Annotated in this window: 48 protein-coding genes (2 of these 48 cut by a window edge); 33 read left to right on the forward strand and 15 right to left on the reverse strand. The window is 55.2% G+C overall.

From position 1 onward, the window contains the following. Nucleotides 1–110 carry the end of a hypothetical protein gene (locus ACYVC2_RS24515; protein WP_461106736.1) on the forward strand. The gene continues 217 nt to the left of window position 1, outside the view, so only the last 110 of its 327 coding nucleotides appear in the window; the start codon falls outside the window, past its left edge; it ends in the stop codon at nt 108–110. 447 nt (nt 111–557) lie between these two features. Here the strand turns inward: ACYVC2_RS24515 and ACYVC2_RS24520 are convergent, their stop codons facing one another. Further along, a complete protein-coding gene (locus ACYVC2_RS24520) occupies nt 558–1904 on the reverse strand; it encodes a sensor histidine kinase (protein ID WP_461106738.1) in 1347 nt (448 codons plus the stop codon). Nucleotides 1905–2311: 407 nt separating this feature from the next. Here ACYVC2_RS24520 and ACYVC2_RS24525 point away from each other — a divergent pair, with 407 nt between their 5' ends. Further along, nucleotides 2312–2740, forward strand: coding sequence for a response regulator (locus ACYVC2_RS24525; protein WP_461106740.1), 429 nt, complete (start codon nt 2312–2314; stop codon nt 2738–2740). Nucleotides 2741–2879: 139 nt separating this feature from the next. On the opposite strand, the gene ACYVC2_RS24530 is transcribed toward ACYVC2_RS24525, so the two are convergent. Then, nucleotides 2880–3923, reverse strand: coding sequence for an SDR family NAD(P)-dependent oxidoreductase (locus ACYVC2_RS24530; RefSeq protein ID WP_461106742.1), 1044 nt, complete (start codon nt 3921–3923; stop codon nt 2880–2882). Nucleotides 3924–3943: 20 nt separating this feature from the next. Continuing rightward, a complete protein-coding gene (locus tag ACYVC2_RS24535; protein WP_461106744.1) occupies nt 3944–5101 on the reverse strand; it encodes a zinc-dependent alcohol dehydrogenase in 1158 nt (385 codons plus the stop codon). A gap of 355 nt (nt 5102–5456) precedes the next feature. Between ACYVC2_RS24535 and ACYVC2_RS24540 the strand changes: the two genes are divergently transcribed. Further along, nucleotides 5457–6704 carry a PQQ-dependent sugar dehydrogenase gene (locus tag ACYVC2_RS24540; protein ID WP_461106746.1) on the forward strand — a complete coding sequence of 416 codons (1248 nt, stop codon included), beginning with the start codon at nt 5457–5459 and terminating at the stop codon, nt 6702–6704. Between the two features lie 62 nt (nt 6705–6766). Here the strand turns inward: ACYVC2_RS24540 and ACYVC2_RS24545 are convergent, their stop codons facing one another. Together ACYVC2_RS24545 and ACYVC2_RS24550 are read right to left on the reverse strand one after the other, a co-directional pair. Then, nucleotides 6767–7585 carry a ferritin-like domain-containing protein gene (locus ACYVC2_RS24545; protein ID WP_461106748.1) on the reverse strand — a complete coding sequence of 273 codons (819 nt, stop codon included), beginning with the start codon at nt 7583–7585 and terminating at the stop codon, nt 6767–6769. A 12-nt stretch (nt 7586–7597) separates the two neighbouring features. After that, nucleotides 7598–8353 carry a ferritin-like domain-containing protein gene (locus ACYVC2_RS24550; protein ID WP_461106750.1) on the reverse strand — a complete coding sequence of 252 codons (756 nt, stop codon included), beginning with the start codon at nt 8351–8353 and terminating at the stop codon, nt 7598–7600. 397 nt (nt 8354–8750) lie between these two features. Here ACYVC2_RS24550 and ACYVC2_RS24555 point away from each other — a divergent pair, with 397 nt between their 5' ends. From ACYVC2_RS24555 to ACYVC2_RS24575, 5 genes are all read left to right on the forward strand, one after another. Further along, nucleotides 8751–9521, forward strand: coding sequence for an OBAP family protein (locus ACYVC2_RS24555; RefSeq protein ID WP_461106752.1), 771 nt, complete (start codon nt 8751–8753; stop codon nt 9519–9521). Nucleotides 9522–9657: 136 nt separating this feature from the next. Next, the gene (locus ACYVC2_RS24560) at nt 9658–10050 is read left to right on the forward strand and encodes a RagB/SusD family nutrient uptake outer membrane protein (RefSeq protein WP_461106754.1); all 393 of its coding nucleotides are present in this window, start codon (nt 9658–9660) and stop codon (nt 10048–10050) included. Nucleotides 10051–10140: 90 nt separating this feature from the next. Further along, complete coding sequence (locus tag ACYVC2_RS24565; RefSeq protein ID WP_461106756.1) at nt 10141–10737, forward strand: hypothetical protein; 597 nt, start codon at nt 10141–10143, stop codon at nt 10735–10737. Nucleotides 10738–10833: 96 nt separating this feature from the next. Further along, nucleotides 10834–11697 (forward strand): glycosyltransferase family 2 protein, encoded by an 864-nt coding sequence (locus tag ACYVC2_RS24570; protein WP_461106758.1) that lies wholly within the window; start codon nt 10834–10836, stop codon nt 11695–11697. A gap of 125 nt (nt 11698–11822) precedes the next feature. Beyond that, nucleotides 11823–12431 carry a hypothetical protein gene (locus tag ACYVC2_RS24575; RefSeq protein ID WP_461106760.1) on the forward strand — a complete coding sequence of 203 codons (609 nt, stop codon included), beginning with the start codon at nt 11823–11825 and terminating at the stop codon, nt 12429–12431. A 60-nt stretch (nt 12432–12491) separates the two neighbouring features. On the opposite strand, the gene treZ (ACYVC2_RS24580) is transcribed toward ACYVC2_RS24575, so the two are convergent. Together treZ (ACYVC2_RS24580) and ACYVC2_RS24585 are read right to left on the reverse strand one after the other, a co-directional pair. Next, nucleotides 12492–14402 (reverse strand): malto-oligosyltrehalose trehalohydrolase, encoded by a 1911-nt coding sequence (gene treZ / locus ACYVC2_RS24580; RefSeq protein ID WP_461106762.1) that lies wholly within the window; start codon nt 14400–14402, stop codon nt 12492–12494. A gap of 25 nt (nt 14403–14427) precedes the next feature. Further along, nucleotides 14428–16167: an alpha-amylase family protein gene (locus ACYVC2_RS24585; protein ID WP_461106764.1), complete on the reverse strand. Its 1740-nt coding sequence runs from the start codon at nt 16165–16167 to the stop codon at nt 14428–14430. 188 nt (nt 16168–16355) lie between these two features. Between ACYVC2_RS24585 and ACYVC2_RS24590 the strand changes: the two genes are divergently transcribed. Further along, the gene (locus ACYVC2_RS24590; RefSeq protein ID WP_461106766.1) at nt 16356–17045 is read left to right on the forward strand and encodes a DUF421 domain-containing protein; all 690 of its coding nucleotides are present in this window, start codon (nt 16356–16358) and stop codon (nt 17043–17045) included. A gap of 7 nt (nt 17046–17052) precedes the next feature. Beyond that, nucleotides 17053–17745 (forward strand): DUF421 domain-containing protein, encoded by a 693-nt coding sequence (locus ACYVC2_RS24595; RefSeq protein ID WP_461106768.1) that lies wholly within the window; start codon nt 17053–17055, stop codon nt 17743–17745. 4 nt (nt 17746–17749) lie between these two features. On the opposite strand, the gene treZ (ACYVC2_RS24600) is transcribed toward ACYVC2_RS24595, so the two are convergent. Together treZ (ACYVC2_RS24600) and ACYVC2_RS24605 are read right to left on the reverse strand one after the other, a co-directional pair. Continuing rightward, nucleotides 17750–19603, reverse strand: coding sequence for a malto-oligosyltrehalose trehalohydrolase (gene treZ, locus ACYVC2_RS24600; RefSeq protein ID WP_461106770.1), 1854 nt, complete (start codon nt 19601–19603; stop codon nt 17750–17752). 10 nt (nt 19604–19613) lie between these two features. Beyond that, the gene (locus tag ACYVC2_RS24605) at nt 19614–21221 is read right to left on the reverse strand and encodes an alpha-amylase family glycosyl hydrolase (protein WP_461106772.1); all 1608 of its coding nucleotides are present in this window, start codon (nt 21219–21221) and stop codon (nt 19614–19616) included. A gap of 365 nt (nt 21222–21586) precedes the next feature. Here ACYVC2_RS24605 and ACYVC2_RS24610 point away from each other — a divergent pair, with 365 nt between their 5' ends. Next, nucleotides 21587–25291: a right-handed parallel beta-helix repeat-containing protein gene (locus ACYVC2_RS24610; protein WP_461106774.1), complete on the forward strand. Its 3705-nt coding sequence runs from the start codon at nt 21587–21589 to the stop codon at nt 25289–25291. Nucleotides 25292–25496: 205 nt separating this feature from the next. Here ACYVC2_RS24610 and ACYVC2_RS24615 read toward each other — a convergent pair whose 3' ends face one another. After that, the gene (locus ACYVC2_RS24615) at nt 25497–25961 is read right to left on the reverse strand and encodes a response regulator (protein ID WP_461106776.1); all 465 of its coding nucleotides are present in this window, start codon (nt 25959–25961) and stop codon (nt 25497–25499) included. Nucleotides 25962–26160: 199 nt separating this feature from the next. Then, nucleotides 26161–27288 carry a hypothetical protein gene (locus ACYVC2_RS24620; RefSeq protein WP_461106778.1) on the reverse strand — a complete coding sequence of 376 codons (1128 nt, stop codon included), beginning with the start codon at nt 27286–27288 and terminating at the stop codon, nt 26161–26163. 273 nt (nt 27289–27561) lie between these two features. Here ACYVC2_RS24620 and ACYVC2_RS24625 point away from each other — a divergent pair, with 273 nt between their 5' ends. The 21 genes from ACYVC2_RS24625 to ACYVC2_RS24725 all read left to right on the forward strand — a co-directional run bounded on the left by ACYVC2_RS24625 (nt 27562) and on the right by ACYVC2_RS24725 (nt 51990). Further along, complete coding sequence (locus tag ACYVC2_RS24625) at nt 27562–27909, forward strand: LytR/AlgR family response regulator transcription factor (protein ID WP_461106780.1); 348 nt, start codon at nt 27562–27564, stop codon at nt 27907–27909. Between the two features lie 463 nt (nt 27910–28372). Next, nucleotides 28373–29269, forward strand: a complete 897-nt coding sequence (locus ACYVC2_RS24630) for a glycosyltransferase (protein WP_461106782.1) — start codon at nt 28373–28375, stop codon at nt 29267–29269. 155 nt (nt 29270–29424) lie between these two features. Beyond that, entirely contained in the window at nt 29425–30894 is a 1470-nt protein-coding gene (locus tag ACYVC2_RS24635) for a right-handed parallel beta-helix repeat-containing protein (RefSeq protein ID WP_461106784.1), read from the forward strand. A gap of 486 nt (nt 30895–31380) precedes the next feature. Further along, nucleotides 31381–32193 (forward strand): polysaccharide biosynthesis/export family protein, encoded by an 813-nt coding sequence (locus ACYVC2_RS24640; protein WP_461106786.1) that lies wholly within the window; start codon nt 31381–31383, stop codon nt 32191–32193. Nucleotides 32194–32231: 38 nt separating this feature from the next. Continuing rightward, entirely contained in the window at nt 32232–34532 is a 2301-nt protein-coding gene (locus tag ACYVC2_RS24645; RefSeq protein WP_461106788.1) for a GumC family protein, read from the forward strand. Nucleotides 34533–34615: 83 nt separating this feature from the next. After that, the gene (locus ACYVC2_RS24650) at nt 34616–35293 is read left to right on the forward strand and encodes a sugar transferase (protein WP_461106790.1); all 678 of its coding nucleotides are present in this window, start codon (nt 34616–34618) and stop codon (nt 35291–35293) included. Nucleotides 35294–35342: 49 nt separating this feature from the next. Then, nucleotides 35343–36149, forward strand: coding sequence for a WecB/TagA/CpsF family glycosyltransferase (locus ACYVC2_RS24655; protein ID WP_461106791.1), 807 nt, complete (start codon nt 35343–35345; stop codon nt 36147–36149). 31 nt (nt 36150–36180) lie between these two features. Continuing rightward, a complete protein-coding gene (locus tag ACYVC2_RS24660) occupies nt 36181–37602 on the forward strand; it encodes a flippase (protein WP_461106793.1) in 1422 nt (473 codons plus the stop codon). A gap of 5 nt (nt 37603–37607) precedes the next feature. Then, the gene (locus tag ACYVC2_RS24665) at nt 37608–38519 is read left to right on the forward strand and encodes a glycosyltransferase family 2 protein (RefSeq protein WP_461106795.1); all 912 of its coding nucleotides are present in this window, start codon (nt 37608–37610) and stop codon (nt 38517–38519) included. 8 nt (nt 38520–38527) lie between these two features. Continuing rightward, nucleotides 38528–39694: a glycosyltransferase family 4 protein gene (locus ACYVC2_RS24670; RefSeq protein ID WP_461106797.1), complete on the forward strand. Its 1167-nt coding sequence runs from the start codon at nt 38528–38530 to the stop codon at nt 39692–39694. Further along, nucleotides 39691–40953, forward strand: coding sequence for an O-antigen ligase family protein (locus tag ACYVC2_RS24675; protein WP_461106799.1), 1263 nt, complete (start codon nt 39691–39693; stop codon nt 40951–40953). Before ACYVC2_RS24670 ends, ACYVC2_RS24675 begins: the two co-directional genes overlap by 4 nt. Beyond that, nucleotides 40950–41825: a glycosyltransferase family 2 protein gene (locus ACYVC2_RS24680; protein WP_461106801.1), complete on the forward strand. Its 876-nt coding sequence runs from the start codon at nt 40950–40952 to the stop codon at nt 41823–41825. Before ACYVC2_RS24675 ends, ACYVC2_RS24680 begins: the two co-directional genes overlap by 4 nt. A 14-nt stretch (nt 41826–41839) precedes the next feature. Next, entirely contained in the window at nt 41840–43135 is a 1296-nt protein-coding gene (locus ACYVC2_RS24685) for a glycosyltransferase family 4 protein (protein ID WP_461106803.1), read from the forward strand. Between the two features lie 36 nt (nt 43136–43171). Further along, nucleotides 43172–44065 carry an aldo/keto reductase gene (locus ACYVC2_RS24690; RefSeq protein WP_461106805.1) on the forward strand — a complete coding sequence of 298 codons (894 nt, stop codon included), beginning with the start codon at nt 43172–43174 and terminating at the stop codon, nt 44063–44065. Continuing rightward, nucleotides 44062–45768, forward strand: a complete 1707-nt coding sequence (locus ACYVC2_RS24695; protein ID WP_461106807.1) for a GMC oxidoreductase — start codon at nt 44062–44064, stop codon at nt 45766–45768. The genes ACYVC2_RS24690 and ACYVC2_RS24695 overlap by 4 nt, the downstream gene beginning before the upstream one ends. A 53-nt stretch (nt 45769–45821) precedes the next feature. Next, a complete protein-coding gene (locus ACYVC2_RS24700; protein WP_461106809.1) occupies nt 45822–47090 on the forward strand; it encodes a glycosyltransferase family 4 protein in 1269 nt (422 codons plus the stop codon). Nucleotides 47091–47117: 27 nt separating this feature from the next. Next, entirely contained in the window at nt 47118–48338 is a 1221-nt protein-coding gene (locus ACYVC2_RS24705) for a glycosyltransferase family 4 protein (RefSeq protein WP_461106811.1), read from the forward strand. A 109-nt stretch (nt 48339–48447) separates the two neighbouring features. Next, a complete protein-coding gene (locus tag ACYVC2_RS24710; protein WP_461106813.1) occupies nt 48448–50154 on the forward strand; it encodes an IPT/TIG domain-containing protein in 1707 nt (568 codons plus the stop codon). Between the two features lie 263 nt (nt 50155–50417). Beyond that, complete coding sequence (locus ACYVC2_RS24715; protein ID WP_461106815.1) at nt 50418–50798, forward strand: hypothetical protein; 381 nt, start codon at nt 50418–50420, stop codon at nt 50796–50798. Nucleotides 50799–50880: 82 nt separating this feature from the next. Further along, nucleotides 50881–51330, forward strand: coding sequence for a hypothetical protein (locus tag ACYVC2_RS24720; RefSeq protein ID WP_461106817.1), 450 nt, complete (start codon nt 50881–50883; stop codon nt 51328–51330). Nucleotides 51331–51543: 213 nt separating this feature from the next. After that, the gene (locus ACYVC2_RS24725; RefSeq protein ID WP_461106819.1) at nt 51544–51990 is read left to right on the forward strand and encodes a response regulator; all 447 of its coding nucleotides are present in this window, start codon (nt 51544–51546) and stop codon (nt 51988–51990) included. A gap of 174 nt (nt 51991–52164) precedes the next feature. On the opposite strand, the gene ACYVC2_RS24730 is transcribed toward ACYVC2_RS24725, so the two are convergent. From ACYVC2_RS24730 to ACYVC2_RS24740, 3 genes are all read right to left on the reverse strand, one after another. Next, nucleotides 52165–52680 (reverse strand): hypothetical protein, encoded by a 516-nt coding sequence (locus ACYVC2_RS24730; RefSeq protein ID WP_461106821.1) that lies wholly within the window; start codon nt 52678–52680, stop codon nt 52165–52167. A 168-nt stretch (nt 52681–52848) separates the two neighbouring features. Further along, nucleotides 52849–53367, reverse strand: coding sequence for a response regulator (locus ACYVC2_RS24735; RefSeq protein ID WP_461106823.1), 519 nt, complete (start codon nt 53365–53367; stop codon nt 52849–52851). 201 nt (nt 53368–53568) lie between these two features. Then, a complete protein-coding gene (locus ACYVC2_RS24740; protein ID WP_461106825.1) occupies nt 53569–53706 on the reverse strand; it encodes a hypothetical protein in 138 nt (45 codons plus the stop codon). Between the two features lie 295 nt (nt 53707–54001). On the opposite strand from ACYVC2_RS24740, the gene ACYVC2_RS24745 reads away from it, so the two are divergent. Further along, on the forward strand, nt 54002–54454 hold the full coding sequence (locus tag ACYVC2_RS24745) for a response regulator (protein ID WP_461106827.1): 453 nt from the start codon (nt 54002–54004) through the stop codon (nt 54452–54454). Between the two features lie 110 nt (nt 54455–54564). On the opposite strand, the gene ACYVC2_RS24750 is transcribed toward ACYVC2_RS24745, so the two are convergent. Continuing rightward, a protein-coding gene (locus ACYVC2_RS24750) for a CheR family methyltransferase (RefSeq protein WP_461106829.1) crosses the window boundary here: on the reverse strand, nt 54565–57671 show its 3' portion. Its footprint extends 1780 nt past the window's final position; 3107 of the gene's 4887 nt are visible here — the last part of the coding sequence; its start codon lies beyond the right edge, outside the window — the gene reads right to left on this strand; the stop codon is at nt 54565–54567.

Genomic DNA, 57671 nt, shown 5'->3' on the forward strand with positions numbered 1-57671 from the left:
GCCCTGTCGGGAGTGAGGTGGCTTCGAGAGGAACAGCAGGCGATGCCTCCGCACGCCCGGCAAGCAACTTGTCGGAAGAGGACCTGGCTGCTGACGAAACGGACCGTTAGAACGGGCGCTTATCGATCGAAACAGCGTCGATAACGAGGAGAAGTATTCGTTTAGGGGCCTGGTGTTCAACGGAAGGCTAAAATAAAAGCCCGGTTCAATACCGGGCTTTCTAATTTCCTGTTTTTCTAAACGTTGAGTGAAACGAAATCGATCTATGGTAAAGCTGCTCTAAGACAGCGAACAACTGAAGATAAATGCCCGTCTGCCATATCTTATGCGCAAATCATGCCAACTCATGAATCAGGTGAAAAAATACTGATAATCAGAAGTATAGCTGGGTGGCACGCGCCGTTGCCCTGGATAAGCGGAGACTTTTTTACCCAATGTTGTGGGCATAAGCTCCCAGCTTGTATCCCGTTCACGAGTTCGTTGTCCCGTTTCCTGTTCCTTGCATCGAGCTTGGCGTTACCAGGCGTGGTATGTACTAAAAAATGGGCGTATGCAGGCTAGTTGGGTAAATAAACGCTAAAAGTAGCCCCTTTACCGGGCTGGCTGGTCGCTCTGATCGCCCCTCCATGATTGAATGCCACTTTCTCGCAGATGGCCAGACCGATGCCCGTGCCCGCAAACTCATTCTTACCGTGTAGCCGCTGAAAGACCTGAAAGATGCGGTCGGCATGTTTCTGCTCAAAGCCGATGCCATTATCGATCACATCGATCCGGTAGTAAAGTGAGGCCGAAAGCGAAGGCTTTACCGGGGCGGGTAAGTCTTTCGCCAGAAGCGTCTGAACCCGAATCTGAATATGTGGGGTCTTAGCGGTACCTGCCCGGCTGAATTTGAGGGCGTTATTGAGCAGATTCTGAAAGAGCTGACCCAACTGGATCGAATCGCCCAGAACTTCCGGTAAGGCGTCGACCTCGATAGTCGCGCCCGTTTCAGCAATCATCAGCTCTAAATCCGTCAGTACCGTCTGAACGACTGCTGAGAGGGAAATCAGCTGACGACGGTCATGCAGGGCGGCTATTCGCGAATAGCTCAGCAAATCCCGAATCAGGCCTGACATACGAGTGGCCGCGGCTTGCATCCGATCCAGATAAGTACGGCCTTCTCCCAGCTGGTCGGCATACTGGTTTTGTAACAAGTGGCCAAACGATTGAATCTTTCGCAGCGGTTCCTGTAAGTCATGAGACGCTACCGAGGCAAACTGCTGCAGGGTGTCATTCGCCTTTGTCAAAGACGCATTGGCTTTATGAAGTTCATCGTTAGCTAGTTTGAGAGCCTGCGTGCGCGCCTGAACCTGCTCTTCCAGGTCAGCCATCAGCATTCGATTCCGCTGTTCGCTCAGTTGAAGCGCTTTGTTTGTTTTTCGTAAAGCCAACAGATTGACAACCTGGTTGGTCAGGGTTTGTAAGGCCTTCAGTTGAGACTCGCTCAGCTGCCTGGGTCTGTCATCGAGAACACACAGGGAGCCTAAGGCAAAACCGTCCGCATCGACCAGCGGTATACCAGCGTAAAACACGACATGGGGCTCACCCGTCACAAATGGATTACCGGCGAAGCGTTCATCCTGCCGGGTATCGGGCACCAGCAAAGGCTGGTTCGGATTGAGGATGGCATGAGCGCAGAAAGAAAACTGACGGGGAGTTTCCGCAAGGGCAAGTCCCTGGGAAGACTTAAACCATTGCCGGTTTTCATCGACTAGGCTAATGAGCGAGATAGGAGTCTGACAGATTTGAGCCGCCAGGATGGTAATATGATCATAGTCGGTCTCGGGCAGGGAGTCTAAAATCTCATAACTTCGTAAGGCTTGTAGCCTGTTGATTTCATCAGGCGGTTCGGGAGGTCGCATCATTAATTGCAGCTAGTGTGGCTCTGGTAGTAGCTACCATTAATTAACTCACGGTTGAAACGTATGTTTATTAAAAGACGATTTGTAGCCGGAACGGCAAGCGTTGCGGCTGTTCGCCTGGGCTCCGTTTGAGCTGTGTTATGGCGGAGCAGTTACGCCTGATCGTCGACTCGCTCAAGAGCTCCCTTTAGCCGGTAGGAGCCAGTCAGATTTCCGTGAACTGGTCTGAGCACACGCCATGCCTCGGATTGGCTATGCTGAGGGGAGTATTTTCCTGCCTGGTGGCCGTCAGGCAGTAGGTATTCAACCTGCCTATATTTTGGTATATTTGTGGTCTGTACACTGCCTGTATCTATTGCTGGCTGTCGCTGCCAGCAAGCCCAACCGTACGTACGTTTGACCTATATTCTATGACCAGCAAAGCGCCCATTTTGGTGATTGAAGATGATGAAGATGATCAGCTGTTTATTCAGGAAGCCATTAAAAGTTTAGCCATTCTAAACCCAGTCGTTTTCTTTAGCAACGGCGTCGATGCAATAACGTATTTGATCAGCACTCCGGAAGCTCCGCTGGTGATTCTAAGCGATGTCAACATGCCAGCCATGAACGGTATCGAACTTCGCCAGCTTATCGATTTGAATGAATACCTGAAGTTAAAATGCATTCCCTTCATTTTTTTAACCACGGCCGCCGATCAGGGGCTGGTCAATACGGCGTACAGAATGACTATCCAGGGGTACTTTAAAAAAGAGAAAACCTTCATAGGCTTAAAAGAACAGTTACGCTCGATCATCGACTACTGGGACAAATGTTTACACCCTAACAGTCGGTTCAATTAGTCGAAAGAGCCGCTCCTGCGGGCAATTCCCGAAATGGCTGGGTTTGCTTTAGGGAATTGATACCTTTTAAATAGCCCCGGCCTCTTTTCCAGTTCAGTTGACGGGAAAAGAGGCCGGGGCTATTTAAATGCAACTGGTATTAGCCAATGGCTTCTTCTACGGCATCTTTGGCTTTGCCGTACGCTTCTTTGACCGACGTAGTGGCCGACGTCAGTGCACCTTTGGCCGCCCGTTTTCCAGCTCCCACTTTATAACGGTATTTGGCTTTGTCGTACGGGCTGACCAGCGAGTAGCTTTTCTGCCGCGACATCAGCCAGAGGCCGCCCAGTACGCCTAGTCCGATGACCAGCCCCAGCGTCTGCATTTTTTTCTGCTGGTCGGCCTGCTCTTTGGGTTCCATGTCGCTGCGGGTGCTGGCGGCCAGCAGTGGATCGGGCAATAGATGGCCCATTGCTACCCGGGCTTTGTTCATCCACCCAGCCACGACATGATCATCACCGCTCATCAGGGCTTCGTAACCTGCCTTCGCTACGTCGGCCGGGCTGGCCGTTTTTTGCGGGTCAGCGCCTTTGATGTCCTGGGCACCGGCGGTTTTGAAGAAATTGGTGTTGGTGGCTCCCGGCATCAGGACCGTAACCGTTACGTTAGTGCCCTTCAGCTCATTCCGGATCGCTTCGGAGAACGATTTGATAAACGCTTTGGTCGCTCCGTACACCGCCATCATAGGATTGGGTACGACCGACACTTCCGAGCCCAGCATCAGGATTTTTCCGTCTTTGCGGGCAACCATGTCTTTCACGAAGAGCTTGGTCAGGTGCATCAGGGCTACGGCGTTGACCTGCACCACGTTTAGTTCGGTCTGCAGATCGGTTTCGCTGGCAAACAGGCCGTACTCGCCAAACCCTGCATCATTGACCAGCACATCGACCTGAATGCCTTTGCCCTGGGTTTCCGAATAGATTTCTTCGGGCGCTTTCGGGTCCGACAGGTCTTTGATCAGGACCGTAGTCTGGGTGCCGTACTGATTGTAAAAGTTAGACGCCAGTTGTTGCAGCGACTCTTCGTTACGGCCCACCAGCACCAGTTGATAGCCATCTTTGGCGAACAGGCGGGTCAGCTCGCGGCCAATACCGCTGGAAGCCCCGGTAATGAGGGCGGTCTTTCCTTGATTGTTTGGTTCCATCGTTGAGTTGTTTAAAATGGTCAGGGCTTCAGAATCACTTTCGTGCAGTCATCTTCTTTCTTTTTGAAGATGTCGTAGGCACGGGAAATCTCCGTCAGCGGTAAGACGTGCGAGACGATGTCATCCAGGACGACCTTATCCTGTACGACCAGATCCAGCAGATGGTCGATGTTCTTGTGCACATACGACTGGCCGTGGCGTAAGGTGATCCCCTTGTCGAAAATTCGCCCTAACGAGTAGTTATCGAAGGGGGTGCCATACACCCCGACGACGGAGACGATGCCGCCCCGGCGAACCGCCCGGAAGCACTGCTCCAGCACACTGATGGTGCCTTTTTCGGCGTTGATCAGGGCTTTGGCTTTGTCGAGTACCGAGCGATCGGCTTCCATGCCCACGGCATCTACGCACAGGTCGGCCCCGCGCCCTTCGGTCATGCTGCGGATGACTTCGACCACATCGACTTCGTTGGGGTTTAGCGTCTCGACTTTATTTACCCGTCTGGCCCGCTCCAGCCGGTACGGTACCGGATCGATCGCGATGACGCGCCCGGCCCCCTGAATCCAGGCCGATTTCTGTGCCATCAGGCCCACGGGACCCGAACCAAAAATGGCCACGGTTTCTCCGCCTTTCAGTTCGCCCCATTCGATGGAACTCCAGCCCGTCGGGAAGATATCGGACAGAAACAGGACCTGCTCATCTTTGAGGCTTTCCGGTACGTGACGCAGGCCGTAGTCGGCGTAAGGCACCCGGACGTACTCGGCCTGCCCACCGTTGTAGCCCCCGTACAGATCCGAATAGCCGAATAAGCCACCGCCTTTTTCTGTCAGTAGCCCACCATCGGGACCATAGAATTCCGGATTCGAGTTTTCGCAGTGCATCTCCTGGTGATGCTGGCAGAAAAAGCATTTGCCGCAGGCGATGGTAAACGGCACCACCACCCGGTCGCCTTTCTTGAAATTGGTAACTTCAGACCCCACCTCTTCTACGATACCCATAAACTCGTGGCCCAGCACCTCGTTGCGAAGCTGAGGGAGAAAGCCGTCGTAAATGTGAAGGTCGGACCCGCAGATGGCGGTGGAAGTAATCCGCAGCACAACGTCCCGTGACTGCTCAATTTTGGGGTCATCCATGGTTTCGTACCGGATGTCGCCCACTTTGTGGAACACAGCTGCTTTCATAAATCAATTGAGACTTGAAGTTGAGTAAATCAAAACATTTAAGAATAAACCTGTTAAAACTGCTTTGGATTAGCCAATTCTGATGAAGAAGAGACAGAATTCGTATTAGTTAGCCAATGGCCCACTCGTTAGTAAGTAGGATTCACTACACTATTTATTTGTTAAACACCTGATTTTGAGGATTATGGAAGATAGCTGGTTGCCTGGCTGACGACTTTCGGCGGGCCACTTGCTCATGAACATGAAAAAGTTAAGGAAGTTATCGGGAGTAGAGGGTTAGCTGTTTAATCCCTTTTTAATGGCTCTTCCAAGTGGTAAGCCGCCGTCCTCAATTAGTTTACTCAACGCTCACAAAATGAAACATTCGTTCACAAAGCGAATTCCGCCAGCCGTCATGTCTGGCCTGGTTGCTACTGCACTGCTGGTTGGTTGCAGCAAAGATGAGGTGTACGACGCTAAAATCCCCGAAACCAATAAAGAGCCGACCTCGGCCCAGGTAGAAGGAAACGTGTTCGAACCGGCGCTGGTAGAAGCCACCGATCAGCGGATAGCGCAGCTTAAGCTACCGGCTGGCTTCAGCGTTGCCAAGTTTGCCGATCAGATGGGTAAACCCCGAATGCTGGCGGTCGGTAGCTCCGGAAATGTGTACGTGACAAGCCGCGACGCGGGTACAGTAACGCTCCTGCGCGACACCAACGGCGATGGAAAAGCCGATCAGAAACAGGTCGTCGCCACGATCAAAGACGTGCATGGGATTACCATTTACACCAATAAACTGTATCTGGTGGCGATTCATGAAGTCTATCGGGCCGATATCAACGCCGACGGTACGCTCGGCACCCCGCAGACGCTCATCACGAATCTGCCCGACGCCGGTCAGCACCCGAACCGGACCATCGCCTTTGGCCCCGATGGTTACATGTACATCACCGTTGGGAGCACCTGCAATGCCTGCGCCGACACCAATCCCGAAAACGCGACGATCCTGCGGGCCAATCCCGACGGGTCCGGGCGGGTTATTTATGCCAAAGGCCTGCGCAACACCATTGGGTTTGGCTGGCATCCGCAGTCCCAGGAACTTTACGGTTTCGACCACGGTATCGACTGGCTGGGCGACGAACAGCAGAAAGAAGAGCTGAACCTGATCAAGCAGGGCGCGTTTTATGGCTGGCCGTACATTTACGGCGACGGCAACTACAATCCGCATCCCCGTCCGATGGGCGACACGACCTACGCGCAGATCCTGGCCAAAACGACCCTGCCCAGCTTATCGTACGATGCCCACGCGGCTCCGCTCGGCATGATCTTTTATACGGGCAGTAACGGAGGAACCAGTAACTTCCCGGCTGAGTACCAGAACGATGCCTTTGCTACCATGCGCGGCTCCTGGAACCGCACCCAGCCATCGGGGTATAAGGTCGTGCGGGTGCATTTCGAAAATGGTAAGCCCACACGCATCGACGATTTTGTGACCGGGTTTCTGGTAAACAATAACCAGGGCCAGTTTGGCCGACCCGTGGGTATCGCCACCCTACCGGACGGATCACTGCTCTTTTCGGAAGACAACAACGGGGTGATTTACCGGGTGAGTTACAAGCAATAACAGGCTTGACAACAAAAAAGGGTGGGCTCGTCAGAACCCATCCTTTTTTATTTAGTATTAAGTTACGACTTATTTGCAACGATGAACGGACCGGCAATGGCCGTCACCTGCTCTTTAGTCAGCGGTTCGTCGTAGGCTTCGCGGACAACCCGTTCGGCAGTCTGCCCCACATTACCATCGTTCTGTTTCAGGAAGGGAGAAACCAGCGGGGGGAGGTCAATAGGAGCCTGCCACACCTTCATTTCGTTTTCGCCAGCATACACGGCTGCCGGAGCGCCACCGGTTTCCTGCTCCGATGTCCATACGCGCAGTCCCCGGATCAGGCGGACTTCAGCCGCGTGCCGGGCTTCTACCGAGTGAATTTTCAGGGCCGACAGCAGCACGTCGCGGTTGCCGATAAGCCGGGGAGCCTGCCCTTTGTACGCGCGGACGCCCAGATCCTCGAACGATTGCGAAAGCACCAGAAACGTCTGGTAATCGGAGAAGACGGTTGGGAATTTACCGCCCGCCGTAAAGTCAAACGCAGGTTTCGCAATAGCGCTGCCCCCCAGGGCCGATTTCAGAAATTCGACGTGTTCTTTTTCGTGCTCCCCGATTTTCTTGAAAACCTCCATATCGCTGGCCGGAATCAGGCCGGGCTGATCGACGGCTTTGGCATAAAATTCCGCTTCCAGATACTCCAGCAGCAGCGCGAAGTTCAGCACATCGACCACGGCGCTGTCAGCCGCAAATGCTTTGTTGAGTGTGGTGGCTAGCAGACCCGTCGTGGCGGTAGCCGTCAGGGCTGTTCGTTTGAGAAGCTTGCGTCGCGAAAACATGAATTTATCGAAGTTCTCCGCATCGCGTTGTTCAAGATCAGATAAAATTGAAAACAAGTTCATATAAAATCGCGGTTAATAGGTTGGGAGATTAGCTACACTCAATTTCTGTTTGATGTGACTTTGTGCCTTGGCCACAACTTCGGGAGGTGTCAGCGACCAGTCCCGACCTGTCATATCGATTAGTTCGTGAGCGAGTGTAAACTGCTTTTTAGGTACGATCATATGGCGGGCCAGCGTAGCGTGGCGAGCTTCGATGGATACCATTTTCCCAGCTACTTTCAGTACTTCTACATCATGAATGAGCGGCCCTGTGCCGTTGAAAGCAGCCACCCCAACGTTTTCGAACTGCTGAGCCGCATCGAAGATGGAGAAGCGGTTGCTGAAGTCGATGGTGCTGAAGTCGAAGTCCAGCATCGGAATGGCAAACCCACCCAGAAACGCCTTGAAGAATTCGCGGTGCGCTACTTCGTGGTCATGCAGTTCGGCCAGCACTTTGCGGTCTTCGGCGCTCAGGCCCGATCCTTTTTCCAGGGCGGTGGCATAAAAGGCGGTTTCCAACTGATCGAGCGCGTACGCCAGGTTCGAAATGCCGATATCGCCCTCACCTACATCGATGGCTCCATCCGGGGTGATACCGTACCCCAGTCGGCCAGCGCCCTGACCCGCTTTCGGATCGACGAGCGACTCCCGGGTACAGGAAGCCAAAAACGCAGCGGTTGCTGCCGATACTAACCCTGCCTGCCGGAGAAACATGCGCCGTTCGACGGACGGAATGGCCGGGATACTGGGAGTGGTTTTGTTGATTGGTAACTGTTCACTTTTTTTCATTTGAGAAGATGATTTGTTGAGTAAAACATGACTTCCGAGGGTGAAAACCAGCAGAAATTATTTGTGTACTTATGATAGGTCTGTATTTATTAAAATGTGAGCATACGGTCCATACGCTAAAAAAAGTCATAATTTTTTCAAATCATGAAGGACCAGAAGCGTCAGATAACGCACTGACAGTAAAATGATTAAAAATATATATGTGCTTTAATGATGATTTTGTAAGCCGCAAAAGCGCTGCTGAGATCGGTATCCCGACGGTATGGCCCCGGCCGTTGGCACACCAGAAATAGTCGTTAGACTAGTTTGCCCGCTGCTACCCCATAACCTCACTTACTGTCCCGTGTCGGCCTGTGGGACCGGTCATGCAGTTATGCTTTCAAAGACGACATGACCCATGAGAAACTTTACACTTCAGGCAAACCTGCTCCTGGTTTCGTTCCTGCTGCTGGGATGTGGGGGAAATAACACCTCATCCAACGTTCAGTCGCCCGGTGCCGGGAAAGACACCAAAACAAAAGTGCTCGAAGCGGGCGCCGACCTGCTTCAGAACAAGACGCCCCTCAATCAGCTGAACATGTACCTGGATGGGTTCCATTTCTACAATGGCGACCCCAATGCGCAGATGGAAGCCCACCATTATTGCTCGGCCATCAACGACGACCTGACCCAGTGTGTGATTTACGATGGCAACACCGACAAAGCCAAAATCATGGGCATCGAATACATTGTCTCCGAAAAGCTCTTCAAAACCCTGCCTGACGAGGAGCGAAAGCTCTGGCACAGTCACGTCTATGAAGTGAAATCGGGGGAGTTGATTGCGCCGGGCATACCGCAACTGGCCGAGCATGAGCTGATGGAAAAACTGGTGTCGACCTACGGCAAAACCTTCCATACCTGGCATACCGATCAGGACCTGACCCTGCCGCTGGGTCACCCGCTGATTATGATGGGATTCACCAAAGACGGCCTGATCCACCCGCCGATGGTGGCTGACCGCGACCGGCGCTTTGGGGTGTCCACTGCCGAAAACCGGAAGAACCGCGCCGACATCCCGACGCCGACGATCCAACCGGGAGCGAACGCCTGGCAGCAGGGCGAAATCCGGCAGCTCACGGTAGACAAGTCGGCTCACCCCAGCCATGCGCATTCCTCGCCCACGCATTAGCTTAAAAATTGTTCTTCAGCACTTTATCCGGCGAAGCTGGCGCCTGGTCGGGATCGACCCATACTTCGATGATGGCCCGTTTGTGTATACGTAGCGTAGTGGTCCCAACGCCTTCAATAGCCCGGATAGTTACTACGTGCTGCGGCTGGCCGACGATCTGCTGATGTACGCCGAAGCCGTCAATGAGCAGAGCGGCCCGAATCAGGATGCGCTCAACCGACTGAACGCGGTTCGGACGCGGGCGGGCCTGTCGGCGCTGACCCTGGCGGATGTGCCTTCGCAGCAGGCGCTCGGTACCGAAATCGACTGGCAACGCCGACTGGAGCTGGCGTTCGAAGGTGAACGCTGGTTCGACCTGCTCCGGTACGCTCGTCAGGAAATCGGTAATACGAGCGTCGACCATCCCGTTACCGCCCTGGATATCATTCAGCAGATGCGGGGCACACGCGACGTCAACTACCTGCTGTTCCCGTTTCCGCAGACAGAAATCAACAACAACGCTCTGCTTCAGCAGAATCCAGGCTATTGAGCCGTTGCCAAAGGGCGGTCCCGTTTCCTTACAATTGATAAGCCTTTAGGCGAAGGGTAGTTTAGTCAGTAAACACGTGAACTCAACGATATGGAACAGGTAAATCCGACAAAACACTGGTGGTTAACGATGGCTCAGGGATCGATGTACGCCGGCATCGGCATAAGCCTGTTGCTCGCCGACGGTTCATTGACGCAGGTGTCTGCCCAGATTCTGGGGGGATTATTTATCCTGGCGGGCCTTTTCGGGGGTGCTTATACGCTGTTAGCCCTGCGGGCCGACCGAAGTTACTTCATGGAGTTGGTACGCAGCGTATTCGATGTGGGCTTCGGACTGGCGTTTCTGCTCTACGCTACGAAAGAGACCTCCCTGATACCGGAAATTTTCGGATTCTGGGCGGTGATGTACGCGAGTATTCACGCCGTGCAGGCCATGTACACCTCCATGCTGTCGGGCGTAAAGCCGCCCCGGACCCTGCGGGGAAATGTGCTGCATGGACTCAACGTGCTGGCGACGATCGCGCTGGCTTACAGCTTATTGTCACCCCCGTCTGAACGGATACCGACGGAACTGGCGGGCGGGTTGATGATCCTGCTGGCGGCCATACTGATGCTGCTGGCCATTCAGCAGCGGCAAACCTTACTGACCCGACCCGACCGATCGCATCCGACGCCGGTTCGGTCCTGATGGGTCGGCGTCATTTACGCCTGAATAAAAAGTCCCTTTGTCTGGCTAACCACCCGGCAAAGGGATTGCGTTTGACTTTAACCCCTTGATAATCCTATGCATGATGAGGTGACCATTGTGGTGATTACCCGCAACCGGATCGACACATTATTATGGACCCTGGGTAAGCTGACGACACTGCCCCAGCAACCACCCATTATCGTCGTGGACAATGCCTCCACCGATGGAACTCCCGAACGGGTCAGAGCCGCTTTTCCGGCGGTGAAGGTGCTGCCGCTTGAGCAGAACCGGTGGTGTGCGGCCCGAAATTACGGTGTCCGGATGGCGCAGACCCCCCTTGTTTCTTTCTGCGACGATGATTCGTTCTGGGAGCCAGACGCCCTGAGTCGGGCGGTCCTGTATTTCCGCCAGTATCCGCACCTGGGCGTACTGGCGGGTAAAATTCTCATCGGCGATTCGGAAGAAGTAGATTCGGTCTGCTGGGCCATGCGCGACAGTCCGCTGGCCGATCCGCGACCATTACCCGGACCCGCCGTGCTGGGTTTCGTGTGCTGCGCCGTGGTGGTCCGGCGGGAAGCGTATCTGAGCATCGGCGGGTTCGACCGACGATTTGCCGTGGCGGGCGAAGAACGGCTGTTCTCCGTCGATATGCGGACCAAAGGCTGGAGCCTGGCCTATGCCGAAGATATGGTGGCGCATCACTATCCGTCGCCTATCCGGAATCTGGCCCTGCGCACCCGCCACATCACCCGCGATACGCTCTGGTACTACTGGCTGCGTCGCCCGGCCTACTACGCGATGCGTCACACCTGGCTGATGCTGAAGCAGATCGGCCGGGATCGAAACATCCGGACGGGGTTCTGGGAAGCTATCAAGGCCATGCCCCGGCTGTTGCCGGATCGACAGGTAGTTCCTCCGCTTATTGAGCGGGAAATTCTTAAAATTGAAAGTTATTACTAATGTATTTTCGGTAATCTACTTAGCTAAAAAAAACAGGTTATCGAAATACGTTAGGTCATTTTTTGTCATGCTGACTAAATAGTCGGCACAGCATATTCTAAACTATTTACTTCAGTACTTACCGTATGAAAGATCAGGAAATAACCAACCGAATCGAGCACGAAGCGAAAGCAGCCCAGGGGCTGACGCATAAAGACATGACCTACGTCAGTGAGCAGTCGTTTCCGGACGACGCAACCGCCCGGGAAGCGTTTGAGCGCTCAGTCGAAAAACTGATGAACGTCAACGGCTGGTCCGGACTATCCAGCTTCACTGCCGATTTTCAACTGTTCGATTCGGCTGGTCAGCCTAAAACTGGTGCGCAGCCACAGGTGGGTGATTCAATCCGGATCGAATTGCCTGGACCACTACCCAAAAACTGGGTCCGGATCACGGATCTAATCCGGGACGAAAACCGGGCCGAATTCACGGTCCATCCGAGTCAGGACCCCCGAGAACAGGGAACGGCGGAAGTGGAACATTTCTTCCATCCGCAGGCCAGCAGCACCTTTCGGGTGGAGCTCGTTGGGCAGATGGTGCGGGCTTCTGAGATCGGCCGGCAGGAGCGAATTAACAATCAGCAGCCCGAAGCCGGCGACCGGGCGATCATCAATACGGTCATTGCGGAAGGGGGCTGGCTGTTTTATCAGGAGTTTCAGTGGAAACGCCTGACGGACTATCTGGTTCATTTATAAACAAAACCGCGGCCGCTTCCGATACTCAGGCGCTGAGTATCGGAAGCGGCCGCGGTTTTGTCAGACAAGATAGACGGATTCCATGATTGGTTCCGGAAGGGTGTAAGCCAGGTTTTCGTGCCCGCAGCTATACAGAATAAACGATTCCGGGGGTAATGTCAGGGTACTTTCGCCCGCCACCGATTCCGGGGTTGAGTCAACCACCTGGTAACCATCCTCCCGCCAATAGGTCGAGTCCAGTAGTTTTCTCCAGTGAATCCCCTGCGCTGACAGGCCGATCGGCTGCGGTTCGGACGAGAAGTTCATCAGGCACAGCACGTGCTGATCGCCGTGCCAGCGGTGGATCATCAGGGTCTGCCGATCTTCATTTTCGGTTATGTCCATTTGCTGGCGATTCAGCGTCGATAAGGCTGGGAGCTGTTGCCGGAGGGCAATCAGTGTCTGGTAATAGCGCAGCAGGGTTCGGTGGGGCTCCTGGGTGAGTGAGTTCCAGTTAAGTTTCGCTTCCTGAAAGGTTTCTTTCTTCTCCGGATCAGGAACGTCATCATCGGAATCAGACGACGAAAACTCTTCCTTCCGGCCCTGACGAACCGCTTCGATGAGCTTCGGGTCGGAATGACTGACGAAATACAGAAAAGGAGCCGACTCGCCCCACTCTTCGCCCATGAACAGCAGGGGGATATACGGACTGACCAGTACCGCCCCGGCCATAACCTTCACAATAGTCGGGCTGAAAAGCTGGCTCGACCGTTCGCCGAGCATCCGGTTACCGATCTGGTCGTGGTTCTGGGAGAACACAATGAACTGATGCCCCGGATTGTTATCGGCTTTTCGGCCGAAGAACTTATGACGAACGGTCGAGAACTGTCCATCATATACGTAAGCATCCCGATACGCTTTGGCCAGGTGATTGATGCCCTCAAAGTCGGCATAGTAGCCCGTTTTTTCCTCGCCCACCGTCACCCGCAGCGCATGATGAAACTCATCCATCCACTGGGCGTCCATGCCATAACCGCCCTCGGCGATCGGGTTGATATACCGGGGGTCGTTCAGGTCGCATTCCACCAGCAGATAATGCTGCCGGTCGGTGGCCTGCATCAGCCGGTCGACATGTTCGCGTATCTCCTGCAAGATATGCACCGGACTACAATCCTTGATGGCGTGGACGGCATCGAGCCGCAGCGCGTCGATGTGAAAATCACGTAACCACATCAGCGCATTTTCGATGACGTGCCGTCGAACACCATCGCCCCAGGCATCGTCGAAATTGACCGCGTCGCCCCAGGGCGTACAGTATTTGCCGGTCAGGTAGGGGCCATAATCAGTGAGGCAGTTGCAGTCGGGACCAAAATGGTTGTAGACTACGTCCAGTACGACCGCAATGCCTTTTTGATGGCAGGCATTGACCAGACTTTGCAACGCCCTGGCTCCGCCGTAGGTATTCTGGGTAGCGTACATAAAGACCCCGTCGTAGCCCCAGTTGCGGGCGTTGGAAAACTGAGCGACCGGCATGATCTCGATGGCGTTGACGCCGAGGGCTTTGAGGTAGTCCAGTCTGTGTTCCAGAGCGGCAAAGGTTCCCTCGGGTGTAAACGTACCCACGTGCAGTTCGTAGATCAGGTACGATTCCAGCGCCGGGTTGGCCCAGTGCTGGTCCTCCCAGGGAAAAGCCGCCGTATCGACGGCCTGAGAAGGTCCCTGAATGCCCTCGGGCTGAGCGAGTGAGGCCGGGTCCTGGCATTCGTTTTTATCGTCCAGCACAAACACATACCGGCTGCCGGGTTTGAGCTGTGGGGTCGTCAGGTGCCAGTAGCCCAGTTCGTCTGCCTGGAGCGGAATGGTTTCAGACGTGTCAGTGAGTTTGAGCGCTACATGGTTTGGTTTGGGGGCCCAGACAAGTACGTCGGCCTGGCCGCTGCTGGAGAACGTTACCCCCAGCGACCGCTTTCCTTCGGTAATAGGTTGTATCATGAAACGTAAGGCAATAGCCAGCTGCCTACCGGTTCTGCCGATACCATTTGTATCCATAGCCCGCGAGTTGAACCGAAAGGGTTCCGGCCTGATCAACGGCGGTTAGGGTAGTATCCATCAGATTGATGAACCGGCTGCTGGTGTTCAGTTTAGTTTTTAACTGACACGACTGGGCGTCCGGACTAAAATTGCTGAGGATAATAAGGGAATGGCCTTGCCAGGTATATCGGATACCTACTACGTGCTGCGAACCGGTGTCGATAAGTTCCCAATCGCCCCAGCCGATCTCGGGGCACTGCTTGCGGAGGCTGGAAAAGCGCATAACCGTTTTCAGCAGCGACGACGAGTCGGCCTGTTGAGCCGCTACGTTCACCCGCTGGTAGGCATAGGGTCCCTGACTGATGATGGGACGTACGGGTTTGGCGGTGGCCGTAAATCCGCCATTGGGCGCGTCGGACCACTGCATGGGCGTTCGGACCGAAAGCCGCTCTTTTAAGTGCAGATCGTCGCCCATACCGATTTCTTCGCCGTAGCGAATGACAGGCATGCCGGGTAACGAAAACAACACGCTATAAGCCAGATCGACCAACCGGCGGTTGCCCAGCATGGGCGCCAGCCGTCGTCGGATACCCCGGTCGTAGAGCTGCATGGTCGTGTCGGGACCGAACCGGGCGTATACTTTGCCGCGCTCCGTATCGCTCAGCCGACCCAGGTCGATTTCGTCGTGGTTGCGTAGAAAATGCGCCCACTGGGCCGTGGGTGGAATTTTCTTTGTGTCGTTCAGGGCTTTGTGCAGCAGCTTGGTTTCGCCGGTGGCCAGGGCATAGAACAGGTGCTGATTGACGAAGAAGTTGAACATCGTCTGCATGTTCTCTCCGGATTTGCCGAAGTAGGGTTCCTGCTCCTTGGGGTCGACGTTGGCTTCGCCCAGCAGAATAGCGTCGCGCTTATGCCACTGGATGTACTGGTGCAACTGCGTGATGATGTCGAACTGATGCTGGGGCTTTTCAGGGTCGAAGTCCGCACTGGCTACTTCGATCAGAAACGGAACTGCATCGACGCGAAACCCGGCAACGCCTTTGTCGAGCCAGTACCGAACGATCTTGCGCATCTCGCGCTGCACGGCCGGGTTCTGCATGTTCAGGTCGGGCTGAGAATCATAAAAGCGGTGGTAGAAATATTCGCCGGCCTGCTGATCGAAGGTCCAGACGTCTTTCTGGACCCCCGGAAAAACCATGCCTTTGTCCCACTTTTTAGGTCGCTCTTTCGACCAGACATACCAGGAGCGGTAGGGCGAATCTTTGCGCTGGCGGGCCTGCTTAAACCACGGGTGCTGGTTGGAGGTGTGGTTCGTCACCAGGTCCATCATCACGCGGATGCCTTTCTGGCCCGCCTGCCGGATAAACGCGTCGAAATCCTGGCTCGTACCCAGGCGGGAATCGATACCGTAGAAATCGGCAATGTCATAGCCATCGTCCTGATTGGGCGTGGGCTGAAACGGAGCCAGCCAAATGGTCGATACGCCCAGTTGGTTGAGGTAGTCGAGCTGCTGAGCCAGCCCGTTGAAATCGCCCACACCATCGTTATTGGAGTCTTTAAACACCTCGACATCGACGCTGTAAACGAGCCCGTTTTTGTACCACAGCTCCTGGATGAAATCGGTTGGATTGGGCGTGGGTGGAGCGTCAGCGCGTTCGGCGTCGGAAGCCTCCTGCCGGCAGGCGGCAAACGTACTGATGCATAAAATAAGCCAAAGTTTTTTCATAACGGAGTAGGGGGCTGGTATCTGGAGACCTCTTTAACCAACCCGCTGATGACCGACTCTGTTGCCGTTAACGCTTTTTTTTTTGAGCTACTGGTCTGCCAATAAGACTTACTGGACATTCTGGATAAATAAATCAGGATTTTTTCGCTTGAACCAATCAATTCAACAACACCAAAAGTTAGGGCTTTATGGAAAAAGAGGAGATAAGATTAGGGGATTGGGAACGAATCCTATTGGGCGATGCGCCCGCCGAATTTCTGATTGAGGTGTTTATCCGGACGATCCTGATCTACCTGGCGCTGCTGATTGTCATGCGGTTGCTTGGCAAACGAATGAACGGCCAGCTCACCAATCTGGAGCTTTCCGTCATGCTGACCATGGGAGCCATCGTGTCGCCCGCCATGCAACTGCCCGACCGGGGCTTGCTGTCGGGGCTGCTGGCGCTGGTCTGTGCGCTGCTGTTTCTGCGGGGGCTAAATTTCTGGGGCTACCGAAGCGGTAAAGCCGAAACAATTATTCAGGGAACCGAAACGGCGGTCGTCAAGGATGGCATCCTTCAGCTGGAGGTCATGGCCAGTAACCGGCTTTCGCATCAGCAGGTTTACGCGGCTCTGCGGAGCGAAAACGTGTACAACCTGGGCAAGGTAAAGCGCCTGTACCTGGAAGCTTACGGTATGTTCAGCATTTACCAGGACGAGAAAGGGAAACCCGGCCTGTCGTTGCTGCCGCCGTCGGATGCAGAAATTCAGTCTATTCATCAGCACCCAACCGAAAAACACCTGGCCTGCATGAACTGCGGTAATACTACGGATGACCAGCCTGAGCCAGGGCCCTGCCCGGTTTGTCAGGCCAATCAATGGACGGAAGCCATACTTTAAGGCAACGATGAAAAAAGAAGATATTTTTATTTACGACTGGCTGCGGATTCTGGTCGGCGAGGTGCCAGGAATCTTTTACGTAGAAATTCTGATCCGGGCCGCGGCCGTTTATCTGCTGCTGGTGCTGGCCCTGCGGCTGATGGGTCGGCGGATGGCGTCTCAATTGAGCCGGAACGAAATGGCCGCCATGGTATCGATGGCGGCCGCTATCGGGGTGCCGATTCTGGATGCGCACCGGGGGCTGCTGCCCGCCTACATCATTGGGATCGTCGTGGTGTTCACCCAGCGGATAGTGGCCTACTGGGCCGCGAAAAATCAGCGGTTTGAAACCATTTCCCAGGGCGACCGCAGTACGCTGATCGAGAACTCGGTGATTCAACTGGACAGTCTGGAAACAACCCTGATTACGCACGAGCTGCTTTTTGCGCAGTTGCGCTCCAGCGGGCTCCTACACCTGGGGGAGGTCAAACGATTTTATATGGAAGCCAACGGCTCGTTTACGCTCATCAAAGAACAGGAACCCAAACCCGGACTCTCCGTACTGCCCGAGTGGGATACGGTGTTCATCGATCAGCAGCAGAAACCCGACGGGCAGTTTGTCTGTCACCGGTGTGGGCACCTACAGCCGGGAGCCAGCCCTACCACGGCCGATACCTGTACCGTATGCGAAAGCGTGGAATGGGTGCCGGCCATCCAGTAACCCCCTAAACGTCGTTCCTGAGCCGGCCGGTATAGAGCGTAACGCTGCAGGGCGGGAGCCTGAGCTGCTGGCCAGGCTCGGCCGTTGCGGGCAGGAGCTTCGCCTGCGGGCCTTTTTCGAGCCATTGTTTTTCCTTCGAATCGAGAAGTTTATCCCAGGATGCTACCCAGACGGGAAGCTCGTACGAAACTGGCTGGTCGGAGAGGTTAAAGAGCACGGTTAGATGCTGCTGCCCATCCCGCGTTTGCCGGTGCAGCACGAACCCCTGCTGACCCAGCACGGTGACGCGCACATCCGACTTGTACAGATTCCGCAGCGCCGGGTCCGACCGGCGGAGTCCGATCAGGGTCTGATGCCAGTCCAGCATAATTCGGTGGCGGCCTTCGGTACGCTGGTGCCACTGGATTTTACAGTCCGTAAAGGTGGCCACATCGAAGGGATCTGGCAGGGGCTCGGTACCTACGAAACTCGCGAAATCTTTCTTTCGCCCTTCCTTTACGGTTTTGATCAGTTCCGGATCGGTATGGCTGACGAAATAATAGAAGGGTGTTTCTTCGGCGTACTCTTCCCCCATAAACAGCAGCGGCACGTAGGGGGCCATCAACACGGCTGCTGCGGCTACTTTCTGTCGCTCAAAATCGACCAGCAACGCCAGTCGTTCTTTTCCCGTCAGATTGCCTATCTGATCGTGGTTGAGGTTAAACACCACAAACTGGTCTCCCGGCACCCCGACCGATGGGCGCCCGAACGTCCGCTTCCGGGCTCGGACATAATCGCCACTGAACACAAATCCGTCGGTATACGCTTTGGCCAGAGACTCCATGCGTCCGTGGTCGGGGTAGCGTACCAGGTCGGGCTTGTAAATCTGCACATGCAACGCGTGGTGGAAATCGTCGAGCCATTGAGCCTGAAAGCCAAAGCCGCCTTGCTCGGGCGATTGGGTGACTCTGGGTGTGTTGAGGTCCGATTCGGCAACCAGGTACAGCGAACGGCCCAGCTGTTTTTCCAACTGCCTGACTCTCTGGTGAAGAAGCTCCCAGAGCGAAACGGCCCCCCGGTCAAAGATTTCGTGGATGGCGTCGAGCCGCAACCCGTCGATGTGATACTGGTCGAACCAGAACAGGGCGTTGTTGGTAAAAAAATCGCGGACACCATCCGACCACTCCCGATCGTAATTGATTGCATTGCCCCAGGGCGTGTGGTATTTGTCGGTGAAATAAGGCCCATATTCCGGGAGGTAATTGCCTTCGGGCCCCTGGTGGTTGTAAACCAAATCCAGGAAAACGGCCATTTTGCGCGCGTGGCAGGCATCGACCAGGCGTTTCAGGGCCTCCGGTCCGCCGTAGGAGTGTTGAACCGAGTAAGCGTAAACCCCATCGTAGCCCCAGTTGCGTTCGCCCGGAAACTGGCAGATGGGCAGGAGCTGAATGGCGTTGATGCCGATCTTGGCCAGGTCTTCGAGCCGAGCCATAATGGCGTCGAAAGTGCCTTCGGGCGTGAACGTACCCACGTGAATCTGGTAGAAAACAAGATCTGAAAAAGGGAGTCCGCGCCAGGCCTGATCGCCCCAGGGATAGGCCGAATGATCGACCACTTCAGACGGCCCATGCACGTCTTCCGGCTGAAAATGAGAAGCCGGGTCAGGGCAGTCTTCCTTCGTGCCGGGCTTGAAATAGTAGCGCGTGCCGGGCGCTATGTCGTCCAGCGTGAGTTGAAAATACCCCTCTTCGCCGGGCTCCATAGCCAGTTCGCGTTCGCTGGGGTGCACAATGTGCAGGGTTACCGATTCTTTTTCGGGAGCCCAGACGGTAAAGGTACACTGCCCTCCACCGGTATAGTTTGCGCCAATCGTTTTCATGATAGCCTGATTAATCGAGTCGCACCAGTATGCCTTCGTCGCCACTTAAACTGATGGTGTCACCCACGCGGTTGCCTTCCCACTCGGGCGTCGTAGCCAGTTCGACGGTTCCGTGGAGGGAACTGTCTTTGGCTTTGAAATAACCAGGGCGATGGCTTAAGTTCAGCAGAATTAGAAAACGGGGGTGACCATCGAGTTGCCGGATGTAGGCAATGAGCTGATTGTCTGAGTAAACCGGCAGGTAATCGCCCACCATCAGGGCGGGTTCCTGTTGGCGCAGCCTGATCAGCCGCTTATAAAACGAAAGCATCGAGTACGGGTCTTCCTGCTGAAGCCAGACGTTTTCCCGGCCGTAGTCGCGGGCGAGCCGCAGCCAGGGGGTTCCTTCGGTAAAGCCCGCGTTCGGCTGGTTGCTCCACTGCATGGGGGTCCGGGCCGGGTCGCGGCTGAGGTTCTTGTCGGGCATATTCAGCCCCTGGGGGTCCTGTACCTCGTCGAAGGGAATCGGCACGTCGCGCATCCCGATTTCGTCGCCGTAATAGATGGTCGGTGTACCGCGCAGGGTCAGTAGCAGCAGAGCCGCCACCCGGGTCTGCTCTTTCCCGATACGGCTGCCGATGCGGGGCTGATCGTGATTGCCCAGTACCCAGTTCGGCCAGCCACCAACGGGCAACAGCCCTTCGTACTGGTCGATGGCTGCGGCAATGGAACGGGCTTCCCACGGCAGCAGCAGTAACTGGAAATTGAAGGGAAGATGCGCTCCTTTCCCGTCGATGCCGTAATAGGTGACCAATTGGTGAATGGGCAGGTAAATTTCGCCGATCATCAGCCGCTCCGGATAGCTGTCCAGCACCTGCCGCATTTGCATCACCAGCTCATGCACTTCCGGCTGATCGGTCGAATACACCGGTAGCAGCTGCTCATAGGTCGCCATGTGCGGCTGGTAATCCGGGTTGACCGGGTTGTCGCGCAGGTTTTTGTCTTTGACCATGTGCCACATCACATCCACCCGAAAGCCATCAACGCCCTTGTCCAGCCAGAAGCGCATAACGTCGAACATAGCCTGCTGTACCGCCGGATTGCGCCAGTTCAGGTCAGGCTGTTCTTTCAGAAACGCGTGGTAATAATATTGCCCGGTGGCCTCGTCCCATTCCCAGGCGGTTCCGCCGAAAACACTGAGCCAGTTGTTTGGGGCGTTTCCACCCGGCAGGCAATCGTGCCAGATGTACCAGTCCCGTTTCGGATTGTCGCGCGAGGAACGGGACTCCAGAAACCACGGGTGCTGATTGGAGGTATGGTTCGGGACCAGATCCAGAATCAGTTTCATACCCCGCTCGTGCACGGCCGATACCAGCGCATCGAAATCAGTCAGTGAGCCAAACAGCGGATGAATGCCCTGGTAGTCAGCGATGTCGTAGCCGAAATCGGCCATGGGGGAGGGGTAAATCGGTGAGAGCCAGACGGCCGTGATGCCAAGTTCAGCGAGGTAATCCAGTCGTTGCAATATCCCAGGCAAATCACCGATTCCGTCGCCATTGGTGTCCTGAAACGAGCGGGGATAAATCTGGTAGATAACTCCTTTTTGCCACCATAGGTAGTCTGTTCGGCTATCAGTCATCGATGTATTGCTTACAAGCAGGTATGGGAAAAATAAGCATGTGGGCAGACCAGCGGCCTGAAACGGCATGAGCACAGCAAATGCTATACCCTGATTAAAAAGGAAGGCAGGGTTTTTGTTTGCCAAAGGGACCTAAAAAAACACCGTATCCGAAAAAACTTAGGATACGGGGCGGAGTCTACGGTAGGCTCTATACGAGTTATGACCAGGGTATCAGTGCATATAAACTGCAAAAAAAAAGCTGTTTATACCGTATAATAAATAAATAACCGTTTCATCAAAACATTATTACCCCTATCTTTGTAGCCTTTCAAATGTTACTATTGATTTGTATTTTTAAACTTGTACTTTATCGGTATTAATTTATGCAAATTAAATGTATGGGCTACTGGGGATCTGTCTGGCGGGGCTTGCTATGCGTCTTACTCAGCATTGTTGGCCAGGGGGTCTGGGCACAGACCAATTATTTTGTCGCCAGCAACGGAAACGACAATAACGATGGCCGATCGTCGGCCAATCCCTTCCAGACACTGGCTAAAGTCAATAGTTTATCCCTGCGCCCCGGCGATGTGATCCAGTTTAGGCGGGGCGACACCTTTCGGGGAACATTAGTTATCAACCAATCCGGAACCTCAGGAGCGCCCATCGGTATCGATGCTTACGGCAGTGGGGCCCGACCCGTACTGGCCGGTTCGGCCTTGGTCAGTAACTGGACAAGCGTAGGTGCCAATTTATGGCAAGCGTCGTTTCAGGCGGGCGGAAGTCGGGTATCTGGTGTATACAACAACGGGGTCGCGCTGCCGCTGGGCCGTTTCCCTAATTTGAATACGACCAACAAAGGGTATCTAACGGTACAGTCGCACTCAGGAAAAACGCAGCTGACCAGCCAGCAGGGACTGTCGACCAACTGGACAGGGGGAGAAGTGGTAGTTCGGGCGCAGAAGTGGATTACCGACCGGGCCACAATTACCCAGCAGAATGGCAATACCCTTAGTCTGAGTAATTCATCCAACTACGATCTGTCGGATGGCTGGGGCTTCTTTATTCAGAATCACCCCGCCACGCTGGACCAGTCGGGGGAGTGGTATTATAATCCATCCACCAAAACCATTTTACTGTACAGTACTACCAATCCGAACGGTCAAACCATCACGGCTACGGCCTACGATGAAGCAATTCGGGTAGAAAATGCGTCGGCGGTCATTATTCAGAACCTGACCATCACCCAGGCCCGTGTATCTAATGTGTATGCGCTGAACAGTTCCAGCCTCACATTGCAGGCCGATGAGATTACCAACGCAGGCGAGGATGGGGTTCACATCGATGGGTCAGGCGCTAACGTAGTGCTGGAAAGTAATTTATTTTATAAAATCAACAACAATGGTCTGACCGTCAAGCCGTACCAGAACCTGACGGTTCGTAACAACACAATCCGGAGTGTGGGGCTGGTGGCCGGGCGAAGCCGGAGCGGAGACGGTCAGGCAATCGGGCTGTTGTCGCAGGCCAACGCCAACACCCTGATCGAAGGGAACGTAGTCGACAGCATCGGCTACCACGGAATCAACTTTGGGGTCAATACGACCATCCAGCGGAATACGGTTTCGAATTTCTGCCTGGCCAAAAGCGACGGCGGGGGTATTTACATCTGGAATGGCAACCGGCTCGCCATGTCTAACCTGAACATTCTGTCGAACATCGTGTACAACGCGATCGGAGCGCCCGAAGGAGCGCCCGCCGATTCGTATTCGGGGGCCAACGGCATTTACCTCGACGATTGTACGCAGAACGCCAATGTTCAGGGAAATACGGTATTCAACTGTACGGGAATCGGCTTTTACCTGCACGCCACCACGAACATTGCCCTGCAGGGCAACACAAGTTACAATAACGGCGAAGGGCAGCTGCTCATCGGGCCGGCCAACGGGGGCTGCGCGGCCCGGTCCAATCTGGTGCAGAACAATATTTTCGTGAGCAAACCCGGCACTCAGATCGTGGCCCGCTACGAGTCGAACGATAGTGATCTGGGCAGCTACGGTTCCTTCGACAACAACTACTACGCCCGGCCGTTCAACGATGTGTCGACCATCCGGGCGGTCAATAAAAGCGGCACCAGCATTGTCGGTAGTGATCTGGCACTGAGCGAATGGCAGACCCGTTATCAGAAAGACGGCGCTTCCAAGAGTAGCCCCATCACCTATAAATCGACGGCCATTACCGGGACCGTAGCCAGTAAGCTGGCCAACACTTTCACCAGCAATGCCGAAGGCTGGTCGAACTGGAGTTCGTACGGAAACGGGCAGGTTATTCAGGTCGGTGGTGGGCAGAGCGGTGGGGATATGCTCGATGGGGGCAGTCTGCAGGTAAGTTTCCCCAGCAGCTCAGGTCGCTCGGATTCATACGCCATCGTGACTAACTACATCGGGGCGGTGGGCAAGACCCGCACCTACCGGATTCAGTTCGACGCCATCGCATCGGCCAGCGGCAAACAGGTCCAGGTCTACATCCGCCAGCGCGACTCCCCCTGGCAGGATGTATCGGCCCGTACCACCGTGTCGGTGGGCACGACCCGTCAGCATTTCGATATTAACCTGACCTGTACGGCCGATGAGGCCAATACGCTGTCGAGCTTTCAGGTAAGTGAAGATGGCAAGACCCTCTGGCTCGATAACATCAGCCTGCAGGAAGTTGGCGCCACTAAACTGAATAACAGCTTTTCGGGTAATACGGAAGGCTGGTCGACCTGGTCACCCTACGGCAACAGCCAGGCCAGCCAGACAACGGGGCAACTGGACGGAGGTAGCCTGCAGGTGAGCTTCCCCAGCAACTCGGGTCGTTCGGATTCGTACGCCATCGTGACTAACTACATCGGGGCGGTGGGCAAGACCCGCACCTACCGGATTCAGTTCGACGCCATCGCATCGGCCAGCGGCAAACAGGTCCAGGTCTACATCCGCCAGCGCGACTCCCCCTGGCAGGATGTATCGGCCCGTACCACCGTGTCGGTGGGCACGACCCGTCAGCATTTCGATATTAACCTGACCTGTACGGCCGATGAGGCCAATACGCTGTCGAGCTTTCAGGTGAGTGAAGACGGCAAGACCCTGTGGCTCGACAACATCAACCTGCAGGAGGTAACAGCCGGTGGGCAGCGGCTCAACAATACCTTTACCAGTGGGGCAGAAGGCTGGTCGACCTGGTCGCCCTACGGAAACAGTCAGGCTAACCAGTCGACGGGCGGGCAGGCGCGTACGGGGCAACTGGACGGGGGTAGCCTGCAGGTAAGCTTTCCCAACAGCTCGGGCCGCTCGGACTCCTACATGATCGCGACCAATTACATCGGTAGTATCGGTAAGGCGAAGACCTACCGGGTTCAGTTCGACGCCATTGCGTCTGGGGCTAACAAACGACTACAGGTGTATCTGCGTCAGCGCGATTCGCCCTATCAGGACCAGTCGGCCCGAACCATCTTACTGGCTGGTTCGACTCGGCAGCGGTTCGATCTGACACTGACCGCAACGGCCGACCAGGCGAATACGTTTCTAATCGTTCAGGTCGATGAAGATGGGCAAACGGTCTGGCTCGACAACCTGACTATGCAGGAGGTGTCGACCAGTGCCAAAAATCCGGACGATTACATTCAGATCGTGTTCAATCCGACAGCGCAGACCAAGACGGTTTCGCTGAGTGCTTCGTACCGGGATGTTAAAAATCAGGTGTATAGTGGGCAGATCACCCTTTTGCCCTTTTCCTCGGCTATCCTGTTTCGGGAGGAAGCCAGTGCCCGGTCGGCAGCGGCCGATTCGGAGGGCAGTACGTTTGTGCGGAAAACGGATGGTAAGATCGTGTATCCCGTGCCTACTTACGATGAGTTTACGTTCGCGGCCGACGGGGATATTCAGGCCGTTCGGGTGTTCGATCTGATGGGTCGGGACCGGCTTCAACTGACTGATATCCGGCAGGGGCAGACGGTGCCGTTCGGGAACCAGTTACCAACCGGACAGTACATTCTGCATGTCCAGTACGCGGATGGGACTCACCGGTCCGAGAAATTAGTGAAAGTGGATCGCTGACCTACTCGGTCCGCTGGTCGACTCAGGCCGTTTGGTACGCTGGTTCAGCGTAGCAGACGGCTTTTTTTATGGGTAATCAAGCCAAATTGTCGCCCTGGCCGGTGGCGAATGAATCATTTTTGGCTAACTGATCGGTGTGGATAGAAGAAAGGCCGGGCACAGATGATAAACAGCCCGTCCGCTGTAGTAAGCGCACCTGGCTTCACTACGGTCGCATGGGTAAGGTGGCCAGGTCCCACCAATATCGCCGGAAAGCGTAGAAGCTGTTCAGCCATTCGTGGTAGCTTTTCGGCTTAACGATGTAAGATGTCCCGCTGAACGAATATACTTCGGCAATGTCTTCGGGGGCCTGCGACGAACTCAGCATAATGATGGGCGGCTTCCGGTAAAACGTATGGTTTTTAACGAATTCCAGAATCGACAGACCATCTTCCCGGCTGGGCAGGTACAAGTCCGACAAAACCATACGGGGTAAATGATCGGTGTCCTCGGCATGTCGTTCCAGATAAACGATGGCCTGAGCTGCGTTATTCATCCAGATCGGTTCGACCTCCGGAAAGCACTGGGTCAGCACCGACCGGATAATGAGCCACTGGTCGGCACTGTCCTCTACGATCAGGATAGGAAACTGACGCACTTTTCGGCGTCGGGAAGTAGCTTGTTTAGCCATACAAAAATATGGGTTGAGTATTCGTTGATGGTTATTCAATAGGTCGGCGCACATACCCTTCGCGCCGTCGGTTACTTGCTGGATTGCGGACAGTTGCCGCTGCTCAGCCCGGTAAGGACGGAATCAGGGTAGGAGGTGCCAGACAGGGGCGAATACAGGTAGTTGGTTCTTTCATAAAGTGAGTATACGTGGATTATGTTTACGGCTGGGGGGATTCAGGCTTGTTCAGGGCCCGTTCCAGTTCACTTTCTTGCGTCGGTGGTTCGGTAGCTGCCTGGCCCGGAGGGCGGTTATCCATGGCCTGGATATACTCCGTCGGTTCCGTTACCTTCCGGTCGGCCGGCTGACGGACATCGGGGCTGACGGTAGGCTGAGTGGATAGGTCGGTGGGATTCACCACCGCAGCATGCTTCGGCAGGTTGCGTTTCGAAGTGGCCACGGGAGCACTAGCCCGAACGGTTGCCGGTTCGATGCTGACTGGTTTTCGGGAAATCGAATGCCTATGGGCCGGGCGGCTGTTGGCCGTTACCAGAGCCGGAAACAGCGAATACCGGTTGGCGTAGTCGATGTAAGCCAGGCTACAAGTCAGCAGCAGGGTGAACACGCCGAGGGCCCAGTGGCGGGTCGGTCCTGGCTGTTTAAGTACCAGACCGGACAGTAGGCCCGTGCTATGTCCCGAAAGGGTAACGGTGATTGGCTGCTGCGGTTGATCGATGACGAGCTGCCCCTGGTGGGAGCCCGGCCGGTCGGACTGATACCGTACGTGCACGTAGGAGCCCGTCGGCGAAGGAACGAGGGTCAGACTGGAGGCAAAAGTTGGACGGCTGTCACTGGCCAGCTGGAAATAGTCGGGAGTATCGGTGGTCAGCGTGACGGGTTCGCTGGTCTGCTGGGTTAGCCGCACTACCTGAAACGCCGGCGTTCCAGAGCGGGTCGACTCAAACACCAGCGAGGAGGTGCTGATCGCCAATGGTGGTATCGCCAGCAACTCCCTGCCGGTCGAAGCCATAAGCGGTAAGGTAACCGTTTCGGATTGGGCATCCCGAACCATGATAGTCCCGTCGCCTAACGATTCGTCAGGAGCCACGATAGTCACCCGGCCCGACGCTTCCCAACGACCCGGAGCCTGTTCATGATACGGAAGCGTCTGTTCGCTTTGGGGCTCATCAGCCGCTGTGGTAGTCAGCGAATAACCCGCTGAGGCACACACGACGAGCGGTTCCGGTGTCGATTTGGCATCGATTATCGATTGGACGGTAAAGCTATAGGCTCTGTTCTGAAAATCTTCCGCATAAATCGTGTTTTCTGTTGGTCGACAAAGTAGCATTATTGTTTCTACTATAAGATAAAGACGTAAACTTCAGGATTAAAGTATCGGATAGAAATTGAGTATATCAATTGGGCCAACTAGAAAACTAACTCGCTACCAAATTCTTAGACTTCATCTTTCCGAAAGGGACATGTTATTTACTTAGAATACCCTGAAAAAATCAAAATAGTGAGGCAACGGTCCCGCCCCGCTAATCCGGCCATCGATGGTTTTCTTCAAAACCAAACCGGCTCCATCTGCGTATTTATCATATCAATCTATGAGATCTATATGAAAAGTATTCAATTAGTTGGTCACCCCGATCCCGTTCTCATCGACTCCATTGTGTGGCTTGAGGGGGAGGCTAACTACACCCGTATCTATTATCAGAACGGGACATTTTCAATCGCTACGCAGCCGCTTCAGTGGTTCGAACATCACCTGGATTTTATCCGGGTTCATCGCTCGGCCATCATTAATCCGGCCTTCATTCAGGAATTTGTGCAGCAGCGAGGTCGGTCGGGGTGGGTGCGCCTGCTCGATAACCGGGTTATTCCTGTTTCCCGCAATCGCCTTGAGCAGACAGCTGCCCGGCTTACGGCCATCAACAATCCCGATGGCCCACCTGCTTTAGACTAAAGTTCGGTTACCAAAGAAATTATTCATTCACAAATATATAAGCTTACAGGTGCCAGATATAAGTTAATTTCTAACTGGGTAATACTGGAAAATAGCCAATTATATAGGCCAATAATAGCATATATAAGTGAAGTGAAAGTTAATTAAGTTAACTTGTATGACTCTTTCAAGCAATTTTAAATACTAAGTCTGGACGTTAGTTTAATAGGCATACCTGGCTTTCTACTGTCTTTTTTTGTCCTCAAAAAATTGCTGCTCTACCTTTAGGTAGCAAAAAGGAGACATTCTGCTGTACGTCCTCCACGATTGCTTTGCTTCTACCGTCGGGAAAGTTGGCGGAGTCAGGCTCATGCATGAGCCTTTAATAGACTCGCCAGCTACCCAGTAAAATACATCGGCCCGTCTGAATACCGCATCCGACACCGTGCTGATCACTCAATGTTATGCTAATCTTTTTTCATGTATGAACGCACCTGTGCTTTTATTTGCTTACAAACGCCCCATCGAACTTGAGTCTACCCTGAAAGCGCTGCAGGCTAACCACCTGGCGGCCGATAGCGACCTATACATCTTCGTCGATGCGGCCAAACGACCCGACGATGCGCCCAAAGTAGCGCAGGTACACCAAATTCTGGATGCTGCATCCGGCTTCCGGAGTATCCACCGCGATTACGCCACCAGTAACATTGGTTGCGCAGATTCCATCATTCGCGGGGTATCGGAAGTGCTGGCTAAACATCCGGCGGCCATCATCGTGGAAGATGACCTCATTACGGCCCCCAACTTCCTGGATTTTATGAACCAGGGATTGAAAAAATACGCGCGAAATTCCCGCGTTTTTTCGGTTTCGGGCTATACGCTGCCCTTTCAGCGACCATCCGGTTATACGAAAGATGGGTATTGTATCCCCCGACACAGTCCCTGGGGCTGGGCCACCTGGTCCGACCGCTGGCAGTCTGTCGACTGGGCGATGACCGACTACCCGGAGTTTGTTGCCGACCGGCGGCAGCAGAAAGCGTTCAATCAGGGCGGCTCCGATCTGGTGCGGATGCTGCAGGATCAGATGGAAGGCCGGGCCGATGCGTGGGATATTCGCTTCTGTTACAATCGTTTCAAACAGAATGGGTTGACAGTATACCCGACCCGCTCGAAAGTGCAGAACATCGGCTTCGGGAAAGACGCTACCCATACCGATATATACAATCGATACAAAACGCTGCTGGACGACGGTGTACAACGTGTCTTCGATCTGCCCGACGTCGTTCAGTCAACCGACTATTACCACCGCCAGACGCTTCGGCACTATAGCATTCCGGTCCGGATTTATAACCGGCTGAAGACCCTGACGGGCATGCGCTAACGTAAATCGTTCCGATTTCCCAGCCTCATTCAACGACCTTTAACCGATAACCGGCACCGATTGCTTAACCGGTCATTGGTAACCCTGACCCGCTACAGCCAAACGTCTGATCAGTTGACGGACGAGTAATCTTGTACTTTTTTCATCGATACGCTATGAAGCATGCGATCCGGCTCCGGCTTAGTGCGGTTGTTCTTCCGTTTCTGGGCTTTGTCTGCTGTAAACCCTCCGATGCCGTACCCGATGGGGTCGTACGTCGGCAGGATACCCTGACCATTGCTCAGGTGCGGGCGCTCAATACCAGTCCGATTCCATCCAGTATTTACATTCGGGACAGTGGCTCCGAAGGGGTTTTTACCGTCGATAAGGCCGATCAGAGCAGTACCGATAATACGGGTACAACCCTGGTCACCCAGCAGGGAGATCGGTACAAGCGAAGCTTCCAGGGGGCGGCCAGTTTGCTGTGGTTTGGAGCGAGTCCGTCGGAGGCCGATATCGGTCCCGCGCTGGACAGGGCGATCAGCGCCACCAGTGAACTATTTATTCCCGACGGAACGTACACGCAGCAGACCGCAGCCCGTCTGAAGAGCAATATCCGTATCTGGGCCAATCCGGGCAAAGTGACCATTGTGATGCCTAAGTCCTACGTGTCGCTTTCAGCCTACGCATCGGCAACCAGTACGACCGGGCAAAACATCGAGCATGTTCAGATCGACGGACTGACCTGGCAAATTACTTCCCGGGACGTGGGTACTTACGGAGCCATCTCGATCGATGGCCCGTCGGTCAATGACCTGACCGTGCAGAACTGCACCAGCTCCGATGCAGCCGCCAAAGACAGTACCAACTGGCTGACTCTAAAGATTCAGGCGGGCCGAACGGCCTCGACGATCGTGGTGCGCAACAACAATATTCAGGCCCGGCGGATGGCCTGCGAGATTTTCAACCACGACAATTATAATGTTTACGCAGGAAAGAACATTACCGTGAGCGGGAATACCTTTCACGATTGCCATTTCGGACTTTCGCTGTCCGGCCCGCTCGAACAGCTTACGGTCGACAATAATTACGTAAAAAACTGCAGTCTGTTCGGGATCGAGATTGCCGGGGCGGCCCAGAAGGTGAGCATTACCAACAATCGCTTCGAGGGGGTGTTCGACAAGTTTCTGGAAGGGTCTAACGACGGCGACGGCAACGGTACTATCGTCGGGGGGATGATCATTACCGGCAACACGACGGTGGGCCTGTGTCAGGGAGGAATTCAGTTGCATAACGGCGGGGCGGTTCAGTTCAGCAAAAACAATTTCCAGATGACGGGCGTCCTGGAACTTCTGCATTCGACGGCGGGCGGGACCTTTACCGAAAACGTCATCCAGAGTTCGTCCAATAAAGCCATCATCTGCGACAATACCCCCAACCATACCTTCAGCGGGAATACGATCTCGAACAAACCCAGTCCGCAGAATCAGGCAACGTTTCTGGTATACGGTAGTAAGGCTACCAACAACGTGCTGAAAAACAACAAGCTGGTGAAAGGAAACGGCGGAAAACCTTATGATGCCCTCCTGGGCGGAAGCTGTCTGGCGTCTATGAACTACGACGAAGCCGGTAATGCCATCCCCTGAAGCCGTTCAACCCACGTACCTGAAAATAAATGAACCTATTTACCTGGGTCATTGGCTCAAAAAACGGCCGGTCAGCAACCTACTGACCGGCCGTTTTTTTATAGGTACTGGCTAGCTAACCTATTATATATTAATGATTTAGGTATGTAAAATTGGTCATTTGATTCAGATATGCATCTGTAATTAATTTCTAATGTGGTAATACCTGAAAAAGTACTATTTGCTATGAAATGATTGTCATTTACCTATTAATAAACCAGAGTGTTTTTACGGTAGAAGTTTACAAAAATGAGAAATCGACAATTTATGACTATTTGAAGTTTATTAAGCCGCTTCTACCAGTAAATGCCACCGCTTCTTTTCGGGAAACTCTCCGCATAACTTTATAGTAGATAACAGGGAGCCTACATTGGTTTAGTACAAAAAACGGCTCCTCTTATCGCAGCTCCTGTCCACACATTCTGTCCGGGTAATCACGTAGTATTAATGAACAAAAAAAACGCTGAAAGGAAACCCAATACGAATCGAATCCGGGTTAGCGTTGCTGTCGTTGCCGCTGGAATTGCCGCTGTAACGGCCTGTACGTCACCCAAGAAACTGGCCTACTTTCAGGGAACAACCAGCCGGGAAGACACCGTAATCGTCGCCGAGCCATTTAGTCCAACTATCAAAAAAGGAGATGTGCTTGCTGTACAGGTGAGCAGTCTCAATGCCGAAGCCTCTGCCTACTTTAATCCAACGGCGGTGGCCGAAACTAACCCGGGTATCACGCCCGCTAACCCTTTGACCCGATCGGCCGGCTATCTGGTCGATGCGAACGGAACCATAGAACTGCCGCTAGTTGGTCAGGTAACCCTGGTCGATCTGACCAATGCCAAGGCGGCTGAGCTGATACGTAATAAGCTCAAGGTTTATCTGAAAGAACCCACAGTAACGGTGCGCAATCTGAATTTTAGAATCTCGGTGCTGGGCGAAGTCAGCCGGCCGTCGCTGTTCACGATTCCAAATGAACAGATCACCTTGCCCGAGGCTCTGGGACTAGCCGGTGACCTGACCATTTACGGTCGGCGCGACAATGTCCTGGTGATTCGGCAGGAAGGTAACCAGCGGATTTTTGCCCGGCTCGACCTGACCCGGCGCGATGCGTTCCGGTCGCCCTACTACGCGCTCCATCCGAACGACGTGGTATATGTGGAGCCGAATAAAGTGCGGGTAACGAGCGTAGACCGCGTGTTTATACTGACACCCATTGTAACAGGGATCTTATCGCTGGTTGCCATCATCGCAACCCGGCGCTAATTAAAAACGATACATCATTCAACGTTAACTACATGAGTATGGCCGACAACTCAAACTATTCGTACGTTCCGTATCAGGTCGTCACCACCGACAAAACAACGCTGCAGTCGCACCTGTCTCCGTACCTCCGACAATGGCCCTGGTATATTCTTTGCATCGGGCTGGCTTTGGCGGGGGCCTACGTGTATCTGCTCTACAAACAGCCGATCTACCGGATTCAGGCCAGCCTGTTGCTCCAGGACGAAAAGCGGGGAAATTCTCAGACCAATCCTCTCAAGGAACTGGAGGTATATACCCCTAAGAAAGTGGTGGAAAACGAACTGGAAGTACTGCGTTCGACGACCCTGATGGAGCAGGTTGTCAATACGCTCCACCTGGACACCCGTTATTTTCACAACACCTCCTACGGAAAGCGCGAAATTTACACCGAATCGCCAGTTTGGATGCTAGCCGATTCGGCCAGTCCGGACCTCTACCGGAAACCTATAACCCTGGCTTTCCCGACTCCTCAGACGGTACAGATCAACGGCGGGCAGACGTATCCCCTCGATCAGCGGATCAAAACTCCGTACGGAACGCTGCGCATCGTGACCCGTCAGGCCGTTGGGCCGAAAACCCAGCCCGTGCTGGCGCAGGCCATGCCCCAGGGGGCGGCCGTAGGCATGTACCTCGACCACCTGAAAGTAGAGCCAACGAGCAAAACCTCGACGGTCGTCCGGCTGACGCTCGAAGATGCCAGCCCGCAGAAAGGCGAAGCGATCCTCAATCATCTGATCAATGCGTATAACCTGGCGGCCGTTACGGATAAAAACAAAGTGGCGTCCAGCACCCTCCAGTTCGTCGAGAAACGCCTGCATATGGTGACGGGCGAACTGGCCGACATCGAGAAAAACGTAGAGCAGTATAAAGCCGGCTCCGGCATTACGGATTTGAGCGCCCAGGCCCAGTCGTTTCTGCAAACCACCCAGCAGAACGATACCCAGCTCAATCAGGTGAACGTGCAGCTGGCCGCACTGAACGATTTGCGGGAGTTCGTCTCGACGCGATCCGACAAACGGGGCAGCACGCCCTCGATTATCGGCCTCAACGACCCGATCCTGCTGGCTGAAATCAATAAACTCTCGGAACTCGAACTGAAGCGCGACGGCATGTCCCAGACGACCTCCGAAGGAAGCCCGCTGATGCAGACGGTCGACAACCAGATCAAGGCGACCCGCGACAATATCGGCCAGACCATCAGAACGATGCAGACGATGCTGACCAGCTCGAAGCAGGAGTACCTGACCAAGAACGAGAAGCTGGAACGCAGCCTGCGCACCATCCCGCAGCAGGAGCGGGCCCTGACGGAGATTACCCGCCAGCAGACCATCAAGAATAACCTTTATACGTACCTGCTGCAGAAGCGCGAAGAGATGGCCGTAACGTTTGCCTCCTCGGTAGCCGACAGCCGCATCATCGATGCCGCTAAAAGCAGTGGCGATCCTGTCAAACCTGTCGGGGTAGTGTTCTATGCGCTCTTCGGGCTGGTTGGATTTCTGGTGCCGACCGGTGCCATTGCGGGCCGACGGGCGATGAACAACCGGGTGATGAGCCGGGTAGAAGTCGAAACGATGACACAGGTGCCGATTCTGGGTGAAATCTCGAACAAGCGCCATCGTGAAACGCTGGTTGTGGCTCCGCATCAGCGCTCGGTAATTGCCGAACAGATCCGCTCGATCCGAACCAACTTACACTTCTGGAATGACGATCCGGAACCGAAGCAGGTTATGCTCTTCACCTCCAGCATGAGTGGGGAGGGCAAATCGTTCGTCTCGCTGAACCTGGGGGCGAGTCTGGCCCTGATGCGTCAGCCGACAGTGATTCTGGAAATGGACATGCGCAGACCCCGCCTGCACCAGCTGTTCAATGTCGATAATTCCGTTGGGCTTAGCTCGTATCTTAACGGCGAAGCTACCCTGACCGACATTCTTAAGCCGGTGCCGGGTCATCCCAACTACTTCATTATACCCAGCGGACCTTTACCGCCCGATCCGTCCGAATTGCTGGCTGGTCCAAACATTCGGCAACTGATCGACCTGCTGCGGGAGCAGTTCCGGTATATTCTGCTCGATGCACCACCGATTGGGCTGGTGACGGATGCGCAGGTGATCGCGCCCTATGCCGACACGACGCTCTTTGTGGTGCGCCACGGGGTCACTCCCCGGCACAGCCTGAAGATACTCGACACCGTATACCGGGAGCAGCGCTTTCAGAACCTGCGGATTATCCTGAATGCCGTAGGCGGAAGCGACACCTACCATTACAACGACCAGCTGAAGAACGGCTATTCGTATCGGTAAACCGCCGATTCGGCGGATCTATGCGTCGGCCCCGGCAGGGGCTGTACTTACTCAACTTTTGTGCATGCAAAATCAGCATTTCTATGCAGGCATCTACTGACGGAAAAACAGTTCAATTCTACCTGGACTACGAGGTACGGTCCAGAAATCATCCCAGGAAGTGGATTCTCATCGGTCTTAAGAAACGGGCCTTCGACCTGCTCATTGCCGGGTCAGTGACTTTCCTTGTGCTCATTTGGCTTATTCCCCTACTTGCTCTATTGATAAGGATGACATCCTCGGGGCCGGCCATCTTCGTTCAGCTACGCACCGGCCGCAACGGACGGGTATTTCCCTGCCTGAAATTCCGGACCATGACGTATACCGCTAACGCGCCTTTTCGGCAGGCTACCCGCAACGACATGCGGGTAACCCGAATCGGGCGGGTGCTGCGCCGGACCAACCTGGACGAAATGCCCCAGTTTCTTAATGTACTCGCGGGCCACATGAGCGTGGTAGGGCCCCGTCCGCACCCCGTGTTGCTCGATGCCCAGCACTGGCACACCCTGCCGGGATATAAAGACCGCTACGCCGTGAAGCCCGGCATTACGGGGCTGGCACAGGCCCGGGGGGCCCGGGGCGAGACCGACGAACTCTACAAGATGAAAACCCGCCTGCGCTACGACCACCTGTACATCCGCCGGCAATCGACCCGGCTGGATGCGAAAATCTGCTGGTGGACCGTTCAGGCGGCTATTCAGGGAAACAAAAACGCCTGCTGATCAGGGATTTACTCAACGTTATCTTATCCTCTACATTCCTCCGAACCACATGGCCAGGGTATTGCAAATCAACCTATATGATGCGGGGCTGAAATCAGCCGTGAACGAAATCATTCGGCAGTGTACATCGCTGCCCCGGCAAAACCGGTGTATCAGCGCTACCGACGCGCATGGTTTAGTGACCGCCTTTCGAAATCCAGGCTTCAAAGAAACCCTGAACTCGTTTTACTGGAACCTGCCCGACGGCATGCCCAGCGTCTGGATCGGCAAGATGAAGGGCGCCAGCCAGATGACTCGCTGCTACGGCCCTGATCTGTTCCGTTACGTATTCGAGGAGAGTGCCCAGGCGCCCATCCGCCATTTTCTCTGCGGGGGTAAAGAAGGCGTTGCCGACGAGCTGAAAGCCGCCGTGGCCCGTAAGTTCGGGAACCAGCAGGTGGCGGGTACATACTGCCCACCGTTCCGCGATATGTCGGATACTGAACTTCGGTCGCTGGCCGATAAGATCAACCAGTCGGGGGCGCACATCGTCTGGATCGGCATCAGCTCACCCAAGCAGGAGTACTTTGCCCGCCGTCTGGCGGAATGGACCCAGGTCAGCTTCATCGTTACGGTGGGGGCCGCGTTCGATTTTCATACCGACCGCGTGCGGCAGGCGCCGGCCTGGATGCAGAAATGCTCGCTGGAGTGGCTCTTCCGACTCATGATGGAGCCCAAACGGCTGTATAAGCGCTACCTGAAAGTGGTGCCGCTGTTCATTCTGTTCAACCTGAAAGAGTTTATGTTCCCGCAGGCCATGGGCGCCGGTTCGTACCCGACTGCGGTCGGTTTACGAAGTACCGACGCTGCCAATTAACCACCATCCGCACGTTTTTAACCGACAACCTATGCTAAGTAAAGAAGTAACCAGCCTCGATATAGCCGATGTCGACGTGCAGCCGGACAAGCCGTCGGGCGTTACCGTGGCACCGGCAGCACCAAGGCAGGGCGTGTTGTCGACACCCGTGCTGAAACGGTTCGCCGTCAATGTAGCGTCTCTGTTTAGTCTGCACGTGGCGAATATGCTCCTGCCGCTGCTAACCGTGCCCTATGTTGTGCGGATTATCGGACCCGAGCGGCTGGGGCTGCTGAACTTCTCGCAGGCATTCGTGGCTTATTTCACGCTGCTGATCAACTACGGTTTCGACATGGCATCGGTGCGCACCATTGCGGCCAACCGCACGGATCAGGCTGTCCTGAACCGGGTGTTCAGCGAAGTCGTGGTGGGTAAATCCCTGCTTCTGGTCCTGTCGACGGTTATTTTCGGGATCATCACCGCCTACATTCCCGAGTTTCGGGCGCACCTGGGTCTGCATATTTGCACCTACATCGGCTGCATAGGCATCGTTTTCTTCCCGGTCTGGCTTTACCAGGCTATGGAAAGTCTGGGGCGGGTTGCTTTGTTCAACACTGTCATCAAGGTGCTGGTTACGCTGTCGGTATTTATTTTCATCCGGCAGCCCGAAGATTATGTGTATCAGAACCTGTCAATGAGTCTGGCGCAGGTGGTCATCAGTTTCGTCGCTTTTTTTGTGGCCATCCGCCGGTTTCACATCACCTTTGCCTGGCCGGCAAGCAGCCAGCTCATGAAGCGGTTCCGCGACGACAGCACCCTGTTCTTCACGTCGGTGGTGGCAACCATCTATGCCGGATCGAACATTTTCCTGCTGGGAGTTTTCAGTACCCCCTACAACGTGGGTATTTTTTCGGCCGGTGCTCGGATCGTGTCCATCGTCCAGGCGTTTGTGTCGTTGGCGCTGAATCAGGCGTTTTTCCCCATCGTGGCCAATGCGTTCGGCCAGAGTCAGGAAAAAGGCCTGAATATTGTCCGGACCATCTTTTTCCCTGTCATGGCGCTGATGCTTCTGACCTCCGCCGGCTTATGGCTGATCGCTCCGGTGTTTATCAAGCTGTTTTACGGGCCAAAATTCACGGATGCCGTACTGGTACTCCGGATCGTGGCGCTGTTGCCGGTTACGCTGGGGCTCAACAACCTGTTGGGCGTTCATACCATGCTTAGTCTGCGAATGGACAAAGCCTTCTTCCGGATCTCGGCGCTGGGGTCCGTGGTGAGTCTGACGCTCAACGCCTTACTGATTGGCCCCTTCGGGCCCGTTGGTGTTGCCTGTTCGTGGGTTACTACCGAAGCGTTTGTAACCTTATGCTTTTACCTCTATCTCCGCCACAAAGGTGTAGAAGTAATCCGGCTCGCATACATGCAGGATGCCCTGGCATTCAGCAGAAATCGGTTAACTACTCTGTTTAAGTAAACTGTATGGAACGTATTGCCGCCGTCGTGGTGACATACAATCGACTCAACGATCTGAAAAAGTGTCTGGACAGCCTGCGTGAGCAGACCCGGCCGCTGGAAGCCCTGTATGTGATCAACAACGGGAGCACCGACGGTACAGGGGAGTGGCTCGGCACCCAGACAGATCTGATCGTGGTCTCTCAGGCGAACCTGGGTGGAGCAGGCGGATTTGCCACCGGAATCGAGACGACCTACCAGGCCGGATTCGACTGGATCTGGTGCATGGACGACGATTGCCTGGCCGCACCGGATGCGCTCGAAAATCTGATGCAGGCTCCCAATATCGGCCCCTGTATCAAAAACTGTATGTCGATCAGTAATCAGCGAAACGGCGAACTGGCCTTCTTCGTCGATCTGCCCCACAAGGCCTTTCGACAGGTTTCCGACATGACCTCGTTCGAGCTGATTTTCGGAACAGCCGCGCTGTTCAACGGCACCCTCATCAGTGCGCAGGTGGTGAAAACCATTGGTATACCTGATAAGCAATTGTTTATCTGGGGCGATGAAGTCGAGTACATGACTCGTGCTCAGAAAACGGGTTTTCCGGTGGTCACCGTACCCAGGGCGGTGTTCTACCATCCACCCGCATTCGACCGGAACGGCCTGCTTTGGCCGGGGGGCGTCTGGAAACAGTACTACGCCATCCGGAATCAGCGTCGGGTGTTTCAGAACACCCACGGCAACCGCTATGGTAGCCTCATTTTTCTGAGCTGGTCGCTGCGGGTAACGATGCAGCAGATCCGGGAAAAACGAAAAAACCGGATGTACAACTTCCTGATGTATGGCGAAGCGGCCCTGGATAGCCTGATGAACAATTTCCGCAAGCGACCCGAGTCCATTTTTACGATCCGACTGTATCGGTTCATGCACAAATAAGCACCCTCATGAATGTTCTGATTGCTACGTATCTCGTTCCTACTTCGCCTTCGGGCGTCGTTACTTACTGCCGCAGCCTGGCCAGCGATCTGGTCAGCGCGGGTGTCGGGGTGCATACAGTCGACTCCTCACATACGCCCGCACTCTGGCGCAAATGTCTGGGGCTGCTGAAGCGCATCATGCGTCCGTTGGGCGGGGCGTTTTACGTGGCCTACGATGAGTTTGCCTATTTCACGGCGCTCTACCTGGCCGTCCGAAAGCTGCGTGGTGCCGACTTCGACCTGATTCACGCGCAGGATGTCCGATCGGGGGTGGCCGCCTGGCTCGCGCTGGGAAAACGGGTACCGGTGACCCTGACCTGCCATTTCAACGACGATCCGGTGCGGGAGCTGGTGAATCAGTTCGGGCTTAAATCAGAGTTTACCAACCGGTTGACGGACTGGTATACCTACCTCTTTTCGTTCGTGCACAACTACGTGTTCGTGTCCGATTATGCGTATGTGCAGTCGAAGCATCTGCTGCCGACGGCCATCCACAAGCGGATTCTACGCAACACGGTTCAACTGGGAAAACCCGCTTCCCGATCCGAACAGGCACCTGCCGACCAATTGGTCATCAGCAATGTCGGGTACATCGACGAGCGGAAAAATCAGCAACTGTTGCTCCGGATCGGGCATGAACTTCGTCGGCGGGGGCTGCATAACTTTCAGCTCTGGATCATCGGCGACGGCCCTAAACTGGCCGACTATCGAAAACTGGCCGAAAGCCTGGACCTGACCGATCACGTTACTTTCTATGGTCGGCAGGCTGCCCCCTGGCAACTGGTTGCCCAAAGCGATCTATATGTGCATACGGCCCTGAACGACAACTGTCCCTACGCCATTGTCGAAGCCTTCGCCGTCGGTACCCCGGTGCTGGCGCTGCCCGTTGGCGGGATTCCGGAAATGATGCCGGATGGTTTCGGTGCGCTGCACGGAAGTACGGCCGACCAACTGGCGACCGAAGTCGCTCCGTATTTCGAGTCGGCACTACGGCAGCGACTGGCGCAGGCGCAGGAGGCCTATGCCGGCCAGCACTTCAACTCCCAGACCAATCTGGAGCAGTTGCTTTCGTTCTACCGCCAAACGATCGGGGAGGCATCTCCGGTCGAGGCTCAACTGAACTACGTCGTATGATCACCTGGCTCTATCGATTTCTGCTGTTTGTACTGCTGTTCGGCGTCAGTGCGCTGAGCCACGGGGGCAATACCCTGAGCCCGTTGCTCGACAAAGCAACCAGTGGCGTAACGCTGCTGGGTATTCTGGCGCTGGTGGTCTGTTATTTCCACTACCCGCGGTTTTATAAAATGATGGCCTGGCCGCTGCTGCTGGGTGTGATTCTGCTGATCCTGGAGTCGAAGTACGAGTACGGTCAGTACGTGTATTCCTACTTCGTCATCAAGCGGTTTGCCTACTGCGGGCTGGCCCTGAGTGCCTATTACGTCGCCACGAAAGCCGGCGAGTTTCGGTTCGAATACATCATTTACCTGATTTTTGCCTTCTTTTTCATCAATCAGATCCTGCTGGGGCAGATTTTTTCCTACACCCTGGATTCCGACAGCCGGACCACCACGGCCCCCGAAGCGCTTTATCTGGTCCTGCCGTTTTTGTATTTCCTCGTGTTGTACCTGAAAGAACACCGGCTGTTGCACCTGGGCCTGTGTCTGTTCTCGTTCGCCCTGATCGTGTTTCTGCTGCACCGGTCCGTTATCTCTACCGCCGTGGGCGCAGCCGGAATCGTGTTCATGCTGGCCATGGCCGGGCGGCTGTCGTCGGACGGCAAGGGGCTGCCCATCGGTCGGACGCTGGCAACTTTTGGGGTAATGCTACTACTGGTCGCTCCCTTCATTGGCTTGTTGCCTGAGAAGAAATTCGAGTCGTTTCAGGAAAGTATGAACGGGCTGATCGATCCGAAAGAAGATAACACGGGAAGCTGGCGCGTCGAGCAGTCGGAGTTTTACATTTCCCTGATTCCGGATCGCCCCCTGCTGGGCTGGCGGTACGATGGCTACGACCGGGGCGAAATTATGGAGAATGAAGACTTTCCGCAGAAAGGCACCATCATCCACTCGCAGTACGTCGACATGCTGTATAATTACGGTTTCGTCGGGCTGCTGATCAACCTGCTGCTGATTGGAGGAACGCTGGTCGCTATTTACCGCCACAACCGAATCTGCACCACCGAACAACTGGTCTTATTCGGCTTCGTAGCCAGCGGGCTCGTCTACGGCATTTCCTACCAGTTGCCGGTTTATTTCTGGGGTTTCGTTGGCCTCGGCATGTTCTACGGTCTCCATCGTCCGGCCCTTCAGCGCGTTATTCATTATCCACTCGAAACGCCCCGGCCGGCTTACCCGACCGACGTCGTTTTCTCTAAAAATCAGATAAGCCTATGATCAGCATCGTCATTCCGGTGCATAACCGAAGAGAGTATACCCGGGCCTGCCTGCGCTGTCTGGCCGTTCAGACGTACCGTAATTTCCAGACCATCGTGGTCGACGATGGCTCGACGGACGGGACCGACCTGATGATCCAGGCGGAGTTTCCGGATGTCGTGGTGCTGCGGGGCGACGGTAACCTTTGGTGGACGGAAGCGACCAACTGGGGTATCCGGTATGCCCAGGAGCGGCAGGATAAGCGCGAGCCGAACTTCGTGCTGACCCTCAACGACGACACGCTGGTCAGACCCGATTACCTGCAAACGATGATCGACGCCTACCGGAAGTTCAAGCCCTGCCTGATCGGATCAGTAAGCGTAAACAGCAACAATCCACAACGGCTGGAATACGCCGGTACGTCGATGGAGCTGTATACGGCGGGCGGGCGGCACCTGGCCGAAGACTATAACTACGATTACCAGGAGCTGGTCAGCCGGACGACCTACGTTGAATCGCAGTCGCTGCCGGGGCGGGGTACGCTGATCCCAATGGACGTGTTCGACCGGATCGGGCTGTTCGATTCGCAGCGGTTCATGCACTACATGTCCGACATCGAGTTCACCCTGCGCGCCCGAAAAGCCGGGTATCGACTGATCGTCAATGTGCCGAGCCTGGTGTATGAGTACGTCGAAGCAACCGGGATTCAGGTGGAGCGGAATGTCAGCCTGAAAGACTTTGTCGCCGGGTTTACCTCGATCAAATCGCCCACGAACCTGAAAGCCCGCTACAATTTTGCCATCGCCCACTCGAAAACGAAGGTGGTGTATTTCTGCTTCGACATTGCCCGCATCTGCACGGGTTTTCTGCTACGCAAGGCCCGGCTACTCTAAAACGACAGGACAGGATGAAGAAGCTACTTGTATCAGCCTATGCCTGCATTCCCAACCAGGGCTCTGAACAGGCCACCGGCTGGGCCTACGCCACGATGCTGAGCCAGAACGACCTGGATGTCCACTGCCTGACGCTGATCGATGGGCAGGAAGTGATCGACGCCGTGCTGGCCGGGGGCGGGTTCCCGAACCTGACCGTGCATTACGTTACCCTGCCCGAGTGGGTCAACGCGTTTTATCATAAAGGCCTCATCGGCATGTACTTCCATTACCTCTTCTGGCAGTGGCAGGCGTACCAGACTGCCCGGCGGCTCCATCGGGTAATGCAGTTCGACCTGGTGCACCACGTTACCTGGGGGAGTATTCAGCTGGGTAGCTTCATGTACAAGCTCGGCATCCCGTTCGTCTTCGGCCCCGTGGGCGGAGGGCAGCGGGCTCCGAAGTCGCTGAAGCGGTATTTCGGCCGTTACTGGTCGCGGGAGGTGATGCGCGACGGGGTAAGTACTCTGCTCGAGCACCTGAATCCCGGCTACTACAAGGCCGTCCGGCTGGCCGACAAGCTGATCGTGGCCAATAAAGACACCGGTACCCTGGCCCGGCGCCTGCGCCCGCACCGCCCCATCGAACGCATGGGCGACAGTGGGCTGTATCCGTCGTTTGTGCCCCAGGAGCCCATCCACCGACAAGCCGATGCGACGGGTCCCCTGAAATTGCTCTGGGTTGGACGGTTGCTGCCCCGCAAGGCGCTGGAGCTGATCATTCAGGCACTGGGTCAGGTCAATCCCGAGTTACCGATTACCCTGACCATTGTCGGCGGGAAAGGCGAGATGGCCGACCAGGTACCGCACTACATCGAGCGCTACGGGGTCGGAAACCGCATCAACTGGATTGGCCACGTGTCGTTCGAAGAGGTAAAGGCCTACTACCGGCAATCGGACGTATTCTTCTTTACCAGCCTGCGCGATACGGGTCCGCATCAGCTACTCGAAGCCATGGCCTATTCGCTGCCGATCGTGACGGTGAACCTGCACGGTCAGGCCGAAATGGTCAACAATACCAACGGTTTCAAGATTCCGGTTACGACCGAAGAACAGGTCGTGACGGGGCTGGCGCGGGCCATCGAATGGATGTATGCCCACCCCGAAGAACGGATGGCGATGGGTCAGGCGGGTTATGCCTTTGCCCGGACCCAACTGTGGGAAGCCAAGGTACAAACGTTCATCCACGAGATGTATGCACCCCTGTGGCCCCATCAGCCCGCTGCTGGTCAGCCGGTTATGTTGCCTACAGATGTCAAGACAAATTACTAAGTCAGCCCACGAATGGGGTCGACCATAAACCGACTTATGCGCATGATTACCCTGGAACAACTGTCAAAACTGGGTATCGGTACCAGCCGGGCGAGCTCGCTGGGAAGCCGGTTATCGCCGGATTATTTCGGTACCTTTTTGAAGGTAGCCTCGGCCAACCACCTGAACCTGGTCGATACGTCGGACTATTACGGTTCGGGCGATGCCGAGCGGCTCATTCGGAAGGGGCTCCGGGCAACGGGCGCTCCGTTCTTTGTGCTGACCAAAGCAGGCTTACCCTGCGTGCATGCGCCCGGCTGGCTGTCGCCCCTGAATCAGCTCGCCAAAAAGGTAAAGCAGAAAGCGGGTTCTCCGAAGAATTATACGGCGGCTTATCTGATCGATAGCCTGCAGAAGAGCAACAAACGCCTGGGCGTCGAAGCGGCCGATGGATTTTTGCTGCACGAGCCGGTCTGGGCCGATATTGCCGAAGCCGACTCCTGGGAAGGCCTGCGGCAGATCCGGCAACGGGGGCTGGCGCATTACACCGGCGTATCGACCAACGATTACCGGGTAGTGGAAGAAGGCATCCGGAGTGGGCAGGTGCAGTTTGTGCAGACATCGGCTTGCTGGGGCAGCACCAAATCCGACGATATCATTCAACTCTGCCGGACTCACCGCATTCCGGTTCTGGCCAATCAGGTCCTGATGCCCTTCAAGACGCTGCAACCACGCTTCGACCAGCACGCGGGCACGATCCGAAGCCTGAACGGACTGGCCGACATCTCGCTGGCGCAACTGCTGATCGCGGCCGTACTGGCGGATAAGCAGGTCGACGTCGCGCTGTTCGGTACGGGGCATCTGTCCCATCTGGAACACAACCTGGGAGCCCTCCGCTACACCGACGCCCTGAAGCAACATCTGCCCCGCCTTAACGCACTACTCGCATGATCGTCAGCAAGAACACCTATCAGCCCGGCCAGGTTTTAACGACCGATATCTGTATCATCGGAAGTGGGCCGGCCGCCATTTCCACCGCGCTCAGCCTGGCCTCGGCGCAGCGGAACGTCATCGTCGTATCGGGCGGAAACTGGTCCGAAACCGTACCCAACCAGGATCTGAACCGGGGTGTGGTACCGCAACCGGGCGCACACGAACCGCTGGAAGAAAACCGTCGGCGGCAGTTTGGTGGCACCTCGGCGGCCTGGGGCGGGCGTTGCATTCCTTTCGATCCACTCGATTTTAAAGAGCGCTCGTGGGTGCCCGATAGCGGCTGGCCTTTTTCGTACGAAACCCTCGAACCGTATTACCGGCAGGCCACCAAGCTCTGTCAGATCGGCGAGTATGCCTTCGATGCGCACACGGCTTTCCCGAACAATGGCCGTGAAATTATCGATGGCCTCGATACCGACGAGATCGTTTCGAATTACCTGGAGCGCTGGAGCCCGCCCGTCAACTTCGCCAAAGACTACCGGACGGAACTCGAAAACAGCCCGACCCTGCAGGTGTTGCTGGATGCGCACGTGCTGAAATTAAACATGCAGGACGATAGCGACCGGATTTCGACGGTCGACGTAACGATGGGCGGCTCACCGCTGGTTATCCAGGCGAACACTTTCGTGCTGGCGGCCGGTGGCATCGAAAACCCACGCCTGTTGCTGGCTTCGGCCAACGAGCGGTTTCCTATGGGGCTGGGCAATCAGAACGACAACGTTGGCCGGTATTATATGGCGCACCTGAAAGGCGTTTACGCGGAAATCGATCCGGCCAATCGGGAGAGTCTGCTGGTCGACTTCGAGCGCGACGCTGAAGGTGTATACTGCCGTCGGCGCTGGTGGATACCCGAAGAAGCCCAGCAGGCGCATCAGTTGCTCAATACGGTCTTTTTTCTGTATCTGTCCAACAGCCCCGAAGGGCATCGGGACATGCTGTTCTCGGCCCGTTTCATCGGCAAAGGGTTATTGTCGATCCTGGCCGAGCGCTCGGTGCGTGGGGTATTCGAAAAATCACGCCAGGTGCTGCCATCGCTGAAGGAACATGCCGTCAATATGGCCACCAACGGCCTGACGCAGCTGCCCGACCTGATTCGTTTGAGTATGAAACGGCTGGCCAAACGTCGGCTGCCGTACATTCTGCCGTCGATGAAGTCGAAATACTGGGGACTGTATTTCCAGACCGAGCAGGCCCCCAATCGCGAAAGCCGGGTCTATCTGTCGACTACCGAAACCGACGCCTTTGGCATGCCGCGCGCCGAAGTGAGCATCGATTTTCTGGAAGCCGACGTCGAGTCGGTCGTCGTGGCGCACAACCTGTTTGTCGATAACTTCCGGAAGAAAAACCTGGGCGAAGTGCTTTACTCCGAAGAAGGCCTGCGCGACTACCTCGATAAATCCCTACGGACGTTCAACTCGGGCGCGCACCACATCGGCACCACCCGGATGTCGGACGATCCACAGACGGGCGTCGTCGACCGGAATGCGAAGGTGTATGGGCTGTCGAACCTGTACGTAGCGGGTTCGTCGGTCTTTCCTACCGGCGGGCACGCCAATCCGACATTTACGATCGTGGCCCATGCGTTGCTGCTGGCCGACCATTTGAAAGGAATACCCGTTGCCGAAGCTGCTCCGCAGTTACTGACCAACGCCCGTAACTGACCGGCTGCGTATACATGCCTCCGTCATTTGCCTCTTATACACCTACTCACATTATGAAAAAAGTATTGATCTCTGCCTACGCCTGCATTCCGGACCGAGGATCGGAGGAAGGGAATGGCTGGTACTACTCGTCGCTGGTGAGCCAGCAGGGCTACCAGGTCTGGTGCCTGACCCGCGATCTGGGAAAAGCCGAAATCGAAAAGAAGCTTCAGCAGTCTCCGCACCCGAACCTGACGTTTGTGTTCGTGACGGTGCCCCGCTGGATCGACAAAGCGTATAACTGGGGGCTACTGGGTATGTATTTTCATTATATCTACTGGCAGTGGGCAACCCTCCGGACAGCGCAGAAACTGAGCCGGAAACATACCTTCGATCTGGTCCATCATGTCAGCTACACCAGCCTTCAGCTGGGTAGTTTTCTGTATAAACTGAAGCGCCCGTTTATTTACGGACCCGTGGGCGGTGGACAGATTGCTCCGGATAGCATGCGCCGGTACTTCAAAGGCTACTGGGCCAAAGAGCAGATGCGGTCGATGGTGAGTAGCCTGCTGCTTCGGTTCAATCCCGGCTGTTACAAATCCGTGCAGCTGGCCAACTACATTCTGGTCTGGAACCAGGATACCCGACGGATGGTGCAGCAACTGGGCCGGACCCGGAACGTAGAGAATGAAATCAGCGGAGTCGGTCAGCGTTTCATCCCCAGTGAGCCGGTCTACCGACCCCATCACGACACCCTGCACCTGGTGTGGGTCGGTCGGCTGCTGCCCCGCAAAGCCCTCGAATTGTCGCTGCATGGGTTGAGTAAAGTCGATCCGAATGTGCCGGTACACCTGACCATCGTGGGCGATGGCGAAATGGGGAAATACGTGCCGGAGTACATCGCCAGGTATCAACTGGCCGACCGGGTCACCTGGGTAGGCAAAGTCGGGTATGAGCAGGTGAAAGACTATTACCGGCAAGCCGACGTGTTTCTGTTCACCAGCCTGCGCGACACCGGACCGGCCCAACTGCTGGAAGCCATGGCGTATTCGCTGCCCGTTGTGACCCTGGATCTGCACGGGCAGGCCGAATTAGTCAATGATACGACGGGTATCCGCGTGCCCGTGACCGAGCCCGAAGCGGTAACGGCCGATCTGGCCAAAGCCATCGAGTGGATGTATCATAACGAAAGCAAACGGACCACGATGGGCCTGAATGCTTTTCATTTTGCACAGGCCCAGCAGTGGGAAGTGAAGATTAACCGCATCGTTCAATTGTACTATCAGGCGGTGCTCGGACAAGGCGCCGGTTTAGCTCTGGCCGTCAGTCAGATTACGGACTAATATCCACTCGTTAACGCACCATCAGTTATGTATATCGCTGTTTTAGGGATGATTGCTACGAACGACCTGCTGCCCGAATCGGTAAGGCAGCGGCTGGGTTCGTATCCCAAAGGCCGGGAAGGAGCACCTCTGATCAGTAATCTGATTCAGGAATATATCGCCCGCGGCCACAAAGTACTGGCCATTACGACGGATGCACAACTGGCCGACGATGAGCCGCCGTTTGTGTACGAAGACGAACAACTGACGTTCGTGATCGTACCCATGCGGAAACACACCTTCCGGCCCAACGGCCGACGGCCGGGCCGGACGGCTGATTTGTTTCGTTTCGAGCGGAATCAGATGCTGGCCGTTCTGCGGCAGTACAAGCCCGAGGTGGTGCACGCACACTGGACGTATGAATTTGCCATGGCGGCCCTGGCCTACACGCCCGACGCCCTGATCACCGTACACGACAATGCCGCTATTATTTACCGGTACGTACGGACGCTGAACCGGTTCTTTCACCTGCTTATGGCCCGCTACGTGTTTTGGCGGGGGCGCTGGTTTACGGCCGTATCGCCCTACATGGCGGGTACGGTGCAGCCGTGGGCGTCGAAACCCGTGGCGGTGGTGCCCAATCCGGTGCTGATGCCTACGCGCCACGTCGGATCCGCCGATCCGAGCCAGCCCATTATCAGTACGGTAGTAAACGGCTGGGATGATCGGAAAAATAATAAGAATGCCCTGCTGGCTTTCAAAGCCATTCAGCAACGGTTTCCGGCTGCAACACTCTGGGCGTTCGGCACGGCTTTCGAGCCGGGAACGGAAGCCGATGCATTCTGTCGGGAGCACGACATCCGGAATGTCGTGCTGTTCGGGCCGACCAGCCACACGGAGGTACTGGAGAAGGTAGGCCAGAGTACGTTGCTGCTGCACGCGTCTCTGGAAGAGTCGTTCGGGATGGTACTGGCGGAAGCCATGAGCTACGGGGTGCCCGTCGTAGGCGGGAAAGAGAGTGGTGCCGTCCCGTGGGTGGTCGAAGAGGGGGGGCTACTGGTCGACGTTACCAGCGTAAACGCCATGGCCGAAGCCGTAATCGACCTGCTGTCGGATCCGGTGTTGTACGAGCGGTTATCCAGCAATGCGCAGCGGATCATCCAAACCCGATTCGGCATCGGGCAGGTCGCTGATCAGTATATCCAGGCCTACCAGCAATGCCAGACCGGCCGCCAACTGGCCGCACCGGTGGCTTCGACAGCCTACTGATCGGTGATCGGCAGGCCGTCGAAAATCGGCAGAACGGCTTTGGCCGGTTTCCGAAATGTACTTCGCTTTATTCTGTAAAGAGTCAAATCATCAAACGATCAACAAATTTATGAACGTTAACAAACCCCTGCTTACCGCGCTGCTCTTTCTGATGAGCCTGTCGGCGGTTATAGTCGGCTGTAAAAAAGAGTCGGACAGCCCTACGCCCACGCCGGCCCCTGTACCGACAACCAGCATTACCAGCATCGATCCGGCTACGGCGCCGGTGGGCAGCACGATCGCGGTCAACGGAACCAATTTCAGTACCGACCCGGCCAGCAACACCATTACCGTCGGTGGGGTAGTCGCCACTGTCGTATCGGCAACCGGCACCCGCCTGGTGGTCGTGGTCCCCTCGGGAGCGGCCAACGGCCCGGTTTCGGTAACGGCGGGCGGCCAGACGGCGCAAAGTACTACCACGTTTACCCTGGCTATTCCGCCCCTCAAACCCGTGAAAGAAGTGCAGGGGACCACGTTTGCGAACCTGACCTGGAAAAAAGATACGATCTACCTGCTGCGGGGCATGGTGTATATCCCCGCCGATTACAGCCTGACTATCGAAGCCGGTACAGTGATCAAAGGTGCTGGGCCAGACCGGGACCCAGCGGGGAAAAATATGCTCGGCACCCTGGTCGTCGAGCGACGCGGTAAAATCATTGCGCAGGGAACGGCCGCACAGCCCATTATTTTCACCTCCGCCAAACCGGCGGGTCAACGTAGCTACGGCGACTGGGGTGGGGTGGTGCTGGCTGGTAAATCGCCCATCAATCGGCCCGCTACGACGCTGTATCCCGCTGGCGTACGGGGAACCATCGAAGCCTACGGCGAACCTATCGACAATTCCGGTACATTATCCTACGTTCGGATCGAATACGCCGGGGGGCTGCAGCCTGGTGCTACCAGTCGGCTGGGCGGGTTGTCGCTGTATGGGGTAGGAGCCGGTACCGTCATCGATCACGTACAGGTGTCGTACAGCGGGGGTGATGCCTTCAACTGGTTTGGTGGTTCGGCCAATGTGCGGAATCTGGTTGCTTATCGCGCCTTCGACGACGACTGGAGCGTCGACTGGGGTTACGTGGGGAATGTGCAGTTCGGCGTGGCCCTGCGCGACCCGGACGTAGCCGACCAGTCGGGCTCGAACGGCATCGAACTGGAAAATTACGATACCGGTGTAACCGACGATGTACCCGCCGTGGTCATTCGCAACGGCCTGACACAGAATGTCCCGGTCTTTGCCAACCTCAGCAACTTTGCTTTCGGCGGAACCCCCTCGGCCACGACGACCGCGAAAGGAACCGGGGCTTACCAGGCTGCGCTCTACCTGCGCCGGAACTCCGCTATTGCCGTGTACAATTCGCTGTTTTATGGTTATCCCGAAGGATTGCGGCTGGAAGCTACCAGCAGCCCGTCGGGACTGGCGAGCGGCCAAATTGACCTGAAAGGCGTGGTATTAGCCAATATCCTGACACCGGCTCCGGCAGCCGGTGGTGTCACCAGCGACCAGACGACGGCCTATTTTGCCGGAGCCGGCCGGGCGAATCAGCTCGTTCAGAATGCCGATTTGACAGCCCTGTTGCTGAACGGGTCGAGCTTTAGCCTGGCTACGCCCGGCTTTTTGCCACAGACCGGCTCGCCCCTGCTGACGGGGGCCGTGACGGGCGGTAAATTAACCAGCACGTTTATTCAGGCCGTAGCCTTCCGGGGCGCGTTCGGCACCGAAAACTGGCTGTCGGGCTGGACAAACTTCAACCCCCAAACGACCGAATACGACCGATAAACCGGATTAGGCACCAGTACCGCGGGTGTCGACCCGCGTTTCTCTCAGTTGCATCCGGGTCGACACCCGCGATGCCAACCGCAGCTTTGGGACTGCCAGCCTGGTCTGGTCAGTCCCAAAGCTGTTTTTATGGATGCCCTACGAAGAGATAGTAATATTTCGGAAAAAAGTTTTACGAAAAACAGTAGAAAATATGATTATTGTTTAACTTTTCGCCCATATTGCTTCTTACTCATACTGTATACTTTCTTGGGGGTACGTCTATGAAGGATATATCGAACGAATCGGCCACTCACTACCGAAACCTGCAACCGGAAGCCGTTTTTGCTGACTGGCTGCACGCGGTTTCTGAACTTCAGCTGAACTACCACCGGTTGACAAGTTACGCATCGGTCTATGATCAGCATCGACTACAACCGCAGACCGCCCCATCCTGGGCGGGCCAGTGTCCCATTCGTCAGGTAACGGCTCTGCTGAACAGGATATGCCGGGAGCTGGAAACCCTGCTTCAGCAGATGGATCAGTTTGATTCGAAAGTGACTCCGGAAAACTACCGGCGATTGGCCGGGCACACACGGTTGATAAACCGGTTGAATCAGCAGGCGCAAACCCTGCTTAAACTGGCCGATATTCCGGCCTGCTGACCCGTTGGCTTCTGGTGAAATGGGTTGCACCGGGGTCTGTACCAGCCTACGTACCGAACGCTTCTAACCCTACATCGACCAGGTGGGAAACACAGACAACTCATTCCGCAAACTGCTGGAGCAATATACCTTTACCGTAGCCGGGCGCTTTATCGAACAAGCCAAAGCATCGACACAAAGCGACCTCATTCAGTTTCTGTACCAGATCGACGCGCCGGACGATCCGGCTGGTGTGTCTGAAAAAGCGTCGGTAGGGCCAGCAGTTGGCAAGGAATCGGATCGGCAATGGTTGGCTCGCCTGATGCAGGCCCGTTCCAGACGCTATGAGCAGCACATCCGGTTTCTCCAACACGTCATTCTGCAAACAGAAGCCCATCTTAACCAAATCCAGCGGACTCCAGGGCAGGAGCCTCAGCGATCCCGAACGGAAGATTGGTACAAGGTTATGCTCCGATTTTACCGATCCCAGTTGTCCGAGGCTCGGATCCGCCAACAGCCCAACGCAAACCCGTTGCGGCATTGGCAGGGGTAAGCGATCGGTCCGCATGGTCTACGGAAAAACCGCTATAGAACAGCTTCGGGTCATCGGTGCCGTTCAGCAAAACGGCTATTTAAGCGAGTCAGGTGGTTTGTCGAGCTATTTTGTTGAAAAAAAGTAAGGCTTGGGACTGCGTCCGTGAATTACTTGTATAGCCGAAAAATATGGGTAGCTTGCGGTAGGATAACTATCAACCGGTATCATACGTTGCTTCGTCATTCAACAAACTCGTTCTATAATGTGCTGATCGCGACCGACAATCGGGCCGATCAATTACTCATTACGCAACGGTTGAAAGTCAGTATGCCACAAACCAAAACGGTATGTGTCGCGACAGCCGACGAAACCCTGAGTTACCTTCGAACGGCTTTTGTTGAATTCTATAATTTCCCCCGTCTGCTGTTGCTCGACGTGTCGCTATCCGCTGCCAGGGGCTGGCAACTACTCCAGGAGATCAGAAACACGTATCCGTTGTTATCCGTTGTGCTGATCAGCACCGATGAGGCTCCCGAGCTGGTGTTGCAGGCCTACGAACTGGGGGCGCATGCGTTTGTGAGCCGATCGGCCGACGCGAAGGAATGGCAGGATAAACTAGACACGCTGGCTCACTACTGGCTTCAGATCGTTACCTTACCCAAGCAGCCAATCAACTGATGAGCGGTCAGGTCGATCCGGCCGAATACCGGGCAAAACGCTTGGGTGACCAGTTTTCGTGCCCAATAGCCTAAGGAAAAAGCAGTGTGACGGTTTATTGTGGGGACCCGGATGGACGCCAATGCTAAGCGGATTGCCCGACCAACTTCCCCCGCAGCAACTCCTACGTCCGGCTTACAGCGAATGGCTGGCAGATCGCAACGCTATAGAGGAGGATTGAAGCCGCATCAGCGACTGCTGGCACCGCTCGATTGTAAGCTGATAGTGTTTAACAAGTCTGGCTTTGTAAGGACCATCCTGTAGCACCATCTCCGTATATTCCAGCAATTCCAGCATCTGGTTCAGGGTTTGTGTCTGACACGTAATGCGGGCCTGATGGACGGCCGTTACCCGATCCATCATCTCCTGAGCAAATTGTTTGCCGGAAGGCAAGCTGGCGGGAGGTTGCGCCAGAATAGCTTCCCATTGTTGCTTAAGCGCCCGAATAGGGTTTTCAGGGCCTGTCTCTGCCAATAACTCGGGAGAAAGGTCGATTTTTCCGTTTTTATCTGCTAGCTGTACTTTCAGTAGCGTATCTCCCCGCGACACAATCCGATGCAACAGATCGAAGACGGCTTCCAGATCATCGAGCGAACAAGTAAACTGCCGGTGTTGATCGAGGGGGGTAAGGGCCGTGAGTGCAAGAATCATAGGGCAAGGTAACGCAAATATTGATAAACTGGTTTTTAATTTAGTAAACGTATTCCTGCGCTCCTGGATTTTAATCGGCCAAGCCTATTTCAGGAATGGTCGCTGATGAATTCGTCCCTGATTATACAGGCAGGAATGCCAGACAGACGCCGGTTTGCCCGAAACGGATTATACCGAAAACTGGATGGGCGGCAGCGTGACCGTATCCCACCAGTAATTGCGCAATTCGTTGAAATAATCGACCCAGTCCGTAAAGGCGATGGGTTTTACCAGATACGAAGAAACCCCATATTGATAAGCGTCTTCGATATCGCTCTGCTCGGTGGAGGAACTGAACATCACCAGCGGGATACGGTTGCACGAAGCCGGCAGGGCTTTAATCTGTTTCAGCAGGTCCCAGCCGTCCGCCCGATTGGGCAGGTACAGGTCCTGTAAAATCAGCTTCGGCAGTTCCCATTCCTGTGTCACCCAGTCGGTGAGCAAAGCCAGAGCCTCACGAGGGCCGTTGGCCCGAACGGCTGTCACTTCCGGAAGGGATTGCTGCAACGCGCTTTTGATCAGTGTCCAGTGATCGTCATTATCTTCGATGATCAGAATCTTAGCGTGTTTGTAGTTGATACGTGCTCGTTCAAAATTTCCTGAAATGGCCATGTCTTTGTCGAAAGAGAGTGATACTAAATACCCCATGATTTTCCAGTCGAATACGTTGTAACCAGCTAAACCATCCGGGGTCGAATCGTGCACTGAGCTACAGGAACGAAAAATCGGGAGAAAGACGGGTCTTCTCCGGACTCGGCGATAAGCTGAATGACAGTCCGGGAGGAGCAATGCAGCATCGTCCCGATTCGATTTTCCCACCGCCGGTGCTGGTCGGCCTTCGCAGCCGAGTTATGCCATTTCGTATCGGTCGGCTGACCCGGCTGTCGGTTGCCGCTGGTGGCCAGGCCGTGGCACTGAGTACTGGGCCTGGCTGTTCAGACTGATACGTTCAGCCGGACAGGCGGCCATGCTTACAGTCTTTTTCATAGTCGTTGCATTTAAGAAAGCCGACAGGGCTGTCGGAGGTTCAACCCATCTGGCACCGAAAGGCTCGACAGTTGGCGGTTTTAGTGAGGGAATGGGGCCGGGTATTAGTTACGGGAATGGTGAAAATGCTTTCAGAATCACCCGGTTGTGTTGCAGGAATGGTTGTAAAGCTAACATCTCGTTTATAAGTTATGTCAGTTATTTTCCAGTTAAGAAAAACTGTTTAATTTCGCAAAGAAACAATTAACAACATAACTACTTTCATTCAAATCGTACCGTTTTCACGAGCCTATTCATGCCACGTCTCCAACCCAAAACCCAGAAAGCCCGTTTGCTGGTCGTAGAAGATAATGCGGATCAGTGGTTCATCATTCGTTGGGCGTTGCAGCAGCGATTTCCGGAGGTAGAACCCATCTGGTATCCCGACACTACTCAGGCGCTGATATACCTCGAACGCTGTGCGGAGCAGCAGGAGCAGCTACCCAAGCTAATCCTGCTTGACTTGTATTTGCCCGATCGGGAAACGGGATGGAGGTTTCTGCAGATCGTAAAAACGCATCACCTCTACCGCGAAATCCCCGTGGTCGTGCTGAGCAGTTCGGCCGATAAAGACGACATCTCCGAGTCGTACATGCTGCGGGGCAATTCCTACATCGTCAAACCCAGCGGCTACGAAAAATGGCTGGATTGTTTTGCAGCCTTCCGGTATTACTGGTGGGAAGCCGCTACCTTACCCATGGCTGTATAGGCTTATTTATACACAGAGCGGTCCGCCGTTGCGGCATAGAGAGCACAGAGAAAAAAATAGCTATAACTCTGTGCTCTCTATGCCGCAACGGCGGACCGCTCTGTGTATAATTATTGATAACTTCTCGGGAACGTGATCAGAAACTGCGTGCCCTGGCCCGGTTGGCTGTTCACCTCCAACTGGCAATCGAGCAACTCGCACAACTGCCGGACGATGAGCAGGCCAATGCCTTCGCCCGATTTAGCTTGGTCGGCTTTGGCTAACCCCGGTCCGGTATCGGTGATGGTCAATTGCCAGCCACCGGCAGCAGGTGCATCGCCCCAGGCCACCGTCACTCCGCCCGCATAGGTATATTTGAGGGCGTTCAGAAGCAGGTTCTGCGCAATCCGACGGACTTTCAGCGCGTCTCCCTCGACCGGCAGGTGGTCAGGCCCCTCGGTGCGCAGCCACAGCCCACGCTCATCGGCCAGCGGCCGGGCGCTTTCAACCAGATCCGCCAGCAGTCCGGCCGCGTCGAAAGGAGCCAGTTGTCGCTGTTCCTGACCCGCTTCGAGCCGGGCCACGTCCAGCAGTTCGGTGAGCATCTGCGTAGCCTGGCCCAGGTTTCGCTGGAGCATGGCCAGCATCTGGGCCCGTTCTTCGTCGGAATTAGCGACATTAAGCAGGGAAGCCGCTCCCTGAATAATGCCAAAGTTACCCCGCAGGTCGTGCGAGGTGCTGCGCAGGAGTTCACCCCGTTCGCGGATCTGCTGGCGGAGGTCGGCCAGCAGATCCCAATTTTCGGAGGATTTTTCCAACTCATTGAGCAGAAACTGCTGCTGCTGTTCAGCGCGCTTGAGGAGGGTAATGTCCTGGCCCGCCAGCACCACCCCGTTATCGAATTTATTCAGCGTAATCAGCATCCACTGCTCCCGGGCGGTGTTGAAGCGCTCGTCGACAAACGGCTCTCCGGTTTCCAGAACCCGGCGGATGATATCGATGGTTTGTTCATGCCACAGAATACCGGTCCAGTCTGAGATGGCCTGACCCACCAGCTTGTCTATCGGTTGCCTGACCACATCGGCAAATTCCTGATTGCAGACGACCAGCCTGAAATCGAGCCCGTTACCCGACCGATCCGGAATTTCTTCGATGGGTTTCAGAAAACCCAGGGCTGTCGGCGAACTGTTCAGTACCGCCTGTAAATTCTCGGCCGTCAGCTGCAGATCGGTAATGTCCCAGTCGACACCCAGCACGCGCTGCGCCTGCCCGGTATTGCCGTCGATCACCGCACCAGTGACCTTCAGGACTTTTACCTGATCATCAGCCTGAATGCGCAGGGTTTCTTCGAAGGGCTGGTCACCACGTTTCAGCCTGTCTACAATCCGCCGGGCAATAAGCAGATCGGTTTCCATGGCTACATCCAAATAAGTTTCAGGGGTGACCGGCGTCCCTGGTTCCAGCCCGAATAAGCGATACATTCCCTCAGACCAGGTAAACTGCCCCGACTGGCGATCATACTCCCAGCTTCCGGCTTTCACCAGCTGTTCGGTCTGCTGCAGCAAGGCCAGGGATTTACCGGTAGCCTGCTCGGACTGTTTGCGCTGGGTAATGTCTTCGGTAGTCACGACGAGCAGGTTGTCGAGCTTGCTGGCATTGAAATGGAACCAGCGCTGCAGGCTCTCTGCTTCATACCACTCTTCAAAATCGGCGGTTTGTCCAGTCTGCATGACCGCTCTGAAATGATCCAGCACCCCCTTGGCGATCGAAGTTGGAAAGGCTTCGCCAAACCGCTTGCCGATCACGTCGATGCCACCGATGATTTTACTGGTAAACGCATTGAGCATTACGAATACGAAATCGGCAATCTCGCCGGTTTCGGTATAAACCGTGTCGAACACACAGATGGCGTTCGGCGACGTGTTGAACACCGCCTGGAGCAGGTCCTTGTTCTGGGTCAGCTCCCCGGTCCGTTCCTGCACCCGCATATCCAGCTCATGCTGCAGCTCTTTTTGCAGATGCATATCGGCCGAACTGCCGATGAAACCCGTAAACGTGCCGTTGGCGTCGAAAATAGGCTGGGCATTTTCCAGCATCCAGCGGTACTCGCCATCGTGCCGGCGAATGCGGTATTCGGAGCTAAACGCTTGGCGGGCCAGTACGTTGGTGTCGTACTGACGCTGATAGTTGACCCGGTCGGCGGGAAACATGACGTCGAGCCAGCCGTTTTTCTTCACATCGTCGAGCCCGCGCCCCGTAAATTCCAGCCATGCTTTGTTCAGAAACGAAAACTGGCCATTGGCGTCGGTTACCCAGATCAGCGTAGGCGCATTGTCGGCAATCTGATGAAACCAGGCTTCGCGCTCGGCCAGCAGCTGCTGCGCCCGTCGGTGTTCGGTAATGTCTTCGATAGCCAGCAGAATAGAGTCCTGCTGGCGGATCACCCGCCGGGCATTGAGCGACAGCCGCCGTTCGCCTACCGTCGAGGAGTGGTACGTCATTTCGAAGCCCTGAAACTGAACCTCCGCCGTGATGATGTCGGTGAGCATCAGCCGCAGTTCGGGAATGTCCCACTGGCGGTTGTCGAGTTCGTAGATCAGCCGCCGTTCGGTGGCCCCCTCGTTCAGATGAAACAACCGGTAGAAGGCCGGGTTGGCACTCTTGACCCGCAGGTCGGTATCGAGCACCAGGGTGGCTTCGCGGATGGTACCGAAGATGTCTTCCGAAAACTGGTGCGCTTCCGACAACTGATCGTTTCGGACCTGCAATTCCTGGTTGATGGTCAGCAGCTCTTCGTTGGTCGACTCGATTTCTTCCTTGCTGGTTTCGAGTTCTTCGTTGATACTTTGTAGCTCTTCGTTGCTGCTGATGATTTCTTCGTTGGCCGACTGGAGCTCCTCGTTGCTGGCTTCCTGTTCTTCGATGATCGAACGCATGTCCTCACGCAGATTGGCCAGTTCCGTTTCCAGTTCCTTGATCCGGCGGTTGCGGGCGCTACTCGATTGCAGGGCGGGGGCGGCCGGGGGCTCCATCTCTTCGAAAATAATCAGGAAGAGCCGTTCTTCGGTGGCCGTTTCGAGCGGAACCGCTTCGATGGTCACGTAGTGCGTTTTGTTGCGTACCTTGAATTCTAGTCCGCTTTTGCGCACCGCTTCGCCCGACTTATGGGCTTTATGCACCGCATTGCGTAGCTCGAAGACCAGGCTTGGGCGGGCCATCTTGATCAGATTCAGACTGG

The organism is Spirosoma koreense (assembly GCF_054777875.1).

What these genes read in the sequence shown, in the direction of transcription:
- ACYVC2_RS24585 (WP_461106764.1), bottom strand. Translation starts at nt 16,167, where the DNA reads ATGAAAAAACTTTGGCTTATTTTATGCATCAGTACGTTTGCCGCCTGC.
- ACYVC2_RS24535 (WP_461106744.1), bottom strand. Translation starts at nt 5,101, where the DNA reads ATGAAAGCAGCTGTGTTCCACAAAGTGGGCGACATCCGGTACGAAACC.
- ACYVC2_RS24525 (WP_461106740.1), top strand. Translation starts at nt 2,312, where the DNA reads ATGACCAGCAAAGCGCCCATTTTGGTGATTGAAGATGATGAAGATGAT.
- ACYVC2_RS24575 (WP_461106760.1), top strand. Translation starts at nt 11,823, where the DNA reads ATGAAAGATCAGGAAATAACCAACCGAATCGAGCACGAAGCGAAAGCA.
- ACYVC2_RS24745 (WP_461106827.1), top strand. Translation starts at nt 54,002, where the DNA reads ATGCCACGTCTCCAACCCAAAACCCAGAAAGCCCGTTTGCTGGTCGTA.
- ACYVC2_RS24595 (WP_461106768.1), top strand. Translation starts at nt 17,053, where the DNA reads ATGAAAAAAGAAGATATTTTTATTTACGACTGGCTGCGGATTCTGGTC.
- treZ (WP_461106770.1), bottom strand. Translation starts at nt 19,603, where the DNA reads ATGAAAACGATTGGCGCAAACTATACCGGTGGAGGGCAGTGTACCTTT.
- ACYVC2_RS24735 (WP_461106823.1), bottom strand. Translation starts at nt 53,367, where the DNA reads ATGGGGTATTTAGTATCACTCTCTTTCGACAAAGACATGGCCATTTCA.
- ACYVC2_RS24705 (WP_461106811.1), top strand. Translation starts at nt 47,118, where the DNA reads ATGTATATCGCTGTTTTAGGGATGATTGCTACGAACGACCTGCTGCCC.
- ACYVC2_RS24570 (WP_461106758.1), top strand. Translation starts at nt 10,834, where the DNA reads ATGCATGATGAGGTGACCATTGTGGTGATTACCCGCAACCGGATCGAC.
- ACYVC2_RS24740 (WP_461106825.1), bottom strand. Translation starts at nt 53,706, where the DNA reads ATGAAAAAGACTGTAAGCATGGCCGCCTGTCCGGCTGAACGTATCAGT.
- ACYVC2_RS24620 (WP_461106778.1), bottom strand. Translation starts at nt 27,288, where the DNA reads ATGCTACTTTGTCGACCAACAGAAAACACGATTTATGCGGAAGATTTT.
- ACYVC2_RS24615 (WP_461106776.1), bottom strand. Translation starts at nt 25,961, where the DNA reads ATGGCTAAACAAGCTACTTCCCGACGCCGAAAAGTGCGTCAGTTTCCT.
- ACYVC2_RS24710 (WP_461106813.1), top strand. Translation starts at nt 48,448, where the DNA reads ATGAACGTTAACAAACCCCTGCTTACCGCGCTGCTCTTTCTGATGAGC.
- ACYVC2_RS24645 (WP_461106788.1), top strand. Translation starts at nt 32,232, where the DNA reads ATGGCCGACAACTCAAACTATTCGTACGTTCCGTATCAGGTCGTCACC.
- ACYVC2_RS24660 (WP_461106793.1), top strand. Translation starts at nt 36,181, where the DNA reads ATGCTAAGTAAAGAAGTAACCAGCCTCGATATAGCCGATGTCGACGTG.
- ACYVC2_RS24640 (WP_461106786.1), top strand. Translation starts at nt 31,381, where the DNA reads ATGAACAAAAAAAACGCTGAAAGGAAACCCAATACGAATCGAATCCGG.
- ACYVC2_RS24590 (WP_461106766.1), top strand. Translation starts at nt 16,356, where the DNA reads ATGGAAAAAGAGGAGATAAGATTAGGGGATTGGGAACGAATCCTATTG.
- ACYVC2_RS24680 (WP_461106801.1), top strand. Translation starts at nt 40,950, where the DNA reads ATGATCAGCATCGTCATTCCGGTGCATAACCGAAGAGAGTATACCCGG.
- ACYVC2_RS24530 (WP_461106742.1), bottom strand. Translation starts at nt 3,923, where the DNA reads ATGGAACCAAACAATCAAGGAAAGACCGCCCTCATTACCGGGGCTTCC.
- ACYVC2_RS24565 (WP_461106756.1), top strand. Translation starts at nt 10,141, where the DNA reads ATGGAACAGGTAAATCCGACAAAACACTGGTGGTTAACGATGGCTCAG.
- ACYVC2_RS24635 (WP_461106784.1), top strand. Translation starts at nt 29,425, where the DNA reads ATGAAGCATGCGATCCGGCTCCGGCTTAGTGCGGTTGTTCTTCCGTTT.
- ACYVC2_RS24545 (WP_461106748.1), bottom strand. Translation starts at nt 7,585, where the DNA reads ATGAACTTGTTTTCAATTTTATCTGATCTTGAACAACGCGATGCGGAG.
- ACYVC2_RS24625 (WP_461106780.1), top strand. Translation starts at nt 27,562, where the DNA reads ATGAAAAGTATTCAATTAGTTGGTCACCCCGATCCCGTTCTCATCGAC.
- ACYVC2_RS24700 (WP_461106809.1), top strand. Translation starts at nt 45,822, where the DNA reads ATGAAAAAAGTATTGATCTCTGCCTACGCCTGCATTCCGGACCGAGGA.
- ACYVC2_RS24665 (WP_461106795.1), top strand. Translation starts at nt 37,608, where the DNA reads ATGGAACGTATTGCCGCCGTCGTGGTGACATACAATCGACTCAACGAT.
- ACYVC2_RS24675 (WP_461106799.1), top strand. Translation starts at nt 39,691, where the DNA reads ATGATCACCTGGCTCTATCGATTTCTGCTGTTTGTACTGCTGTTCGGC.
- ACYVC2_RS24520 (WP_461106738.1), bottom strand. Translation starts at nt 1,904, where the DNA reads ATGATGCGACCTCCCGAACCGCCTGATGAAATCAACAGGCTACAAGCC.
- ACYVC2_RS24695 (WP_461106807.1), top strand. Translation starts at nt 44,062, where the DNA reads ATGATCGTCAGCAAGAACACCTATCAGCCCGGCCAGGTTTTAACGACC.
- ACYVC2_RS24605 (WP_461106772.1), bottom strand. Translation starts at nt 21,221, where the DNA reads ATGACTGATAGCCGAACAGACTACCTATGGTGGCAAAAAGGAGTTATC.
- ACYVC2_RS24715 (WP_461106815.1), top strand. Translation starts at nt 50,418, where the DNA reads ATGAAGGATATATCGAACGAATCGGCCACTCACTACCGAAACCTGCAA.
- ACYVC2_RS24670 (WP_461106797.1), top strand. Translation starts at nt 38,528, where the DNA reads ATGAATGTTCTGATTGCTACGTATCTCGTTCCTACTTCGCCTTCGGGC.
- ACYVC2_RS24540 (WP_461106746.1), top strand. Translation starts at nt 5,457, where the DNA reads ATGAAACATTCGTTCACAAAGCGAATTCCGCCAGCCGTCATGTCTGGC.
- ACYVC2_RS24630 (WP_461106782.1), top strand. Translation starts at nt 28,373, where the DNA reads ATGAACGCACCTGTGCTTTTATTTGCTTACAAACGCCCCATCGAACTT.
- ACYVC2_RS24655 (WP_461106791.1), top strand. Translation starts at nt 35,343, where the DNA reads ATGGCCAGGGTATTGCAAATCAACCTATATGATGCGGGGCTGAAATCA.
- treZ (WP_461106762.1), bottom strand. Translation starts at nt 14,402, where the DNA reads ATGATACAACCTATTACCGAAGGAAAGCGGTCGCTGGGGGTAACGTTC.
- ACYVC2_RS24685 (WP_461106803.1), top strand. Translation starts at nt 41,840, where the DNA reads ATGAAGAAGCTACTTGTATCAGCCTATGCCTGCATTCCCAACCAGGGC.
- ACYVC2_RS24550 (WP_461106750.1), bottom strand. Translation starts at nt 8,353, where the DNA reads ATGAAAAAAAGTGAACAGTTACCAATCAACAAAACCACTCCCAGTATC.
- ACYVC2_RS24730 (WP_461106821.1), bottom strand. Translation starts at nt 52,680, where the DNA reads ATGATTCTTGCACTCACGGCCCTTACCCCCCTCGATCAACACCGGCAG.
- ACYVC2_RS24555 (WP_461106752.1), top strand. Translation starts at nt 8,751, where the DNA reads ATGAGAAACTTTACACTTCAGGCAAACCTGCTCCTGGTTTCGTTCCTG.
- ACYVC2_RS24690 (WP_461106805.1), top strand. Translation starts at nt 43,172, where the DNA reads ATGCGCATGATTACCCTGGAACAACTGTCAAAACTGGGTATCGGTACC.
- ACYVC2_RS24650 (WP_461106790.1), top strand. Translation starts at nt 34,616, where the DNA reads ATGCAGGCATCTACTGACGGAAAAACAGTTCAATTCTACCTGGACTAC.
- ACYVC2_RS24610 (WP_461106774.1), top strand. Translation starts at nt 21,587, where the DNA reads ATGCAAATTAAATGTATGGGCTACTGGGGATCTGTCTGGCGGGGCTTG.